The 52,344-nt window shown below is 60.9% G+C and carries 51 protein-coding genes and 1 pseudogene (1 of these 52 cut by a window edge); 30 read left to right on the forward strand and 22 right to left on the reverse strand.

What is annotated here, in order from left to right; translation table 11 throughout:
- A protein-coding gene (gene mtgA / locus AC0IW7_RS07950; RefSeq protein WP_471816927.1) for a monofunctional biosynthetic peptidoglycan transglycosylase crosses the window boundary here: on the forward strand, positions 1-636 show its 3' portion. Its footprint begins 75 nt before the window's first position; 636 of the gene's 711 nt are visible here — the last part of the coding sequence; its start codon lies beyond the left edge, outside the window; the stop codon is at positions 634-636.
- A gap of 12 nt (positions 637-648) precedes the next feature.
- On the opposite strand, the gene AC0IW7_RS07955 is transcribed toward mtgA, so the two are convergent.
- The 6 genes from AC0IW7_RS07955 to ltrA form a co-directional block, all read right to left on the reverse strand.
- On the reverse strand, positions 649-1,257 hold the full coding sequence (locus tag AC0IW7_RS07955) for a hypothetical protein (protein WP_471816929.1): 609 nt from the start codon (positions 1,255-1,257) through the stop codon (positions 649-651).
- Between the two features lie 82 nt (positions 1,258-1,339).
- Positions 1,340-2,194, reverse strand: coding sequence for an RNA polymerase sigma factor RpoH (gene rpoH / locus AC0IW7_RS07960; protein ID WP_122452981.1), 855 nt, complete (start codon positions 2,192-2,194; stop codon positions 1,340-1,342).
- Between the two features lie 111 nt (positions 2,195-2,305).
- Positions 2,306-3,328, reverse strand: a complete 1,023-nt coding sequence (gene ftsX, locus AC0IW7_RS07965) for a permease-like cell division protein FtsX (RefSeq protein WP_471816931.1) — start codon at positions 3,326-3,328, stop codon at positions 2,306-2,308.
- On the reverse strand, positions 3,328-3,996 hold the full coding sequence (ftsE, locus tag AC0IW7_RS07970) for a cell division ATP-binding protein FtsE (RefSeq protein WP_122452983.1): 669 nt from the start codon (positions 3,994-3,996) through the stop codon (positions 3,328-3,330). The genes ftsX and ftsE overlap by 1 nt, the downstream gene beginning before the upstream one ends.
- Complete coding sequence (gene ftsY, locus AC0IW7_RS07975; RefSeq protein ID WP_471816933.1) at positions 3,993-5,360, reverse strand: signal recognition particle-docking protein FtsY; 1,368 nt, start codon at positions 5,358-5,360, stop codon at positions 3,993-3,995. The genes ftsE and ftsY overlap by 4 nt, the downstream gene beginning before the upstream one ends.
- 207 nt (positions 5,361-5,567) lie before the next feature.
- Positions 5,568-7,304 (reverse strand): group II intron reverse transcriptase/maturase, encoded by a 1,737-nt coding sequence (gene ltrA / locus AC0IW7_RS07980; RefSeq protein ID WP_471816935.1) that lies wholly within the window; start codon positions 7,302-7,304, stop codon positions 5,568-5,570.
- Positions 7,305-8,448: 1,144 nt separating this feature from the next.
- Here ltrA and AC0IW7_RS07985 point away from each other — a divergent pair.
- From AC0IW7_RS07985 to AC0IW7_RS08000, 4 genes are read left to right on the forward strand one after another with little or no spacing between them, the layout of a single operon-like run.
- Positions 8,449-9,804: a M16 family metallopeptidase gene (locus AC0IW7_RS07985; RefSeq protein WP_471816937.1), complete on the forward strand. Its 1,356-nt coding sequence runs from the start codon at positions 8,449-8,451 to the stop codon at positions 9,802-9,804.
- Entirely contained in the window at positions 9,797-11,320 is a 1,524-nt protein-coding gene (locus AC0IW7_RS07990; protein WP_471816939.1) for a M16 family metallopeptidase, read from the forward strand. The genes AC0IW7_RS07985 and AC0IW7_RS07990 overlap by 8 nt, the downstream gene beginning before the upstream one ends.
- Positions 11,320-11,919 carry a 16S rRNA (guanine(966)-N(2))-methyltransferase RsmD gene (rsmD, locus tag AC0IW7_RS07995; protein WP_471816940.1) on the forward strand — a complete coding sequence of 200 codons (600 nt, stop codon included), beginning with the start codon at positions 11,320-11,322 and terminating at the stop codon, positions 11,917-11,919. The genes AC0IW7_RS07990 and rsmD overlap by 1 nt, the downstream gene beginning before the upstream one ends.
- Positions 11,920-11,921: 2 nt before the next feature.
- Positions 11,922-12,905 (forward strand): hydrolase, encoded by a 984-nt coding sequence (locus AC0IW7_RS08000; RefSeq protein ID WP_471816942.1) that lies wholly within the window; start codon positions 11,922-11,924, stop codon positions 12,903-12,905.
- A gap of 3 nt (positions 12,906-12,908) precedes the next feature.
- Here AC0IW7_RS08000 and AC0IW7_RS08005 read toward each other — a convergent pair whose 3' ends face one another.
- Positions 12,909-13,568: a TetR/AcrR family transcriptional regulator gene (locus AC0IW7_RS08005; protein ID WP_471816944.1), complete on the reverse strand. Its 660-nt coding sequence runs from the start codon at positions 13,566-13,568 to the stop codon at positions 12,909-12,911.
- Between the two features lie 309 nt (positions 13,569-13,877).
- On the opposite strand from AC0IW7_RS08005, the gene AC0IW7_RS08010 reads away from it, so the two are divergent.
- The 6 genes from AC0IW7_RS08010 to ggt all read left to right on the forward strand — a co-directional run bounded on the left by AC0IW7_RS08010 (position 13,878) and on the right by ggt (position 20,314).
- Positions 13,878-15,308, forward strand: a complete 1,431-nt coding sequence (locus AC0IW7_RS08010; RefSeq protein ID WP_463540475.1) for a coniferyl aldehyde dehydrogenase — start codon at positions 13,878-13,880, stop codon at positions 15,306-15,308.
- Between the two features lie 80 nt (positions 15,309-15,388).
- Positions 15,389-15,934, forward strand: a complete 546-nt coding sequence (locus AC0IW7_RS08015; protein WP_471816946.1) for a twin-arginine translocation pathway signal protein — start codon at positions 15,389-15,391, stop codon at positions 15,932-15,934.
- Between the two features lie 62 nt (positions 15,935-15,996).
- On the forward strand, positions 15,997-17,592 hold the full coding sequence (locus tag AC0IW7_RS08020) for a GMC family oxidoreductase (RefSeq protein WP_471816948.1): 1,596 nt from the start codon (positions 15,997-15,999) through the stop codon (positions 17,590-17,592).
- A 108-nt stretch (positions 17,593-17,700) separates the two neighbouring features.
- The gene (gene coaD / locus AC0IW7_RS08025) at positions 17,701-18,180 is read left to right on the forward strand and encodes a pantetheine-phosphate adenylyltransferase (protein ID WP_122492143.1); all 480 of its coding nucleotides are present in this window, start codon (positions 17,701-17,703) and stop codon (positions 18,178-18,180) included.
- A 165-nt stretch (positions 18,181-18,345) separates the two neighbouring features.
- Positions 18,346-18,597 carry a YfhL family 4Fe-4S dicluster ferredoxin gene (locus tag AC0IW7_RS08030; RefSeq protein WP_471816950.1) on the forward strand — a complete coding sequence of 84 codons (252 nt, stop codon included), beginning with the start codon at positions 18,346-18,348 and terminating at the stop codon, positions 18,595-18,597.
- A gap of 4 nt (positions 18,598-18,601) precedes the next feature.
- A complete protein-coding gene (ggt, locus tag AC0IW7_RS08035; protein ID WP_471816952.1) occupies positions 18,602-20,314 on the forward strand; it encodes a gamma-glutamyltransferase in 1,713 nt (570 codons plus the stop codon).
- An 81-nt stretch (positions 20,315-20,395) separates the two neighbouring features.
- Here the strand turns inward: ggt and AC0IW7_RS08040 are convergent, their stop codons facing one another.
- The 3 genes from AC0IW7_RS08040 to AC0IW7_RS08050 form a co-directional block, all read right to left on the reverse strand.
- Positions 20,396-20,746 carry a multidrug transporter gene (locus AC0IW7_RS08040; RefSeq protein WP_122492146.1) on the reverse strand — a complete coding sequence of 117 codons (351 nt, stop codon included), beginning with the start codon at positions 20,744-20,746 and terminating at the stop codon, positions 20,396-20,398.
- A 206-nt stretch (positions 20,747-20,952) separates the two neighbouring features.
- Positions 20,953-21,765, reverse strand: a complete 813-nt coding sequence (mutM, locus tag AC0IW7_RS08045) for a bifunctional DNA-formamidopyrimidine glycosylase/DNA-(apurinic or apyrimidinic site) lyase (RefSeq protein ID WP_122492147.1) — start codon at positions 21,763-21,765, stop codon at positions 20,953-20,955.
- A 77-nt stretch (positions 21,766-21,842) separates the two neighbouring features.
- Positions 21,843-22,709, reverse strand: a complete 867-nt coding sequence (locus tag AC0IW7_RS08050; protein WP_463550926.1) for an HDOD domain-containing protein — start codon at positions 22,707-22,709, stop codon at positions 21,843-21,845.
- 214 nt (positions 22,710-22,923) lie between these two features.
- Between AC0IW7_RS08050 and AC0IW7_RS08055 the strand changes: the two genes are divergently transcribed.
- The 5 genes from AC0IW7_RS08055 (at position 22,924) to AC0IW7_RS08075 (ending at position 28,901) form a co-directional block, all read left to right on the forward strand.
- Entirely contained in the window at positions 22,924-23,463 is a 540-nt protein-coding gene (locus AC0IW7_RS08055; RefSeq protein ID WP_471816954.1) for a type 1 glutamine amidotransferase domain-containing protein, read from the forward strand.
- Positions 23,464-23,622: 159 nt separating this feature from the next.
- Positions 23,623-24,819, forward strand: coding sequence for a class I SAM-dependent rRNA methyltransferase (locus tag AC0IW7_RS08060; protein WP_471816956.1), 1,197 nt, complete (start codon positions 23,623-23,625; stop codon positions 24,817-24,819).
- Positions 24,820-25,113: 294 nt separating this feature from the next.
- Positions 25,114-26,955 carry a dihydroxy-acid dehydratase gene (ilvD, locus tag AC0IW7_RS08065; RefSeq protein WP_471816958.1) on the forward strand — a complete coding sequence of 614 codons (1,842 nt, stop codon included), beginning with the start codon at positions 25,114-25,116 and terminating at the stop codon, positions 26,953-26,955.
- Between the two features lie 268 nt (positions 26,956-27,223).
- A complete protein-coding gene (locus AC0IW7_RS08070; protein WP_471816960.1) occupies positions 27,224-27,529 on the forward strand; it encodes an ESPR-type extended signal peptide-containing protein in 306 nt (101 codons plus the stop codon).
- On the forward strand, positions 27,498-28,901 hold the full coding sequence (locus AC0IW7_RS08075; RefSeq protein WP_471816962.1) for an ADP-ribosyltransferase: 1,404 nt from the start codon (positions 27,498-27,500) through the stop codon (positions 28,899-28,901). Before AC0IW7_RS08070 ends, AC0IW7_RS08075 begins: the two co-directional genes overlap by 32 nt.
- Before the next feature lie 110 nt (positions 28,902-29,011).
- On the opposite strand, the gene AC0IW7_RS08080 is transcribed toward AC0IW7_RS08075, so the two are convergent.
- Entirely contained in the window at positions 29,012-30,070 is a 1,059-nt protein-coding gene (locus AC0IW7_RS08080; RefSeq protein ID WP_471816964.1) for a haloacid dehalogenase-like hydrolase, read from the reverse strand.
- Positions 30,071-30,255: 185 nt separating this feature from the next.
- Between AC0IW7_RS08080 and AC0IW7_RS08085 the strand changes: the two genes are divergently transcribed.
- Entirely contained in the window at positions 30,256-30,714 is a 459-nt protein-coding gene (locus tag AC0IW7_RS08085) for a metallophosphoesterase family protein (RefSeq protein WP_471816966.1), read from the forward strand.
- Positions 30,715-30,721: 7 nt separating this feature from the next.
- Here the strand turns inward: AC0IW7_RS08085 and AC0IW7_RS08090 are convergent, their stop codons facing one another.
- The gene (locus AC0IW7_RS08090; RefSeq protein ID WP_471816968.1) at positions 30,722-31,609 is read right to left on the reverse strand and encodes a LysR substrate-binding domain-containing protein; all 888 of its coding nucleotides are present in this window, start codon (positions 31,607-31,609) and stop codon (positions 30,722-30,724) included.
- A gap of 239 nt (positions 31,610-31,848) precedes the next feature.
- Between AC0IW7_RS08090 and AC0IW7_RS08095 the strand changes: the two genes are divergently transcribed.
- Positions 31,849-33,756, forward strand: a complete 1,908-nt coding sequence (locus AC0IW7_RS08095; RefSeq protein WP_471816970.1) for a HAMP domain-containing methyl-accepting chemotaxis protein — start codon at positions 31,849-31,851, stop codon at positions 33,754-33,756.
- 157 nt (positions 33,757-33,913) lie between these two features.
- Here AC0IW7_RS08095 and trpA read toward each other — a convergent pair whose 3' ends face one another.
- The gene (trpA, locus tag AC0IW7_RS08100; protein ID WP_471816972.1) at positions 33,914-34,723 is read right to left on the reverse strand and encodes a tryptophan synthase subunit alpha; all 810 of its coding nucleotides are present in this window, start codon (positions 34,721-34,723) and stop codon (positions 33,914-33,916) included.
- Positions 34,720-35,937, reverse strand: a complete 1,218-nt coding sequence (gene trpB / locus AC0IW7_RS08105) for a tryptophan synthase subunit beta (protein ID WP_471816974.1) — start codon at positions 35,935-35,937, stop codon at positions 34,720-34,722. Before trpB ends, trpA begins: the two co-directional genes overlap by 4 nt.
- Before the next feature lie 116 nt (positions 35,938-36,053).
- Here trpB and AC0IW7_RS08110 point away from each other — a divergent pair, with 116 nt between their 5' ends.
- A complete protein-coding gene (locus AC0IW7_RS08110) occupies positions 36,054-36,938 on the forward strand; it encodes a LysR family transcriptional regulator (RefSeq protein ID WP_471816976.1) in 885 nt (294 codons plus the stop codon).
- 13 nt (positions 36,939-36,951) lie between these two features.
- Here the strand turns inward: AC0IW7_RS08110 and AC0IW7_RS08115 are convergent, their stop codons facing one another.
- Complete coding sequence (locus AC0IW7_RS08115; RefSeq protein ID WP_122492158.1) at positions 36,952-37,275, reverse strand: DUF883 family protein; 324 nt, start codon at positions 37,273-37,275, stop codon at positions 36,952-36,954.
- Between the two features lie 138 nt (positions 37,276-37,413).
- Between AC0IW7_RS08115 and AC0IW7_RS08120 the strand changes: the two genes are divergently transcribed.
- The 4 genes from AC0IW7_RS08120 (at position 37,414) to AC0IW7_RS08135 (ending at position 39,835) form a co-directional block, all read left to right on the forward strand.
- The gene (locus AC0IW7_RS08120) at positions 37,414-37,629 is read left to right on the forward strand and encodes a dodecin (protein WP_463384208.1); all 216 of its coding nucleotides are present in this window, start codon (positions 37,414-37,416) and stop codon (positions 37,627-37,629) included.
- Positions 37,630-37,780: 151 nt separating this feature from the next.
- A complete protein-coding gene (locus tag AC0IW7_RS08125; protein ID WP_463550932.1) occupies positions 37,781-38,005 on the forward strand; it encodes a DUF1161 domain-containing protein in 225 nt (74 codons plus the stop codon).
- A gap of 323 nt (positions 38,006-38,328) precedes the next feature.
- Positions 38,329-39,324 (forward strand): LLM class flavin-dependent oxidoreductase, encoded by a 996-nt coding sequence (locus AC0IW7_RS08130; protein ID WP_471816979.1) that lies wholly within the window; start codon positions 38,329-38,331, stop codon positions 39,322-39,324.
- A gap of 85 nt (positions 39,325-39,409) precedes the next feature.
- A complete protein-coding gene (locus AC0IW7_RS08135) occupies positions 39,410-39,835 on the forward strand; it encodes an OsmC family protein (RefSeq protein ID WP_471816981.1) in 426 nt (141 codons plus the stop codon).
- 93 nt (positions 39,836-39,928) lie between these two features.
- On the opposite strand, the gene AC0IW7_RS08140 is transcribed toward AC0IW7_RS08135, so the two are convergent.
- From AC0IW7_RS08140 to AC0IW7_RS08150, 3 genes are all read right to left on the reverse strand, one after another.
- On the reverse strand, positions 39,929-41,278 hold the full coding sequence (locus AC0IW7_RS08140) for a cation:proton antiporter (protein ID WP_471816983.1): 1,350 nt from the start codon (positions 41,276-41,278) through the stop codon (positions 39,929-39,931).
- Between the two features lie 97 nt (positions 41,279-41,375).
- Positions 41,376-41,786 carry a PA0061/PA0062 family lipoprotein gene (locus AC0IW7_RS08145; protein WP_471816985.1) on the reverse strand — a complete coding sequence of 137 codons (411 nt, stop codon included), beginning with the start codon at positions 41,784-41,786 and terminating at the stop codon, positions 41,376-41,378.
- 41 nt (positions 41,787-41,827) lie between these two features.
- Positions 41,828-42,241 carry a PA0061/PA0062 family lipoprotein gene (locus AC0IW7_RS08150; protein WP_463550934.1) on the reverse strand — a complete coding sequence of 138 codons (414 nt, stop codon included), beginning with the start codon at positions 42,239-42,241 and terminating at the stop codon, positions 41,828-41,830.
- Positions 42,242-42,348: 107 nt separating this feature from the next.
- Here AC0IW7_RS08150 and AC0IW7_RS08155 point away from each other — a divergent pair, with 107 nt between their 5' ends.
- Entirely contained in the window at positions 42,349-43,419 is a 1,071-nt protein-coding gene (locus AC0IW7_RS08155) for an aminopeptidase (protein WP_471816987.1), read from the forward strand.
- On the opposite strand, the gene AC0IW7_RS08160 is transcribed toward AC0IW7_RS08155, so the two are convergent.
- Both AC0IW7_RS08160 and AC0IW7_RS08165 read right to left on the reverse strand, forming a co-directional pair.
- Positions 43,416-44,063, reverse strand: coding sequence for an HAD family hydrolase (locus tag AC0IW7_RS08160; protein WP_471816989.1), 648 nt, complete (start codon positions 44,061-44,063; stop codon positions 43,416-43,418). The genes AC0IW7_RS08155 and AC0IW7_RS08160 overlap by 4 nt on opposite strands.
- 110 nt (positions 44,064-44,173) lie before the next feature.
- On the reverse strand, positions 44,174-45,073 hold the full coding sequence (locus AC0IW7_RS08165) for a LysR family transcriptional regulator (protein ID WP_471816991.1): 900 nt from the start codon (positions 45,071-45,073) through the stop codon (positions 44,174-44,176).
- A 121-nt stretch (positions 45,074-45,194) separates the two neighbouring features.
- Between AC0IW7_RS08165 and AC0IW7_RS08170 the strand changes: the two genes are divergently transcribed.
- Positions 45,195-45,953: an SDR family NAD(P)-dependent oxidoreductase gene (locus AC0IW7_RS08170; protein ID WP_471816993.1), complete on the forward strand. Its 759-nt coding sequence runs from the start codon at positions 45,195-45,197 to the stop codon at positions 45,951-45,953.
- 91 nt (positions 45,954-46,044) lie between these two features.
- Here AC0IW7_RS08170 and AC0IW7_RS08175 read toward each other — a convergent pair whose 3' ends face one another.
- Positions 46,045-46,596, reverse strand: a complete 552-nt coding sequence (locus AC0IW7_RS08175; protein ID WP_471816995.1) for a gamma carbonic anhydrase family protein — start codon at positions 46,594-46,596, stop codon at positions 46,045-46,047.
- Between the two features lie 115 nt (positions 46,597-46,711).
- Between AC0IW7_RS08175 and prlC the strand changes: the two genes are divergently transcribed.
- The 3 genes from prlC to AC0IW7_RS08190 are packed head-to-tail and all read left to right on the forward strand — an operon-like array spanning position 46,712 to position 49,799.
- Positions 46,712-48,760 (forward strand): oligopeptidase A, encoded by a 2,049-nt coding sequence (gene prlC / locus AC0IW7_RS08180; protein WP_471816997.1) that lies wholly within the window; start codon positions 46,712-46,714, stop codon positions 48,758-48,760.
- Positions 48,760-49,026, forward strand: a complete 267-nt coding sequence (locus AC0IW7_RS08185; protein WP_122492172.1) for a YheV family putative zinc ribbon protein — start codon at positions 48,760-48,762, stop codon at positions 49,024-49,026. The genes prlC and AC0IW7_RS08185 overlap by 1 nt, the downstream gene beginning before the upstream one ends.
- A 5-nt stretch (positions 49,027-49,031) precedes the next feature.
- A complete protein-coding gene (locus AC0IW7_RS08190; RefSeq protein WP_471816999.1) occupies positions 49,032-49,799 on the forward strand; it encodes a DUF1835 domain-containing protein in 768 nt (255 codons plus the stop codon).
- Positions 49,800-49,909: 110 nt separating this feature from the next.
- On the opposite strand, the gene AC0IW7_RS08195 is transcribed toward AC0IW7_RS08190, so the two are convergent.
- Positions 49,910-50,704 (reverse strand): AraC family transcriptional regulator, encoded by a 795-nt coding sequence (locus AC0IW7_RS08195; RefSeq protein WP_471817000.1) that lies wholly within the window; start codon positions 50,702-50,704, stop codon positions 49,910-49,912.
- An 87-nt stretch (positions 50,705-50,791) separates the two neighbouring features.
- Between AC0IW7_RS08195 and AC0IW7_RS08200 the strand changes: the two genes are divergently transcribed.
- Together AC0IW7_RS08200 and AC0IW7_RS08205 are read left to right on the forward strand one after the other, a co-directional pair.
- Positions 50,792-51,787: a bile acid:sodium symporter family protein gene (locus AC0IW7_RS08200; protein WP_471817002.1), complete on the forward strand. Its 996-nt coding sequence runs from the start codon at positions 50,792-50,794 to the stop codon at positions 51,785-51,787.
- Positions 51,788-51,872: 85 nt separating this feature from the next.
- Positions 51,873-52,127: pseudogene (locus AC0IW7_RS08205) on the forward strand (PA0069 family radical SAM protein); the annotation flags it as partial.
- Positions 52,128-52,344 lie beyond the last annotated feature (217 nt).

A 52,344-nucleotide genomic window follows, 5' to 3' on the forward strand; every position in this document is an offset into this window, starting at 1 on the left:
ATTTTCCGCTGGGTGCCGCCGCCTGGTTCCGCTCTTATGGTGGAGCGAAAAATTGAGTCATGGATTGATGGCAAGCCGATCGACCTCAAGCGCACGTGGCGCCCATGGGCGGAGCTGTCGGATGATTTGAAGATCTCCGTGATCGCGGGTGAGGACCAGAAGTTCGCCGAGCATTGGGGGTTTGATGTGGAGGCTATTCAGGCTGCCCTTGATCACAACGAACGTGGCGGCAATTTGCGCGGGGCCAGCACGATCAGTCAGCAAGTGGCGAAGAACCTTTTCCTTTGGCCCGGTCGAAGCTGGCTGCGTAAAGGGCTTGAGGTTTGGTTCACCGGCTTGCTGGAGTTGCTCTGGCCGAAACAGCGAATCCTTGAGGTTTACCTAAACACCGTGGAATGGGGTGACGGGGTTTTCGGCGCTGAGGCGGCTGCGCGCGCACACTTCGGCGTGGGAGCTTCTTATATAACCGCGCGGCAGGCCAGTATGTTGGCGGCTGTGTTGCCCAATCCGCTGAAGTGGAGCGCCGGTAAGCCGACCGGCTATATCAACCGTCGAGCGAACTGGATTCGCCAACAGATGCGCCAGCTAGGCGGCAGTGACTACATCGTGCAAATGCAGAAAGGCCGCCGCTCCTGATTGGCGATTCGCTTACTGTTTAAGCGAGCTGCGGGGCACGACGTGCAGTAGCAAGAGGGCCCCATTTTCTACATGAACCGTTAGCCCCTGCGCGGGATACACCCAGCCTTCCCCGCTATTGAGCTGCAAGCGCAAACGCGGCGGCCCAAAAGTCGCGACGATCTGATCTTCGGCCACAGGCTGTTCCGGACGTAGCATCAAAGCAGAAAGCCCGTGACCGCTCAGCTCGCCCAGCATGTGACTGCTCAGGGGTTGTTCGGGGTCGGTAGGCTTGAGGCCCGTCGCCTTCATCAAGCTGGTGTGCTCTTGCTCGGTGAGCACCAGAACGGCTTCGAGCTTCCATTGTTCACCCATGCTTCCCAGCCTCGACCGGAACAGTAGCTGCGGGCCGTCCAGTCTAGGTTTTAGCCATAGCTCTCCAGTATTCACTGCGTTTAAACGTCCCAACGTGAGTGTGCCTTCTGCCATCGGCGAGACAATTTCTTTCTGCCAGCGCGCCATGCCAGGCAGCGATTCCGGAACGCTCCGTCCGTACATTAACCAGCCGCCCCAGGCAAAGAAGGCAACGGCAATCACCACAAAAAGCAGCCAGTGCTGCATACGTAGCGGTGGCATGGACATGGACAGTCTCCGAAACAGGGGTAAACACACGGGCAGAAAAAAGCCGCACCTGGGTGCGGCTTCAGTCCTTTCGCTTTGAAACTCAGGCGGCGATTGAGCCTTTGAGTTTGTTCATAGCGTTCTTTTCCAGCTGACGAATACGCTCGGCTGACACGTTGTATTTCGCGGCCAGCTCATGCAGGGTCGCCTTTTCTTCAGCCAGCCAGCGCTGGTAGAGAATATCGCGGCTGCGTTCATCAAGGCCTTCCAGCGCTTCGTGCAGATTCGCCGTGGCGCTGTCGCTCCAATCGGAATCTTCCAATTGACGAGCAGGGTCGTAGCGATGGTCTTCAAGGTAATTGGCCGGCGACTGGAACGCGCTTTCATCGTCTGCCTCTGCGGCAGGGTCAAAGGCCATGTCGTGACCGGTCAAGCGACTTTCCATCTCGCGCACTTCGCGCGGCTCTACACCCAGGCTTTCGGCCACCGCGTGCACTTCGTCGTTGTTCAACCAGGCCAAACGCTTTTTCTGGCTGCGCAGGTTGAAGAACAATTTGCGCTGGGCCTTGGTGGTGGCCACTTTGACAATGCGCCAATTACGCAGGATGAACTCGTGTATTTCAGCTTTGATCCAGTGCACCGCAAACGACACCAAACGCACGCCCATTTCTGGGTTGAAGCGTTTAACGGCCTTCATCAGACCAACGTTGCCTTCTTGGATTAGGTCAGCCTGTGCCAGGCCGTAACCGGAATAACTTCTGGCGATATGGACAACAAACCGCAGGTGCGCGAGCACCATCTGGCGAGCGGCTTCGAGGTCTTGATGGTAAAAAAGACTCTCGCCCAGTTCGCGCTCCTGCTCAACAGTCAGCAGCGGAATGCTATTGACCGCATGCACATAGGCCTCCAGGTTTGCACCCGGGACTAAAGCATGGACAGGTTGCAAAGAATTGCTCATGCGAATCCTCCGACTCACGAAACTCGTGCCTTTTGAGCACTGCCCGGATAAGACCAGACAGTTGACTCGAAAGTTCAAAAGCACGAAAAAACACTGATAAACAAAAACTTACTACTTCGGGGCCAACTCGTTCAAGTGACGGGCCACCGCAAGCCAGGCGCCAATATACCCCAACAGCACAGCCCCAAGCAGCAGGGATAGACCATCGGATAATGGCACCCCCGCCAACGCAAAATCGCTGCCGTACAGCCCAGCCAAACGCACCACGGCGCCGTTCAGCCAATCCAGACCAAACGCCAGCACGGCCCAAGACAGGACGCCGGCACCCAAGCCATACAACGCGCCCATATAAAGGAAGGGACGCCGCACATAGCTGTCAGTTCCGCCGACCAGCTTGATGACTTCAATTTCGGTGCGACGATTTTCAATGTGCAGCCGAATCGTGTTCCCGATCACTAGCAGCAAGGCCATCACCAACAATAGCGTCAGCCCGAACACGAACCGCTCACCCAATTTCAAAATGGCACTCAAGCGCTCGACCCACAGCAAATCCAGCTGCGCCTGCTGAACCTTCGGCAGTTCGGCCAGGCGCAAGCGCAAGGCTTCCAGCGCCGGTTTATCCACTTCTTTAGGCGTCACCAGAATTACCCCGGGCAACGGGTTTTCGGGAAGCTCTTTGAGCGCCTCACCCAAGCCGGATTGCTGCTGAAACTCCGCCAGCGCCTGCTCGCGGCTAATCCATTCGGACTCCGCCACATCGCTCATCTGCGCAATCTCTACGCGCAGCTTGTCAGCGTCCGCTTCGTTGGCGTCGAGGGTCATGAACAGGGAAATCTGTGCCGCGCGCTGCCACGAACCGCCCAGACGCTCGACGTTGTTGAGCAGCAGCGACAAGCCCATGGGCAAGCTCAGCGCCACGGCCATGACCAGACAGGTAAAGAAACTGCCGATGGGCTGCTTAGCCAGGCGACGCAAGCTGTCGATCAAGCTCGAACGATGGGCTTCCAACCAGGCGTGCAGCAAGGTGGAGAAATCCGGGCTGCCGTCGTCTTTTTTCTGATCATTTTTCTTTGGCGCGGCGCCGACGCGCTCAGCTGCGGATGACGGTTCCTGAGGATTACGAGTGGCGCTCATTAACCAGCCTCCCCATCACCGATCAATCGGCCGCGTTGCAACGTCAACATGCGGTGGCGCATGCGGGCGATCAGTGCCAGGTCGTGACTGGCGATCAGCACGCTGGTGCCCATGCGGTTGATGTCTTCGAATACGCCCATGATCTCAGCCGCCAATCGAGGATCGAGGTTACCGGTCGGCTCGTCCGCCAACAGCAAGGCCGGACGGTGCACAACGGCGCGGGCGATACCGACGCGCTGTTGCTGGCCAGTGGAAAGATCGCCAGGAAACAGATCCCGCTTGTCGCTCAGGGCAACGCGCTCGAGTGCGGCATCGACGCGCTTGGCGATATCAGGCTTGGACAAGCCGAGAATCTGCAGCGGCAACGCCACGTTGTTGAACACGGTGCGATCAAACAACAACTGGTGATTTTGAAATACCACGCCGATCTGGCGGCGCAGGAATGGAATCTGAGCAGTGGTAATTTGCGCCAGGTCCTGGCCTGCCAGCAGCAACTTGCCCGACGTCGGCCGCTCCATCGCCAGAATCAAGCGCAGCAAAGTGCTCTTGCCGGCGCCAGAATGCCCGGTGACGAACAGAAATTCGCCGCGTCGCACGCGAAAACTCAGCTCATGCAGGCCGACATGGCCGTTGGCGTAGCGTTTACCCACCTGCTCAAAGCGAATCATGCGTGCTCCCGCTCGGCGAACAAGGCCTGAACAAAGGCTTCAGCTTCAAAGGTGCGAAGGTCGTCAATGCCCTCACCCACACCGATGTAGCGGATCGGCAGGCCGAACTGTTTGGCCAACGCGAAAATCACACCGCCTTTGGCGGTGCCGTCCAGCTTGGTTAGGGCCAGGCCGGTGAGGTTAACGGTCTGGTTGAACTGCTTGGCCTGGCTAATGGCGTTCTGCCCGGTGCCCGCATCCAGCACCAGCAACACTTCGTGGGGAGCGGTTTCGTCCAGTTTGCCGATAACGCGGCGTACCTTTTTCAACTCTTCCATCAGGTTGTCTTTGGTGTGCAATCGGCCGGCGGTGTCGGCGATCAGTACGTCTATGCCACGAGCAGTCGCCGCTTGTACGGCATCGAAGATGACGGAGGCTGAGTCGGCACCGGTGTGCTGAGCAATCACCGCAATCTGGTTACGTTCGCCCCACACCTGCAACTGCTCGACCGCCGCCGCACGGAACGTATCGCCCGCAGCCAGCATCACTTTCTTGCCTTCCTGCTGGAGCTTCTTCGCCAACTTACCGATTGTGGTGGTTTTGCCGGCGCCGTTGACGCCCACGACCAGGATTACGAATGGCTTCTTCTCGGCCGGAATCACTAGCGGTTGCTCGACCGGTTTGAGCAGCGACGCCAGCTCTTCCTGGAGCGCCTTATATAAAGCACCGCTGTCGACCAACTGCTTACGTGCGACTTTCTGGGTAAGGCTTTGGATGATGGCGGTGGTGGCTTCGACGCCGACGTCGGCGGTCAGCAGACGTGTTTCGATCTCATCGAGCAAGTCATCGTCGATGGCCTTTTTGCCAAGGAACAGGCTGGCCATGCCTTCGCCGAGACTGGCACTGGTTTTCGATAACCCTTGCTTAAGGCGGGCGAAGAAGCCGGCTTTGCTTTCTGGCGATGCCGCAGGCGCTGGCGCGACCACCACGGGGGCTTCGCTTACCGGCGGCGCGACTGGCGCAGCAACAACTGGCTCAGCCACAACCGGTTCCGGTGTCGGAAGGATCGGCTCTGGCGCTGGGATGGGTGCCGCAATGGGCTCCACAACCGGCGCGATAACCACTTCGGGCACTACGATCGGTTGCTGTTCCTGGGCGGGCAGCTCGGTTGCCGGAGCGTCGATAACCGGTGCCGCCTCAGCAGGCGCAACCTCGCTCGGCGCTAAGGTTTCGACCGCAGTTTCAGGCGCCGCAGCGGGCTCCTGAGGCTTTTTGCGCAGCCAACCGAACAGGCTTTTTTTCTCGCCGGACTTCTCATCGGAAGTGACCGGAGCGTCGTTCCCAGCAGCGGCTGGGGTCTTCTTGTCGTCTTTGGAACCAAACATGGAGAGCGGCTATCTCAAGGGTGCGACGCGCCAACCGGGTAAAAACCCAACAGCCGTGGCCGCCAATAAAGTCGGGTAGCCCCGGATCATTACTGATCCGGGGCCCCCTAAGAACCGTGCGTGCGACTTTCACCGCACACGGCTCAAGCCTACATGAAACCAGCCTGACTGGCCGGCAACACACGGGAGTTGCGCGCGACTTTACCACTATAAGCCGCTGTGGAGCAGATCAAACTTCTTCTGGCTGTGGACCAGTGCATGGCAGTTCGGATGAAGCAGCGTACGGTTACTTAGGGCGTTCGATCCGCCGTCCACACGTCGAATGACGTGGTGATCGTGCCAACCGGTCTCCTTGTTCACCGCCTGCCCACAGAGGGCGCACTTGCCCTTCTGTCGCCTGTAGAGCCCAGCTAGTTCCTGTCGGAACCGCAGATTGAATTGCATCCGCTTTACCCTGAGCTCCTCCCACTTCAGTTCGTGTACCGGATCGTATGGGTTGTAACCCCCAGGTAACCGCTCCGTTATGTACTCGATCTTGGTGTCGGCCAGACTAATGAGCCTGTAGTGCTTCATCTCACCCTTGCTGTTTTTGTATGGGAGCGAGAACACCCATTTCCGTCCGTCTATGGAATGAAAGTATTTCTTCTCAATCCATGCTGCGGATTTCCTTGGATGCCGTCGCTTCGCCCACCTCCAGATACGCCAATGAATCAAGTGATCCAGCTTACTGAAGGCTTCCTTTGCAACTACATGGGAATGGTAGTTCGCCCATCCCTGTAGAACTGGTTTCAGTTTTCCGATCAGGGCCCTCTGTGTCATGGCTCCACTGTCTTTAACAATCTCGCTCACCTTGCGGTAAAACGCCGAGGCGTTTTTCCTTGATGGCTTGATCAACAGCTTTGCCCTCTTGCGAGGAGATTCCGATACGTATTTTCTGAAATTCCACCCGAGGAAGTCGAAGCCTGCGTGGAGGTGTGAGATCTGCGTTTTCTCTTGGGACAGTGCAACCCCTCGTACTGCCAGGAATGTTTGTACCCAAGGTTTAACTACGTCCTCAAGCAGCTCTTTCGAGTCTGCCGTAATCACGAAGTCGTCTGCGTATCTCACCACGTGGACTTTGGTCTTCTCAGCCTTTTTGACTCCTAACTTCCTCTTCAGGTGAAGTTTCAGTTCGGTCTCAAGGCCGTTTAGGGTGGCGTTTGCCAAACAGGGTGAAATGATCCCCCCTTGCGGCGTACCAGCTTCCGTTGCTGTGAATTGCTTCCGGTCAACAACCCCGGCACGCAGCCATTTCCGTAGTACCGATCGGTCCATAGGGACGTTCCGGCAGAGCCAGTCATGGTTGATGTTGTCGAAGAACCCTTTGATATCCCCTTCCAAAATCCAGAGTGGGCTATTCCTCCCACTCAGAAGCTGGAAGAGCTCTACCATTGCATCAGCGGTCGAGCGATCCGGCCGGAAGCCGTAACTCTTAGGGTCGCTGGTGCTTTCGATAACGGGTTCTAGTGCGAGTAGGTAGAGAGCCTGCATAGCCCGATCCAACATCGTCGGGATACCCAATGGGCGCTTTTCCTGCTTACCAGGCTTCGGAATCCACACGCGTTTAAGCGGTTTAGGCCGATACCCTCGCCTCTTTGACAAGCGCAGCACAGCTAGGAGTTTTAAGTGGGGCGTTGCCCATTTCTCTCCATCTACGCCAGGAGTCTTACGACCCCTATTCTCCGTGACTCGCCGCACGGCTAGACATCGACCGTGAAGCGAGTGGGTAAGCAATCGTTGCAGGCGTTTAACCCTGCGCCAATCCTCATCCCTAGTTGCCTGCGCAATTTTCAACTGCGTCTTCCGAACGGATGATTGGATCTTGGCCCAGTCGAAACTGTGCCAGGCCAAAGTACCGTCCGAGGACGCAGACGCGGCCGGAATTGCTTCTGGCTTTGTATTCATACAGTCCTCCTATTGGTCTACTGGACCTAAGAGGCGGACCTGCCCCTAGGGGCAGGTGGACCACCCCTAGGGTCGTTGTATCGCTGGAAATTAGCGGTTTTTGTTGCGCCGGTAGACCAGATGCACGTCAGCCAGAGTTGCCCCTGCCGGTAATGTTTCAACCGGTATGCCCCCGATTACAGGGGACCCTTCGCTTCTTGCATCCTCCTATTCCCCACACCCATCAGCGCCCCTTGCGGTTTGCTTGCCCTGTCACCGAAGTGATGGGCAGGTGGTCGGGATTGCCACGTTCCCCGGCCTGCATCAATTCCCCGTTTAGGCTTCGTCTTTCCCCCGGCAACCTGTGTAGTACCGCGCCATATGTCCATACTATGACGACTGGTTGCGTGCCGTTTTGGCCGATGCCTAACTGCCGTTGGCATGGTGATACTGACGGAGGTTCTGTCGACGATTCACATGTGTTAGCCATGCGGGTTGGGTCACTAGCCCCTAAGCATCCGTGCAGTTCGGACGCATGACATCCTCCGTCGCCGGAGAGCGTCACCTCGTGAGAGGAAGGGACATTGTGGATCGGGCTTCACACCCCAGGGTTGGCCCCTGACGCATGCCGATCTAGTGAACTGGCGGGTACACGCCAGGCCCATTACTTCTAAAGCTCAGAAGCCGGGCAATGCAGGACGGAGCAAGACGCTCCGTTGCTTGGAGAGAGCACCTACAACGTCTCTCGACGGTGGTGAACGGAACCAAAACTATCGCGGCAGGCCAAATGAGCTCCAACACCCGAGGGTGATAAGGCACACAGGAGAGCTTGAAATGTTTTGTAACAATTTGACGACCGTCAAACTGTTCTTCATCCCGCCTTTTGATCAAATTCTGCCCAAAAAGGACGAATTTAAGACGCAATTTCCCCTAGGACGGAGATTTCGCATCCCCGCAAGCGGATCGTAAAAAGCCTGAACAAAGCCAGATGCTTCAGTGCTGAAATTCGGCAAAACCCCTGATAGCAAGGGCTTCACAACGTGGCTCAGCTGCCAACCTAGCAACGACACGAGTCATGACGTGTCGCACATGGATGAGTATCCTAGCACCTCCGCGCCCGCCGACGCTAAGACCAAGCGGGCCTTCTCGACAGGTCATTCACTTCATGAAAATGCTTGCCCGCAGCGCCACCGGGCTGCTGCTCGCGGCCCTTTGCCTGCCGCTATCTACATTTGCCGCCGATACCCAACCCACTGAAGAATTTACCCTGGCCAACGGCCTGAAGGTCGTAGTGCGCGAAGATCACCGCGCGCCGGTGGTGGTTTCCCAGGTTTGGTACAAGGTCGGCTCCAGCTACGAAACGCCCGGGCAAACCGGCCTTTCCCACGCCCTCGAACACATGATGTTCAAGGGCAGCGCCAAGATGAAGCCCGGCGAAGCGTCCTTGGTGCTGCGCGAATTGGGCGCCGAAGAAAATGCATTTACCAGCGACGACTACACCGCCTATTACCAAGTGCTGGCTCGCGACCGTCTGCCCGTGGCCTTTGAGCTTGAAGCAGACCGCATGGCCAGCCTGCGCCTGCCGCCGGAAGAGTTTCGCAGCGAAATCGAAGTCATCAAAGAAGAGCGCCGGATGCGCACCGATGACAAACCCAGCTCGCTGGCTTACGAGCGCTTCAAGGCCATGGCCTATCCCGGCAGCGGTTACGGCACGCCCACTATCGGCTGGATGGCCGACTTGCAGCGCATGAGCGTGGAAGAACTGCGCCACTGGTACGAAACCTGGTACACGCCCAACAACGCCACGCTGGTGGTTGTGGGCGACGTCACGGTCGCCGAGGTGAGAACCCTGGCCGAGCGCTATTTCGGCCCCGTACCCAGCCGTCCGATACCCACCGCGAAAGCGCCGCTGGAACTGGCCGAGCCGGGCGAGCGACGCCTGCGTCTGTACCTACAAACGCAACTGCCAAGCCTGATGATGGGCTTTAACGTGCCAAGCCTGGCCACCGCCGCCAACCCGCGCGATGCCCACGCCCTGCGCCTGATTTCGGCACTGCTCGACGGCGGCTACAGCGCGCGCTTGCCCACGCAATTGGAGCGCGGCGAGGAATTGGTGTCTGGCGCTTCCGCCAGTTACGACGCCTACAACCGCGGCGACAGCCTGTTCATGCTATCCGCCACGCCCAACGTGCAAACCGGCAAAACCTTGGCCCAGGCCGAAGCGGGCCTGTGGCGCCAGTTGGAAGCGCTGAAAAAGACCGCGCCTACCGCTGCCGAACTGGCCCGTGTTCGCGCCCAAGTTATCGCCGGCTTGGTCTATGAGCGCGACTCCATTAGCAGCCAGGCCAGCACGATTGGCCAGCTTGAGAGCGTCGGCTTGTCGTGGAAATTGATGGACGAAGACCTGGCCGCCATCGAGGCCGTCACGCCCGACGATATTCAGCAAGCTGCCCGCACCTATTTCACTCGCGAACGCCTGAGCGTCGCCGAAGTACTGCCGAAGGAAAAAACCCATGAGTGAACGCAACGGTCTGCGATACAGCCTCCTGGGCCTAAGCCTGCTGGCCTTGCTGGCGGTACTGGTATTTGTCGTCAGCCGGCCCGCGCAAGCGCCCACCGAACCGGCGCCCGGCGTAGCTGCCAGCGCTCAACCGGCTGAAGAAGCGCCGGCCAAAGCCGAGGGCCACCTGGAGTCGCTGGCCGCACTGGAAGGCCAGGCGCCGAGCCATCGCGCCATCGACATTCAAACCTGGAAAACCGCTGAAGGCGCCAAGGTGCTGTTTGTTGAAGCGCACCAATTGCCGATGTTCGACCTGCGCCTGACCTTTGCCGCCGGCAGCAGCCAGGACGGCGACGTGCCGGGGCAGGCGATGATGACCAACGCCATGCTCAATGAAGGCATTGCCGGTAAAGACGTGAGCGCCATCGCCGCTGGCTTCGAAGACCTGGGCGCCGACTTTGGTAACGGCGCTTACCGCGACATGGGCGTGGCCAGCCTGCGCAGCCTCACTGCCGCCGACAAGCGTGAGCCGGCGCTGAAACTGTTCACCGAAGTGGTCGGCAAACCGACCTTTCCCGCCGACTCGCTCGTGCGCATCCGCAATCAGGTGCTGGCTGGCTTCGAATACCAGAAACAAAACCCCGGCCGCCTCGCGGGCCTGGAGCTGTTCAAGCGCCTGTACGGCAGTCATCCGTACGCCCATTCCAGCGATGGTGATGCGACGTCCATTCCGCGCATTACCGTTGCACAAATGCAGGCGTTTCATCGCAAGGCCTATGCCGCCGGCAATGTGGTAATCGCGCTGGTCGGCGATTTGTCGCGCGCGGAGGCCGAAGCCATGGCTGCCCAAGTGTCCGCCGCGCTGCCCCAAGGGCCGGCGTTGCCGAAAATGCCGCAGCCAGACGAACCGAAAGCGGGCCTCAGCCACATTGAGTTCCCGTCCAAACAAACCACGTTGATGCTGGCGCAAATGGGCATCGACCGGACCGAACCGGATTACGCCGCGCTGTTTTTGGGTAATCAGATTCTCGGTGGCGGCGGCTTCGGCACGCGTTTGATGGACCAAGTGCGAGAAAAACGCGGCCTCACCTACGGCATCTCCTCGGGCTTCACGGCCATGCAGGCGCGCGGGCCTTTTATGATCAGCCTGCAAACGCGGGCGGAGCAAAGCGAAGGCGCGCTGAAGCTGGTGCAAGATATTTTGCGTGACTATCTGGCCAATGGACCGACGCAAAAAGAAGTGGATGACGCAAAGCGGGAACTCGCGGGCAGCTTTCCGCTGTCTACCGCCAGCAATAGCGATATAGTTTCGCAATTGGGCGCCATTGGTTTCTATGACCTGTCGCTGACCTACCTGGAAGACTTCATGCAGCAGGTACAGGCGCTGGACGTGGCTTCGGTCAAAGCCGCGATGGCCAAGCATCTGAATGCGGATGCGCTGGTCATCGTCACGGCCGGACCCACCGTGCCGCAGAAGCCGTTGCCGCCCCCAACCGATCATCCAGCCGAGCCCGCGCTTGGCGTTCCGGAGCACTGATGGCCCGTCCCGTAAAACCAGGTAACGCCCCCGCCCATGGCGGCCAAGGCCAGTTGCGCATCATTGCCGGCGAGTGGCGCAGCCGCCAGTTCAGCTTTCCCATGGCTCACGGCTTGCGGCCTACGCCCAACCGCGTGCGCGAAACCTTGTTCAACTGGTTGGCGCCTTACATTCAGGGCGCTCGGGTGCTGGATCTGTTCACCGGCAGTGGCGCGCTATACCTCGAAGCGTTGTCGCGCGGGGCCAGCTTGGCATTGGCGCTGGACCTCAACGGCGCCGCCATCGCCAGCCTGCGGCAGACGCTCGACGCGTTGAAATGCGCCACCGGCCAACTGCTGCAAACCGACACCCTGCGCTACCTGGAAACCCAGAGCCCGTCGCCGTTTGACGTAGTGTTTCTCGACCCGCCGTTCAACCAGAACCTGCTACAGCCCACCTGCACGCTGCTGGAGGAAAAAGGCTGGTTGGCCGACGACGCATGGGTATACACCGAAAGCGAAAACCCGCCGTCGAGCCTGACCATGCCCGCCAACTGGCGCCTGCACCGCGAGCAGAAAGCCGGCCAGGTGTATTACGCCCTGTGGCACCGCACGGCGTAACCATGAACACTGGTTTCACCCCGGCCTGGTGGTTGCCCAACCCGCATTTGCAAACCTTGTGGAATTCGCTGTGCCGCAAGCCGCCTGCGCTTGAGCGTCAGCGCGAGCGGCTGTGGCTGGAGGATGGCGATTTCCTGGACCTGGACTGGCACGGCCCGCACGAAGCCGATGCGCCATTGGTGCTGGTGCTACATGGGCTGACGGGGTCGTCGAGCTCGCTGTACGTGCTCGGTCTACAACAAAACCTGGCCGCCCAAGGCTGGGCCAGCGTGGCGCTGAACTGGCGCGGCTGTTCCGGCGAGCCCAATTTGTTGCCGCGCGGTTATCACTCCGGCGCCAGTGAAGACTTGGCCGAAACCATCCGCCACCTGCGCGCCAAGCGCCCCATGGCCCCGCTGTATGCCGCCGGGTATTCCCTGGGCGGCAACGTACTGCTCAAGTACTTGGGCGAAAGTGGCGCCGACAGCCATCTGCAAGGTGCCGTCGCGGTGTCGGTACCGTTTCGGTTGGACCAATGCGCTGACCGTATCGGCTTGGGCTTTTCCAAGGTGTACCAGGCGCACTTCATGCGGGAGATGGTCGCCTACGTGAAAGACAAACAGCGCCTGTTTGCTCACAAAGGCCAGGCCGATCAGTTATCGATTCTGGAAAAGCTCGGCCCGTTGACCGACATGCGCACGTTCTGGGATTTCGACGGCCGCGTCACCGCTCCGCTCCACGGTTTTGCCGATGCCGACGACTATTACAAGCGGTCTTCGAGCCGCTATTTTCTGGGCCGCATCCAGACGCCAACGCTGCTGATTCAGGCCGCCGACGATCCGTTCGTGTTTCCCCACAGCCTGCCCGACGCCAGCGAATTGGCGAGCTGCGTGCAATTCGAATTGCACGACCATGGTGGGCATGTGGGTTTCGTTCAAGGCTCGTGGCGCCGCCCGGAGTACTACCTTGAGCGGCGCATTCCGCAATGGCTTACCGCGCTCGGTTAACGCTTACACCACGCCATCGAGCGGCACGAACAAGCGCTGTTGCAGCGCATCCACCGCCTCACGCGCCTGTGGTGCGATATAGCCACCCTCCAGCGCCAACACCTGATAAATGCCACGGCGCAGCATTTCTTCGCTGAGGTCGCCCATGTCTGCGCGCGAGGTGCACAGAAAGCGCACCCACGACGTCATGATGATCCAGGCGTTGAGCGTCAGCGCTTCAATCTGCCGTTCGCCCATCACCAGAATCTGCGCGTCGACAAAGCCCTGATAAATGGCTTTCGCCTGCCCCATGGAGCGCAGCGAAAACTGCTGGTACTGCGCCGCCAGGCCAGTGTCGCTTTCCAGCAAATGCTCCAGGTCGCGGTGCAAGAAGCGGTAATGCCACATCGCTGCAAGCAAGGCTTCGAGATAGAAGGTTTTGTCTTCCACGGTCATCGAACGGCCCTCGGGCGGGCGCAGAAAGGTGTCGACCTGGTGTTCGTACTGGCTGAACAGTTCGGCGATGATCGCCTGCTTATTGCGGAAGTAGTAGTACAAATTGCCGGGGGAAATCGCCAGATGCGCGGCGATGTGATTGGTCGTCACATTGCGCTCACCCTGCAGATTAAACAGCTCCAGGCTGGCTTGAATGATGCGCTCACGGGTTTTCATTGGCGCGGCCATGGCGCTCGTACCTCACACACTGTTTCTTAAACAAAAAGCCGTCAGCAACTGCGTCCTGCCTAAACGGTCCAGCTCCATCGCTGCGCCAAAGGTACACGCACAAGCGCAGCAATTGTTACTCATCAACACAGCGACTGCGCACCCTAACTTTTCGTTGGGGTGCATCCCTGAGCCCTTCTCGGCATCCTATTTGACACATTAGAGTAATTGCTCTAAAAATCCAGCGACGTTGTTTTGCGCAACCCTAAACCGACCTTTTTCAAGACGGTTCCGGGTTCTTTTAACTGGACTGCCCAGGAGCCTTCGAAAATGGTCGCCGACATTGCTTACCTGCAACACAACCAACAACAAATCGACCAGCTTGATTCATTGTTGCAGCGCCAGCGCGAAGCGTTCCGCGCCAACCCCATGCCCGAAGCCGGGCAGCGCATTCAATGGCTCAACAGCCTGTGCGACCTGCTGCTAAAAGAAAAAGACACCCTGGTTCAGGCCATTTCCCAAGACTTCAGCAACCGCGCCGCCGAGGAAACCTTGCTGGCCGAGGTGATGCCCAGCGTGCACGGCATTCACTACGCCACCAAACGCATCAAAAAATGGATGAAGCCGTCGCGCCGTTCGGTCGGCTCGGCCTTCCAGCCGGCCAGTGCAAAAGTGATTTATCAGCCGCTGGGCGTGGTCGGCGTGATCGTGCCGTGGAACTACCCGCTGTTCCTGGCCATGGGCCCGCTGGTTGGCGCCCTGGCGGCGGGCAATCGGGTGATGATCAAAATGAGCGAATCCACCCCGATAACTTCGCAGCTGATCAAAGACCTGCTGGCCCGCATCTTCCCCGAAGACCTGGTGTGCGTGGTGCTCGGTGAAGCCGAAGTCGGCATGGCTTTCTCGAAACTGCCCTTCGACCATTTGCTGTTCACCGGCGCTACCAGCATCGGCAAGCACGTGATGCGCGCAGCAGCGGAAAACCTCGTTCCAGTCACCTTGGAGCTGGGCGGCAAATCGCCGGCCATCGTGTCTGCGGATGTGCCACTGAGCGACGCTGCCGAACGCATCGCCTTTGGCAAAACCATGAACGCCGGGCAAACCTGCGTGGCGCCGGACTACGTGCTGGTGCCGAAGGATCGCGTGGAAGGTTTCGTCGAGGCGTACCGCAAAACCGTGCAGAGCTTCTACCCCAGCCTTAAAGACAACCCGGACTACACCGCCGTCATCAACGACCGCCAGTTGAACCGCCTCAAAGGGCTGCTCACCGACGCCGAAAGCAAGGGCGCCACACTCATACCATTGTTCCCGGAAGGCCAGGGCCGGCGTATGGCGCAAACCGTGGTGTTGAACGTGAACGACGACATGAAGCTGATGCAGGACGAAATCTTCGGCCCGCTGCTGCCCATCGTGCCGTACGACCGCCTCGAAGACGCTTTCACCTACATCAACGACCGTCCGCGCCCACTGGCCCTCTATTACTTTGGCTACAACAAGGCCGAACAAAAACGCGTGCTGCATGAAACCCACGCTGGCGGCGTATGCCTGAACGACACCTTGCTGCACGTGGCCCAGGACGACATGCCATTCGGCGGCGTCGGCCCCTCCGGCATGGGCCATTACCATGGCCACGAAGGCTTTTTGACCTTCTCCAAGGCCAAGGGCGTGTTTATCAAACAGCGCTTCAACGCCTCGAAAGTGATCTACCCGCCTTACGGCAAAGCCCTGCAGAAACTGGTGCTGAAACTGTTCATCCGCTAAACCAAGCTGAGCTTGCGGCGCCCGGTTCAGCCTGCCGGAGCGCCGTTTTAAAACGCGCTAGCGCGAGGTCAATAATAAAAATGAATGACTCGGTAATCGCTACACCTGGCCTGTCCCGTCGCGGCCTGCTGAAAGTTGGCCTGATGGGCTCAGCGTTTCTCGCCACGGCCGGGCTTACCGCCACCTTGAGTGGCTGCTCGGCCAGCACACCGGCCAACGGTTTCGCCATCTTGCGCGAGTCCGACCTGCCGTTCTTGAACGCGCTGATTCCGGTGATGCTGACCGGCGCCGTGCCCCCGGAACAGATGCCAAGCGCCGTGAACGGCACGCTGCAAAACCTCGACTACAGCCTCAATCGCCTGTCGCCGGAAATGCTCAAGCTCACCGTGCAGCTGTTCGATGTGCTGGCCATGGCGGTTACCCGCGGCCCGCTGACAGGCATTTGGGGCAGTTGGGAAAACGCCAGCAGCGACGATGTTCGCCACTTCCTCGACCGCTGGCAGAACAGCTCGCTCAGTCTGCTGCGCATGGGCTACGCCTCGTTGCTGCAACTGGTAATGATGGCCTGGTACGGCCGCGCAGAGTCGTGGGCGCATTGCGGTTATCCCGGCCCGCCCAAGGTCTGAGCCACGCCGCATTACCCTCTACTAATAAGAACCGACCGAAGACTTAACCGAGAACCGCCTGCATGCCCGTACCCGATCTGTTTGCCGAAGGCCTGAGCCGCGGCTGGAAAACCTATAACGGCTCGCGCCTGGAACAGGACCTGACCCTGGAAGCCGACGTGGCCATCGTTGGCACCGGCGCGGGCGGCGGCACCACGGCCGAAATTCTCAGCGCGGCCGGTTACAAGGTGCTGCTGATTGAAGAGGGCCCGCTGAAAACCAGCAGCGACTTCAAAATGCAGGAGGCCGAGGCTTACCCAGCGCTGTATCAGGAAGGCATCGGGCGCATGAGCAAAGACGGCGCCATCACCATCATGCAAGGCCGAGCGGTGGGCGGCACCACGCTGGTGAACTGGACGTCGAGCTTTCGCACGCCCGAGCCGACCCTCGATCACTGGGCCAAAGAGCACAACGTCAAAGGCCATAGCGCAGCCGAGATGGCGCCCTGGTTTGAAAAAATGGAACAACGCCTCGGTGTAGCGCCCTGGATCATGCCGCCCAATGCCAACAACGACGTGCTGCGCGCCGGCTGCGAGAAGCTCGGTTATCACTGGAAAGTCATTCCCCGCAACGTGCGCGGCTGCTGGAACCTCGGCTACTGCGGCATGGGCTGCCCAACCAATGCCAAGCAATCGATGCTGGTCACCACCATTCCGGCCACGTTGGAAAAAGGCGGCGAATTGCTTTACTTGGCCCGCGCCGACAAGTTGCTGATCGAGGGTGACAAGGTCACCGGCATTCAATGCCAAGCCATGGATGACCGTTGCGTGGCGCCCACCGGCCGCACCGTCACGGTGAAAGCCAAACACTACATTTTGTCCGGCGGCGGCATCAACACGCCGGCGATTTTGCTGCGTTCGAAAGCGCCCGACCCGCACAACCGCGCGGGCAAACGCACCTTTATTCATGTGGTGAACTTCTCCGCCGCGCAGTTCGACCAGGTGGTAAACCCGTTTTACGGCGCGCCACAGTCTATTTATTCCGACCACTTCCAGTGGGACGACGGCACCACCGGGCGCATGTCGTTCAAGCTCGAAGTGCCGCCCATGCAACCGGCGCTTACCGCCACGCTGCTCGGACGCTTCGGCATCGACAACGCCATGCGCATGGAGCAACTGCCGCACACCAACGCCATGCTCGCCTTGTTGCGCGACGGTTTCCATCCGGACAGCGCCACTGGCACGGTGGAGTTGCGTAGCGACGGCAGCCCGGTGCTTGACTACCAAATGACCGATTACACCTGGGACGGCATTCGCCGCGCCTTCCACACCATGGCCGACATCCAGTTCGCCGCCGGGGCGAAAAGCGTGCTGCCACTGCACGCCGACGCCGACTACGTGAAAACCATCGGCGAGGCGAAAAGCCTGATCGATGGCCTGAGCATGGAGATCTACCGAACCCGCCTGGGCAGCGCTCACGTCATGGGCGGTTGCGCCATGGGCGAAGACCCAACGCAGGCGGTCACCGACAGCCTCGGGCGCCATCACCAACTGCGCAATTTGTCGATTCACGACGGTTCGCTGTTCCCCACCAGCATCGGCGCGAACCCGCAGTTGTCGGTGTACGGCCTCACGGCGCAACTCGCCACGCAATTGGCTGATCGCCTGAAAAGCGCATGAGACTAGGGGCGCAGGATTAATCCTACGCCCCAACGCGCCGATGACTTGGCCCACGGGGGTTGCTGCGCTACCATCCGACTCCCCTATGGCCTGCGCCAGGACGTCACGATGAATCGAGTGTTGTACCCCGGTACCTTTGACCCCATTACCAAGGGTCACGGCGACCTCGTTGAACGCGCCTCGCGCCTGTTCGATCAAGTGGTTATCGCCGTCGCGGCCAGCCCCAAGAAGAACCCGCTGTTCCCGCTGGAGCAACGCGTCGAACTGGCCCGTGAAGTCACCAAGCACCTTCCCAATGTGGAAGTGGTGGGCTTTTCCACGCTGCTGGCTCACTTTGCTAAGGAGCAGGGCGCCAATATTTTCCTGCGTGGCCTGCGCGCGGTGTCCGACTTCGAATACGAATTCCAACTGGCGAACATGAACCGCCAACTGGTGCCGGACGTGGAAAGCCTGTTCCTTACGCCGTCCGAGAAGTACTCCTTCATTTCCTCCACCCTGGTGCGCGAAATCGCCAACCTGGGCGGCGACATCAGCAAATTCGTTCACCCTGCGGTGGCCGAGGCATTGCTGGAACGCTTCAAGCGCTAAACGCCTCTGTCACCTGCGCGGTTTGCGTGGGAGCGTCAGCTGCGGCTGGGCATTCATCGCCCAGCCGCCTCATGCCGATTGGCGCCTCCCCCGACAATCCGGCACAATTTGCGCTCCGCTGTCCGAACATGCCGTGGCCGTAAGCTGCGGCAGGAGTTGTGTTTCATGTCTTTAATCATCACCGACGACTGCATCAACTGTGACGTTTGCGAGCCCGAGTGCCCAAACGCCGCCATTTCGCAGGGTGAAGAAATCTACGTAATCGACCCCAACCTGTGCACCGAATGCGTCGGCCACTACGACGAGCCGCAGTGCCAGCAGGTGTGCCCCGTCGACTGCATCCCGCTCGATGAAAACAACGTCGAGAGCAAGGATGAGTTGATGCAGAAGTATCGAAACCTCACAGGGAAAGCGTAACGCCATGCACCGCTGCCGCCGATTCAGCTCCTTCTCAACCAAGGCTGTTTTGGCGGCCTGGCTGCTTCTTGTCGTATTCAGCGCCAGCGCGACGACGCTGCCGAATCAGGCAGCCATCTCCAGCGCGCACCCTGCCGCAACCATCGCCGGCCTCGAAACACTGGCCGCCGGCGGCAACGCCTTCGACGCTGCCATCGCCGTCAGCGCCGCATTGGCGGTGGTCGAGCCTTACAGCTCGGGCTTGGGCGGCGGCGGTTTCTTTCTGTTGCGCCAAGCCGGCGACCAACCTCAGTACCGCTTCCTCGACGCCCGCGAGCGCGCGCCGCTCGCAGCCCATGCCGACCTGTACAAGCGTGACGGCAAAATAGACCCGAAGCTATCGCTCGACGGCAGCCTCGCCGCCGCGATTCCCGGCTTGCCCGCAGCGCTCGTAGAGCTGGCGAGCAAATACGGCCGCTTACCGCTGATGGATTCCCTGGCCCCGGCCATTCGCTTGGCCCGTGACGGTTTCTCCATCGACCCCGTGTACCGTGAACGCGCCCAGTGGCGGTTGTCTGCGCTGCGGGATAACCCGGAAACGGCGCGGCTATTTCTCGACGACAAGGGTGAAATTCCCGAAGCGCTCGCCCTGCTGCGCCAACCCGAGCTGGCCAACACCCTGGAGCGGCTTGGGCGCTACGGCAAACCCGGCTTCTATAGCGGCGATACGGCGCAACAATTGGTCGACGGTGTCCGCGCCGCTGGCGGCATCTGGACCCTCGCCGACCTTGAGCAATACGAGGTGGTGGAGCGCCAGCCGCTGCGTTATCCGTTACAGGATGGACGCGAGCTAATAAGCGCCCCGCCCCCTTCGGCCGGCGGCATCGCCCTGGCGCAAAGCCTGGCGATGCTGCAGCAGCTGCCGTGGCGCGAGGCCGACAAATTGCAGCGCGCGCACTATGTGATTGAAGTGCTGCGCCGCGCCTATCGAGATCGCGGTCTATTGGGCGACCCGGACTTTATCGCCAACCCAATCGCCAAGCTGCTTGACCCTGCCTACTTGAAGCAGCTGGCCAGCGGCATCGACCCGCAAAAAGCCACGCCCAGCAGCGCCCTGCCGCCGTCGCCCGCCTGGAAAGAAGGCAACCACACCACGCACTTTGTGGTGCTGGATGCTGCGGGCAACGCGGTGTCCGCCACGCTGTCGGTGAACCTGCCCTTCGGCGCGGCCTTCACCCCGCCAGGCACGGGCGTGTTGCTCAATGACGAAATGGATGACTTCGCCGCCAACGTGCAGGGCGCCAACGCCTATGGCCTGAGCGGCAGCCAGGCCAATGCCGTCGCCGCCGGCAAACGACCGCTGTCGAGCATGAGCCCAAGCTTTATAGAAAGCCCCACGCAATTCAGCGCATTCGGCACACCGGGCGGCAGCCGCATTCCGAGCATGGTGTTGCTAGCGATGCTGCAATACCTCGACGGCCAACCGGTGGCGAGCTGGCCAGCGGCTCCGCGTTATCACCACCAGTACCTGCCCGACGTGGTCGAGTACGAACCCAACGCCTTCACGGCCGCCGAACTCGACGCCCTGCAAGCGCGCGGCTACACGCCCAAACCGGTGGCGCGGCCTTACGGCAACCAGCAAGTGCTGCTGTGGAATAAAGACAGCCGCACGGTGGAAGCGGCGAGCGACCCTCGCGGCATTGGCCAGGCGAAGTTGTCGATGGGCGCCAAGCCCTAGCGATACCTTGCGAGGCGAAACGCGGGCACAAAAAAGCCGGTCACATGGACCGGCTTTTTTTATGCCGCTGAGCGTGGCGGTTTATTGCTGCTCGGGGCGTTTGTACCCGCTTTCGGTGCAGCCCAGGCAGCGCACGAAGGCTTCACGGCCCGGATCAACCACCAGCGCCTTGCCCGCTTCGCCGACGTTACCGCCAGCGGCAGTGAACGGCAGGCTGATAACGAAGGCGCCGGCGCCAATGATGGTGGCGGCGATCAGCAACGGACGCGCAACGATCAAGTCGCCCATCATCGCCCAGGCAGGCGGCGCCTGAACGTCATAAGCAGGGTCGCCGCTCTGGTTGCTAGGACCCGACCCATTTGCCATCACCGGCAGTGCCAGGAAGCCAGTGGTCAGCGCCAGGACGACAGCGGTTGAGCGGAACAGGTTCATGAGTGCGGTCCTTCATCGATTCAAAGTGCGGTGGCTGTAACTATAACAGCGCCCCGGAAATTGTCAGCGTGACGGCCGTCAAGCGCTGGAGATCGCATTCTGCGGGTTTTGCAGGGCAATTGGCGAGCGAAAAACCGCCTGTAACTGTGCGCTTACACACGCCCTGCAAACAGCGCGCTCAAGCACGCTGCTTTTTCACCGTTGTATCAGCGCTGACACCGTGGGCAGTACACGCTGGCGCGCTGTCCGAGTTTCACTTCACGCAACGTGGTGCCGCAGGTTTTGCAGAACTCGCCGCCTCGCCCGTAAGCGAACAATTCCTGCTGGAAATAACCCGGCTGACCGTCGCCGCCGACGAAGTCGCGCAGCGTGGTGCCGCCGCGCTCGATGGCGTGGGCGAGGATGCGTTTGATCTGCAGCGACAGCTCCAGATACCGCGCGCGGGAGATAGACCCGGCTTCACGTCGCGGATCGATGCCCGCAGCGAACAACGCTTCGGTCGCGTAAATATTGCCGACCCCCACTACCACGGCGTTGTCCATGATGAACGGCTTCACCGCCATGCTTTTGCCGCGCGAGAGCTTGAACAGGCGGTCGCCGTCGAACAGCTCGGTCAGCGGCTCCGGCCCCAGCTTCACCAGCAACTCATGCAGCAGCGGCTCAGTGCTCCAGAGCATCGCACCGAACCGGCGCGGATCGGTGTAGCGCAGCGCCAGGCCGGACTCCAGTTCAATATCGACGTGTTCGTGCTTGGCCACCGGCGTATCGATGGGCACCAGGCGCAAGTTGCCCGACATCCCCAAATGGCTGATCAAGGTGCCTGCCTCTGCCGTCAGCAGCAGGTACTTGGCCCGCCGCGTTACGCTTTCGATGCGCTGGCCAGACAGGCGCACATCGAGGTCTTCCGGAATCGGCCAGCGCAGGCGACGGTCGCGCACAATCACGCGGCTCACGCGTTGACCTTCCAGATACGGCGCAATGCCGCGACGCGTGGTTTCGACTTCGGGCAACTCAGGCATGGGTTCGCTCAGGCGTGACGCCAGGTCAGAAAAAAGAGGGAGAGCACCTTAGCAAAGCTCGGCTGCGGCGCCGAGGCTCAGTGCATGCTCAGATCGCGGATGCTTTCTTTAAGCGTCTGGAAGTCGTACTCAGACAGGCCGACGTACTCCAGCACCAGTTGCTCGATGCTTTGCCATTCGTAATCGTCGGTCTGGTTCCCCAGCACGCGGTGACTTTCGCAGATGTGCTCAGACATTTTCAAAATCGCCAACAGCGTTTTCAGCTGCGCATCACGCACCGAATCGTCGGTAAAAATCGACAGCGCGTTGTGGTGGTTGGCGATGGCGTCGCACAGGTGCAACGGCAAATTCCACGACTTGGCGGTGAAGTAACCAACCACGGCGTGGTTGGTATTGAGCACGCGATTTTCCGTGTCGACGATGCGCCGCTCCGCCGTGGCACTGGCATACGCCTCTTCCAACACGGTCATGTAGTGAGGAAAGCGTTTGATCATCAGCGGAATGCCGCAGTTGTGGAACAGGCCCAGGGTGTAGGCCTCGTCGGCCGCCTGGTAGCCGATGCGCTTGGCCAGCGTGAGGCAGGTCATGGCCACGTCTTGCGCGGTGTCCCAGAAGCGGTTGAGGGTGACGATGGCCTCGTCCGTCATTTCGCCTTTGATCGACTGCGCGTTGATCAAGTTGATGACCGTGTTGCAGCCCAGCAAATTGACCGCCTGCTGAATCGAGGCGATGCGGTTCGATAGGCCAAAAAACGGCGAATTGACGATTTTCAGCAAGGCGCCAGACAAGCCGGGGTCCTGGCTGATCAGCTTGGCGATGCTTTTCAGATCCGGGTGCGGCATCACCTGCTCCATTTGCAGGTCGACCATGATCTGAGGCTGCGGCGGTACGCTGATGCCTTGCAGGACTTTCTGGATTTGTTCGGCGGAGAGTTCGTGGGCCATGACTGCACGGGCTAGTAGCGTGACGAGTTACACAGTCTAACCGCCAACTTCGCAGACGTAACCCTCACCAACGTAGGAAAACACCGACAGACGGAAAGATATCAACAACGGCGCGGGCGAGCGGCCAGCGCCGCTCGTCTGGAGCAAACAGCCTGAACTTTCCCTTCGCCAGCGCCCTCGGAAATACACCTTCCACAAAATTAAAGGAGCTGCCATGACCACCTCTCTGCAAGGTAAGCGTGTTGCCCTTCTGGTGACCGACGGTTTCGAACAGGTTGAGCTGACCGGCCCAAAAGAAGCATTGGAACAAGCCGGCGCGACGGTGGACATTCTGTCCAAGAGCACCGGGCAAGTGAAAGGCTGGAACCACGACAAGCCCGCCGATGACTTTCCCGTGAGCAAAACCTTCGAAGCGGCCAACATCGACGACTACCACGCCTTGGTGCTGCCGGGCGGCGTGATGAACTCCGACACCATCCGCACCATTCCCGAAGCGCAAAGCCTGGTGGTGCAAGCGGCGCAGAAGGAAATCCCCATCGCCGTGATCTGCCACGGCGCCTGGCTGCTGGTGTCCACAGGGTTGGTCAAAGGCCGCACCATGACCAGCTGGCCCTCGCTCAAAGACGACATCACCAATGCGGGCGGCAAGTGGGTTGATGAAGAAGTGGTGCAGGACGGCACCTTTATCAGCAGCCGCAAGCCGGACGACATTCCGGCGTTTAGCAAAAAGCTGATTGAAACCCTGGCGGCGTAAACGCCGTTCCCGTAGGAGCGACCTTGGTCGCGAACCCTGAAAACGCCGGTCTACCCTTAGAGCGCGGTTTCCAGGATTCGCGAGCAAGCTCGCTCCTACAGCGCCCTAAGGCCTGGCCTGCTGGGCTATACTCCCGCTCTTTTTTCGGAGAGCGCCCCCATGTCCCTGCCCAGCCTGCGCCTAAAAGCCAATGCCGATCGCCGTCTGCGCGCCGGGCATTTGTGGGTTTACAGCAATGAAATCGATGTCGCCGCCACGCCGCTTTCCGGCTTTCAGGCAGGCGACCAAGCCATTCTCGAAGCCGCCGGTGGCAAGCCGCTGGGCGTTGTGGGCATCAGCCCCAACAACCTGATCTGCGCGCGCCTGCTGTCACGCGACACCAAACACGAACTGGATAAATCGCTGCTGGTGCACCGCATCAACGTGGCCTTGTCGCTGCGCGAGCGCCTGTTCGACCAGCCGTGCTACCGCCTGGTATACGGCGACTCCGATTTGCTGCCGGGCCTGGTAGTGGACCGCTTCTTCGACATTCTGGTGGTGCAAATCAGCTCGCCGACCATGGAGCGTCATAAAGACGACGTGCTCGCCGCTCTGGTGCAAGTGCTGCAACCGCGCGGCGTGCTGTTCAAAAACGACTCCGCCGCCCGCGATGCCGAAGGCCTGCCGCGTTACGTGGAAACGCCGTTTGGCGTAGTGCCGGAATGGGTGGCGCTGGAAGAGAACGGCGTGAAGTTCGAAGCGCCCGTAATCGAAGGCCAGAAAACTGGCTGGTTCTACGACCACCGCATGAATCGCGCGCGTCTGGCGCCGTACGTTAACGGCAAACGCGTGCTCGACCTGTTCAGCTACATCGGCGGCTGGGGCGTGCAAGCGGCGGCGTTCGGCGCCAGCGAAGTGTTCTGCGTCGATGCTTCGGCAACCGCCCTGGACGGTGTAGAGCGCAACGCCACCCTTAATGGCGTGGCCGAAAAAGTCACCTGCATCGAAGGCGATGTGTTCGCCGCGCTGAAAGAGCTGAAGTCGTCGGAAGAGCGTTTCGATGTGGTCGTCTGCGACCCGCCGGCTTTCATCAAACGCAAGAAAGACATCAAAAACGGTGAAGCTGGCTACCGCCGCCTGAACGAAATGGCCATGCGCCTGCTCAGCAAGGACGGCATCCTCGTCAGCGCCTCGTGCTCCATGCACCTGGAAGAAGACAATCTGCAGAACATTCTGCTGCAGAGCGCCCGTCACCTGGATCGCAACATCATCATGCTCGAGCGCGGCGCCCAAGGCCCGGATCACCCGGTGCACATGGCCATTGCCGAAACCCGCTACATCAAGAGCCTGACCTGCCGGCTGCTGCCGAACGCTTAAGACGTTGAGGCAGATCGCGGCTAAAGCGCCCGCCTCCGTCTGTGGGAGCGGCTTTAGCCGCGATGGCTGCGAACGCCGATCCAGACCGCCAGCCTTTCCTCCCCCGCTGTCTGCGGCGTAGAATCGAGCCATTCCTCGCCAACCATCCCCGGCGGGCTTATGAGCCCCGGCCGCACGAGCGGTGACCCCGTTTCGAATTGCGGCCTGCCCCGACCGCGCGGCCATCTGCCGTTGCCCCAGGCTCTGCTCACACACGTAAATAAACAGACACCTGATTAGCCGCAGGAACACGTCATGCCTGATTACCGCTCAAAAACGTCTACCCACGGTCGCAACATGGCCGGCGCCCGCGCCCTGTGGCGTGCCACCGGGATGAAAGACGAAGATTTCAAAAAGCCGATCATCGCCATCGCCAACTCCTTCACCCAATTCGTGCCCGGCCACGTGCACCTGAAGGACCTCGGCCAACTGGTCGCCCGCGAAATCGAAAAAGCCGGCGGCGTGGCCAAAGAATTCAACACCATCGCCGTGGACGACGGCATCGCCATGGGCCACGACGGCATGCTCTATTCGCTGCCAAGCCGCGAGATCATTGCCGACTCCGTCGAGTACATGGTCAACGCCCACTGCGCCGACGCCATCGTCTGCATTTCCAACTGCGACAAAATCACCCCCGGCATGCTGATGGCCGCCTTGCGCCTGAACATTCCGGTGATCTTCGTTTCCGGTGGTCCGATGGAAGCGGGCAAAACCAAGCTCGCCAGCCATGGCCTGGACCTGGTCGACGCCATGGTGATCGCCGCCGACTCCAGCGCCTCCGACGAAAAAGTCGCCGAATACGAGCGCAGCGCCTGCCCAACGTGCGGCTCGTGCTCCGGCATGTTTACCGCCAACTCGATGAACTGCCTGACCGAAGCCCTGGGCCTGGCCCTGCCGGGCAACGGCTCCACGCTCGCCACCCACAGCGACCGCGAGCAGCTGTTCCTGCAAGCCGGCCGCACCGTGGTCGAGCTGTGCAAGCGCTACTACGGCGAAGGCGACGAATCGGTTCTGCCGCGCAACATCGCCAACTTCAAAGCCTTCGAAAACGCCATGATGCTAGACATCGCCATGGGCGGCTCGACCAACACCATCCTTCACCTGCTGGCCGCTGCCCAGGAAGCCGAAATCGATTTCGACCTGCGCGATATCGACCGTCTTTCGCGCCTGGTTCCGCAGCTGTGCAAAGTGGCGCCGAACATCCAGAAGTACCACATGGAAGACGTGCACCGCGCCGGCGGCATCTTCAGCATTCTCGGTTCGCTGGCCCGTGGCGGCCTGCTGCACACCGACCTGCCGACCGTGCACAGCAAGTCCATGGCCGAAGCCATCGCCAAGTGGGACATCACCCAGACCGACGATGAAGCCGTGCACCACTTCTTCAAAGCCGGCCCGGCGGGCATCCCCACCCAAACCGCGTTCAGCCAGTCGACCCGTTGGGAAACCCTGGACGACGACCGTGAAAACGGCTGCATCCGCAGCTTCGAGCACGCCTATTCGCAAGAAGGCGGCCTGGCCGTGCTGTACGGCAACATTGCCCTGGACGGCTGCGTGGTGAAAACCGCCGGCGTCGATGAGTCGATTCATGTGTTCGAAGGCAACGCGAAAATCTTCGAAAGCCAAGACAGCGCCGTGCGCGGCATCCTCGCCGACGAAGTGAAAGAAGGCGACATCGTCATCATTCGCTACGAAGGCCCGAAAGGCGGCCCGGGCATGCAGGAAATGCTCTACCCGACCTCGTACCTGAAATCCAAAGGCCTGGGCAAAGCCTGCGCCTTGCTCACCGACGGTCGTTTCTCGGGCGGCACCTCGGGCCTGTCCATCGGCCACGCCTCGCCGGAAGCCGCTGCAGGCGGTGCGATTGGTCTGGTGCGCGACGGCGACAAAGTGCTGATCGACATCCCCAACCGCAGCATCAACCTGCTGGTAACCGACGAAGAAATCGCCCACCGCCGCCACGAGCAAGACAAAAAAGGCTGGAAGCCTGTGGAAAAACGCCCACGCAAAGTGACCACTGCGTTGAAGGCTTATGCCTTGCTGGCCACCAGTGCCGACAAAGGCGCCGTGCGTAACAAGGCCATGCTCGACGGGCTGTGATTCGGCCGGTTAACCCTGCAAGTAAAGCGCGGCTTCGGCCGCGTTTTTTATGCGCGCGGAATGGCCCCTTGGGCAATTCGCGCGATAGTCGATCCGTTTTCGTCGCACCTTTGCGTTAGGCGGCTCTTGCAGCAAGACCGTTCGCACTGGCAGAGCCCTTGGTTGTCCAGAAAGAATAAAACCTTGCCGGGATTTATAAGGGCGTTTCCTGCATCGAGCTCTAAAGCAGATACATAGCCTGGTCAGACTTTTATTCCAGGTCGCGGCCATGAACAAACACTGCTTTCGCCTCATCTTCAGCAAGCCCTTGGGCTTTTTAATTCCCGTCGCGGAAATCACTACGGCCCAACGTAAGCCTGGGCAGCGGCAGGCGCCGGCTGCTAGTTCAGTCGAGGCCAAACCGCCCGCGTTTTCGCTTAAACACCTCGCGCTTTCTCTGGTGGTGGCCGGTGTGCCGAGTTGGGCGGCGGCGGAAATTCTGCTGGATCGCAGCAACAGCGCCACGGTATCCAGCGCGGCCAATGGCGTGCCGGTGATCGAGATTGCCAAGCCCAGATTCAGTTATCGTCGATAAAACGCTTAAAAAAGCTCCTCTGGATAAAAAGGTCGCCGACGCCTTATTAAATTCATCAACCCTAACTCGTGAAGAGCTGGAGGCTATAGGCAGGTATACGACAGGAATGAATTACACCATTAACCACTTACTCCGCCATGGCCGTCCGGATCATCCGTTACTTGTTTACATCGATTCGGCAATGAACAAATTGAAGAACTCCTCGCCCGACAAGGTAGAGCGCTACCATCGAGCGATGCCGGTGGATGCGAAGCTAAAAGAGGGCGGTACCGTCGTTGATCCAGGTTTTATGTCCACATCACGAATCGCGGCTATCGCCAGAACACACTTGGAGCCCGGAGTGAGCGCGCAAACCACTATTTTCTCCAAGCCGGGAGCCGATATTTCAAAAATCAGCAAATTCCCCGCGGAACAAGAAGTACTGCACGCCCGTAATAAATCGTTAGACCTGCTGTTCAAGGGGTATGACATCGTTACAAAAGACTTCAAATACGTATTCGCCCAAACCGACTTGCCTGCCTCCTCGGGTAAGCGATTCGACATGGATTTGGCGATAGCAAATAAAGTGCTGCCTTGGCCCACTAATGCACCGGCAAGTTCGGGCTTTGCTCCCGTTCCCGCATCGCTCGATGCCTCGCTAGATAGTCCGCCTTCCGTAATACCGCCAATGACCATCGACTCTGGCTGGAAGAAAATCACTGGCCCATTGGGCTCTAATGATGGCGGCGTTTATCAGGATGCAAACGGCTATAAGTGGTACGTAAAAATCCAAACCAAACCGGAACTTGCGCACAACGAGATATTAGCCAACAAACTGTATGACGCAGCGGCAGTCGACGTGCCTGCGGCTATATTGGTCGACCAGAATGGCAAGGCAGGAGTAGCCACTCAATTTATCGAAGGCTTACATGTGCTCGATAGTAAACAGTTGGCCAACCTGCCTGGGGTTAAGGAAGGGTTTGCGGCAGATGCCTGGTTAGCTAATTGGGACGTCGTAGGCTTAAAAAATGACAACCTTCTAAGCGATGGAACGAAGGCTATCCGAGTGGATACCGGAGGTGCGCTGGAATACCGCGCTAACAACCGTCCCAAAGGCGATAAGTTCACACCAGACACCGTGAAAGAACTGTCGACCCTGCGCCATCCGTTGATGAACCCGTCAGCCGCTGGCGTATTCGGCGGCATCAGTCAGGATGAACTTAAAGCCTCCATCGACCGCGTGTTAGCGGTTAAAAACGAAACCATATGCGCGCTGTGCGAAACTTGGAGTGGTGGTGATACGGCGCACCAGAAAGAACTGGCTAACATACTTATTGGCCGGAAGGAGGCGTTAAAGACATTCCAGCAACTGCTAGACCAACCGCAACCGTAGCGAACCCGGCCACCGCGCTTGGCAGGGCCGGCTAATACCGATTGAGCGGCCCTCTTCCCAACCCTTTTCTACTCACTCGAAGGGCTAGGGATAGCCGCTTTCACGGTGTTTTACTGAATCTCCTCCGGCTTCACCACCACCCAATTTTTATCCGCCGTCACCGGCAACCCTTCCTTGGCTTGCGCCGCTGCATGTTTGGCCATCATGGCGTTGATCTGGCCCATGTATTTGTCCTTGCGGTTGACCCACAGGTGGATGCCGCCTTTGGCCACATCAACGCTGTGGAACAGCATGTAGCCATCGCTGCTCGGCGTATCGCCCCCCACCAGCACCGGTTTTTTCCATTCGTCGATGTACGTGAGAATGGCCGCCTGCTTGCCGGCCATCCACGTGGCGGGCGTCCACAAATAAGGCGTAACTTCCAGGCCCATATTGGCCTTGGCGTCGTAGGTGCCAGCGGTGATCTGTTTGCGCGCGGTGGTCAGTGCGCCGGTTTTGGGGTCTTTGAGCAGCAGGCTGACGCCGATGACGTTCTGCGGTTTGACGTTGTAGCCGTACGCCGGGTCCGAGGCGACCATGCGCACCAGCTCTTCCGAGGCGGCGGTCATCACGTACACCTCGATGCCGTTCTCCATCAGCTTGTTGTACAGCTCAGCCTGGCCAGCGAATACCTTCGGCGGCTGCACCTCAATGGTCTTCACCACATCGCCTTCGAAGTAGGTGCTCGGCACCGGTTTGTTCGAGGCCATCAGCTCATCGACGTAGCCTTTGAGCTCGCTCAGCGTGAAGCCGGAAAACACCTGCGCCACCCACGGGTAGCAGACCATGTCGTCGATCTCGCACAGGCGGTAGTAGTAGCTGAACAGACTTTCTTTATGCTCGGCGGTGTCTTTGAAGGGCATCAGTTTCAGCGACGGATCGAGCTTTTCGCGGGTCAGCACACCCTTGTTTTCCATGAACGGCAGCAGCGATTCTTCCAAGTCGTAGCGGTAGCTGGTGTTGTCCATATCGAAGACAGCGAAGTTGCCCTTGTTGGCGTTCGCCGCAATCATGGCGTCCAGCTGCTTGGCGGCCTCGGCAGGCCAGTGCTTGAGCTCGGTGGCAGCGGCGGCCGGGCCGGCCAGACTCAGCGCAACGGCGGCGGCGAATACGGTGTGGGCGAATGTCATCGTCGATCCTCCAGAATGAAAGCCCGACGCTAACAAATGGACATGACAGGCCTGGTCCGGCAGCGACGGTAGGCTCGCTCTGCGCGCCATGCACTGTCGTGAAAACGTCAGCAAAACGCGGCGAAAACGACTCGTCGTCACAACCCACTGTTTTCAAAGGCTTAGCCCGAAGGAGGAAACGCCCCATGAAGATCGGTCTGATTTCCGACACCCACGGTTTGCTGCGTCCCGAGGCGCTGGTCGCGCTTGAGGGCTGCGACCGCATCGTGCACGCCGGCGACATTGGCAAAGCGGAAATCCTCGAAGCCCTGCGCGACCGTGCGCCGCTGACCGTGGTGCGCGGTAATAACGACCAGGACGACACCTGGGCCAGCAGCGTGCCGACCCATGCGGTGCTGCGCATCGACGGCGTCGGCATTTACGTGGTGCATGAAATGGCCGATGTACCCGAACAATTGCCCGCCGGCATCGACGTGGTAGTCACCGGCCATTCCCATAAGCCGCTGCAAAAACAGCAGCACGGGGTGCTCTACATCAACCCGGGCAGCGCCGGATCCCGGCGGTTCAAGCTGCCCATCAGCGTTGGCTTTCTGCACATCGCCGACGGCCAGGTGAGGGGCGAATTGCTCGAGCTGGCGGTGTAGCCAGACGCTACGACTTCATCTGTTCGCTGACGTAATCCAGAAAGCAGGTGATGCGCGAGGCCAGCGCCGTGTTGCGGTAGTACACCGCGTGAATGGGCTGGCGGACCTCGACGGTATGCGCCTCTAGCACCTGCACCAGCCGCCCTTCGGCGCGGTCGCCGTGGGTCATGAAATCGGCCAGGCACACCAACCCCACCCCCTCGATCGCCAACTGCCGCAACGTCTCGCCGCTGGACGCTTTGACTGTCGGCGTCGTCTGCCAATGCTGGCCCGAGGCGTGGCGCAGCGGCCATTGGTTTAGCGTTTCCGGCTGGGTGAAGCCCAGCACGCTGCGCTCGCTCAGTTCTTCCACCGTCTGCGGTGCGCCCCATTGTTCGAGATAGCCGGGGCTGGCGAGCACGCGCAAACGGTTACTTCCCAGCGGCCGCGCGTGCAGCGTGGAATCGCGCAGCGGGCCAATGCGAATCGCCACATCGGTGCGCTGTTCGATCAGGTCGATGATCTGGTCGCTGCTGTGCAGTTCCAGTTCGATGTCCGGGTACAGCGCGCGAAAGCCCGGCACCAGCGGCACGATCACGTGCAGCATAAAAGGCGAGGCGGCGTTCACGCGCAAGCGTCCTGCCGGACGTTGGCGGCGCAACGCCATTTGCTCCTCGGCCTCCTCCACGCTGGCGACGATGCGCCGCGCTTGCTGCACAAACGCGTGGCCTTCTTCGGTCAGCTCCAAGCGCCGCGTGGTGCGGTGCAGCAGGGTGACGTCGAGTTTTTCTTCCAGGCGACTCAGCGCCCGGCTGACGCCTGAAGCGGTTTGACCCAACTGCTCCGCAGCGGCGGTTATCGAACCGCTGTCGACCACCGAGGTAAAGGCCAACAGTTCATCCAGAGTCGTTTTCATTGTTGCTCGATGCTCACAACTGAGCGGGCCGGCCCCGCGTTTCGCGCACAAGTGTGACGCACATGCAGTTTAGCGCCAGTGAGCCACACTGATTGCGTGGCCTGAGAGCCATCCGGGGCGTCGATGCAACGCGAGAACTGGTTCAAAAACAACAAGACCTCCAGGTTTCCTTTCCGACTTAACCGTAAGCCACGTCTTCATATGCCAACGAAGACGCGCACAAAAGCACTGGAGTGTTTATGAACGAATGGTTCGGCAACATCAGCGTCAACAAGAAACTGGGGCTCGGCTTCGGCCTGGTTCTGGCCCTTACCGTGATTCTCGCCGTGACGGGTTGGAACAGCCTGGGCGGCCTTATCAACCGTAGCATCTGGATGGGCGACATTGCCCAGCTCGACGCGGCGCTGACCAAACTGCGCATCACCCGCCTGCAATACATGATCGCCAACGGCGACGAGACCATTGCGCAAACCGTGCAAACCACCCTCGAAGGCTTCGCCAAGCAGCAACAGAAACTGCTCGACACTTTCAAAAGCCCCGACAACCTCAAATTGCTCAACGAGCAGAAAGCGCAGATCGAGGCGTATCAGAAATCCCTTAACGCCATGCGCGCCGGCTACATCGCTAACGGCGCCGCGCGTACCGAGATGGGCAGTAACGCCGAAGCGGCACTCAAACTGCTCGACACCCTTAACGCCGACGCCGTGCAACGCGCCGACCTCGACACCTTTCAAACCATCACCCAGGCGCGCGAACAACTGATTCTGGCGCGCTACGAGGTGCGCGGTTACACCGCCACGCCAAACGCCGACACCGAGCAGAAAGCCATCAAGCAGTTGGATGCCGCCGTCGCTGGCCTGCAGAACTTGCGCGGCCCGTTTGGTGAAACCCATGCCAGCGAGTTGCAACAACTCGAAGGCCACCTGCAGAACTACCGCGCCGCCCTGGGCCGTTTCAAAGCCGCCGTCGACGCCATTGCCCTGGCGCGCAAGGAAATGACCGACCAAGGCGCCGCCATCGTTTCCCTGAACGAAGGGCTGAACAAAATCCAGATCACCCGCCGCGACGCCGAAAGCGCCCAGGCCCGTGAACTGCAACTGGGCGCCACGCTGCTGGCGTTGTTGCTGGGTGTGCTGGCCGCCGTGGTCATCACTCGGCAAATCACCCGCCCGCTGGCGGAAACCTTGGCCGTGGTGCAGCGCATTGCCGACGGCGACCTTACGCAGAACCTGAACGTAACGCGCCGCGACGAACTGGGCGTGCTGCAACAAGGCATTCAGCGCATGGGCACCACCCTGCGGGACCTGATTGGCCACATCCGCGATGGCGTTACGCAAATCGCCAGCGCCGCCGAAGAGCTGTCTGCCGTCACCGAGCAGACCAGCGCGGGCGTCAACAGCCAGAAAATCGAAACCGACCAGGTGGCCACCGCCATGCATGAAATGTCGGCCACCGTGCAGGAAGTCGCGCGCAACGCCGAAGACGCGTCTCAAGCTGCCAGCCTCGCCGACCAGGAAGCCCGCGAAGGCGACCGCGTGGTGGGCGAAGCCATCGCGCAAATCGAGCGCCTGGCCGAGGAAGTGGCGCGCTCCACCGAAGCCATGCATGTGCTGCAACAAGAAAGCGACAAGATCGGCAGCGTGATGGACGTGATCAAAGCCGTTGCCGACCAGACCAACCTGCTGGCCCTCAATGCCGCCATTGAAGCGGCGCGGGCGGGTGAAGCCGGGCGTGGCTTTGCCGTGGTGGCCGACGAAGTGCGCAGCCTGGCCCAGCGCACCCAGCAATCCACCGAAGAAATTGCCGGACTGGTCGCTGGCCTGCAAAGCGGCTCGCAGCGGGTCGCCACCGTGATGAGCAACAGCCGCACCCTCACCGACAGCAGCGTGCTGCTCACCCGCAAAGCCGGCACCGCGCTGGAAAGCATTACCGCCACGGTGTCGAACATTCAGTCCATGAACCAGCAGATTGCCGCGGCGGCCGAAGAACAGAGCGCCGTGGCCGAAGAAATCAGCCGCAGCATTTTGAATGTGCGCGATGTGTCAGAGCAGACGGCAGCGGCTAGCGATGAGACCGCCGCGTCCAGCGTGGAGCTGGCGCGTTTAGGTGGGCAGTTGCAGCAGTTGGTGAGTCATTTCCGGGTTTAACCCCGTCGATCTCCCACGTAGGAGCCAGCTTGCTGGCGAAGCTTTTCGTTTGCAGGGTTCGCCAGCAAGCTGGCTCCTACAACAGCCTGGTCCAGCGACATAAAAAAACCGCCACACCCTTTCGGCTGTGGCGGTTTTTTATTGGGCAACGCTGTGCTTATTTGCGCGCGCCACGTACCCCTTCGGCCAGTTCGGCACACAGACCCAGCACGCCCTTTACGGCCTCTTGCTGGCTGGCGGCGTTGGCGATGTGGTCGATCAGCGCCGAGCCCACGACCACACCGTCGGCCAACCGCGCGATGGTCGCGGCGTGTTCAGCGGTGCGGATGCCGAAGCCGATGCTGATGGGCAAATCGGTGTGGCGACGCAGGCGGGCCACCGCTTGCTCAACGTGTTCCAGCGTTGCCGAGCCCGCGCCCGTTACGCCGGCAACCGACACGTAGTAAACGAAGCCGGAGCTGCCGTTGAGCACTTTCGGCAGGCGCTTGTCGTCGGTAGTCGGCGTGGTCAGACGAATGAAGTCCAGGCCCGCTGCCTGCGCCGGATCGCACAGGTCGGCGTTATGTTCCGGCGGCAGATCAACGACGATCAAGCCGTCGACGCCCGCTGCCTTGGCATCGGCGATAAACGCCGGCACGCCGTATTTGTGAATCGGGTTGAAATAGCCCATCAGCACCAGCGGCGTGTCGCTGTTGCCTTCGCGGAATTCACGAACCATTTGCAGGGTTTTCGCCAGGTCTTGCTTGGCAGCCAGCGCGCGGATGTTGGCCAGCTGAATCGCCGGGCCATCGGCCATCGGATCGGTGAAGGGCATGCCAAGTTCGATCACGTCGGCGCCGGCTGCCGGCAACCCTTTGAGAATTTCCAGCGAGGTGGCGTAGCCCGGATCGCCTGCGGTGATGAAGGTCACCAGGGCGGCGCGGTTCTGTTGTTTGAGTTCGGCGAAACGGCTTTGCAGGCGGCTCATATGTGTTCTTCCTGTTCGTCGAAGTGGTGCATGACGGTTTGCATGTCCTTGTCGCCACGGCCCGACAGGTTCACCACCATCAAGTGATCTTTTGGCAATTTGGGTGCGCGCTTGAACACTTCGGCCAAGGCGTGAGCGCTTTCCAGCGCCGGAATAATGCCTTCCAGGCGGCAGCATTTGTGGAACGCGGCGAGGGCTTCGGTATCGGTGATCGAGGTGTACTCAACGCGGCCGATGTCGTGCAACCAGGCGTGTTCCGGGCCGATGCCGGGGTAGTCCAGGCCGGCAGAAATCGAGTGGGCGTCGATGATCTGGCCGTCGTCGTCTTGCAGCAGGAAGGTGCGGTTGCCGTGCAGCACGCCCGGTACGCCGCCGTTCAGGCTGGCGGCGTGCTTGCCGCTTTCAATGCCGTGACCGGCCGCTTCAACGCCGATGATTTGCACGCTCTGGTCATCCAGGAACGGGTGGAACAGGCCCATGGCGTTCGAGCCGCCGCCGATGCAGGCGACCAGCGAGTCCGGCAGGCGGCCTTCCTGATCTTGCAGTTGGGTGCGGGTTTCTTTGCCGATTACGGCCTGGAAGTCACGAACCATGGCCGGGTACGGGTGCGGGCCAGCGACGGTGCCGATCAGGTAGAAGGTGGAGTCGACGTTGGTCACCCAGTCGCGCAGGGCTTCGTTCATCGCGTCTTTCAGGGTGCCGGTGCCGGCGGTGACCGGAATCACCTCAGCGCCCAACAGCTTCATGCGGAACACGTTGGCCTGCTGGCGATCGATGTCGGTGGTGCCCATGTAGATAACGCAGTCGAGGCCAAAACGCGCAGCCACGGTGGCGGTCGCCACGCCGTGCATGCCGGCGCCGGTCTCGGCGATGATGCGTTTTTTGCCCATGCGCCGCGCCAGCAGAATCTGGCCGATGCAGTTGTTGATCTTGTGCGCGCCGGTGTGGTTGAGCTCTTCGCGCTTGAGGTAAATCTTCGCGCCGCCGCAGAACTCGGTCAGGCGCTCAGCGAAATACAGCGGGCTTGGACGGCCGACGTAGTCGCGTTGAAAGTAAGCCAGCTCCTTGAGGAACGCCGGGTCTTCTTTGGCTTTTTCGTATTCGGCCGCCAGGTCGTGAATCAGCGGCATCAGGGTTTCGGCAACGTACTGGCCGCCGAACGAACCGAACAGGCCGGTGGCGTCTGGGCCGCTGCGGTAGGAAGTCTGGGTCATGGTGGGCTCCTGCTGGAAGCTGGATTTCGATGGCGTTCACTCTAGGCGCGACGTCCGCCGGAATAAAGCGATAAGATCGCCACCATCTGTTAGAAAAACTCACAGGTTAAACCGCTATGGCTCGCGATCTTCCTCCCCTCAATGCCCTGCGCGCGTTTGAAGCAGCGGCGCGCCTGCAGAGCCTAAGCAAAGCGGCGAACGAGCTTAATGTGACCCATGGCGCCGTAAGCCGGCAGATTAAGGTGCTGGAAGAGGACCTGGGCGTGGCGCTGTTCAGCAAAGACGGACGCGGCTTAAAACTCACAGATGCCGGCAGTCGTTTGCGTGACGCCAGCGCGGATGCCTTCGACCGCTTGCGTAGCGCCTGCGCCGAGCTGAAACAACAAACCGCCGACGCGCCGTTCGTGCTGGCCTGCCCGGGCAGCCTGTTGGCGCGCTGGTTTATTCCGCGCCTGGACCGGCTCAACCGCGAGCTGCCGCAGTTGCGCTTGCAGTTGTCGGCCAGCGATGGCGACCTGGACCCGCGCCGGGCCGGCATCGACGCCACGCTGTGGTTTGCCGAACCGCCGTGGCCCGCGGACATGCACGTGTTCGAGTTGGCGGTGGAGCGCATCGGCCCGGTGCTGAGCCCACGCTATGCCGGGTTCAATCAGCTCAACGTGGCCGGGCCCAGTGCAATCGCCGCCGAAGCCCTGCTGCACACCACGTCACGACCGCAAGCCTGGCCGCAATGGGCAAATAGCCAAGGCATCGACCGCGCGCACTTGCAGCTCGGACAAGGTTTCGAGCATTTGTATTATTTGCTGGAAGCGGCCGTAGCGGGACTGGGCGTGGCGATTGCGCCACAGCAACTGGTGGCCGATGAGCTGGCGGCGGGGCGGCTGGTCGCGCCCTGGGGCTTTGTTGAAACCACCGCAAAGCTGGCGCTCTGGGTGCCGGCGCGCACGCCATCGGCGCGGGCCGCCGAGTTGGCGCAGTGGCTGGCGCGCCAACTCGGCTAGTGTCGCCGGGTGATCAATCGTTGTTGCGGAAGATCAGGTAGCCGGCCAATGCCACCACGCCCAGCGCCAGGCTGGCAGAGGCAACCGGGTGCTCGCGGGTGTAATCACGGGCCGCCACGCCGGTCTGGTAGGTTTTTTCTTTCACGTCGGCGTAGGTGTCGCTGAGCAGGTCGCGGGAATGGCCGAGCACACGCTCAGCGCTGGTACGCAGGCTTTTCAGCGATTTCTGCGATTCATCACTCACTTCGCTCTTTAAGCTGTCGAGGCTGGAGATCAGGTGCTCGATTTCAGTTTCGATGCTGTGCAGCGATTTATTGCGGGAAGCAAAAATAGCCATGGTCCGTAACTCCTATCGATTAAGTAGCTCGTAGGGGTGTGACTGCGACCGGGTGGGAAAGTGCAGCTAATCTGAACTTATCAAGCGCTAGGCGGGACTGAATCTGTACAAGCGTTTCCACAAGAAGAGGACTTCAGCATGTCGGATCATCACACCTACAAACTGCTCGATATCGTCGGTTCGTCGCCTACCAGCATTGAAGATGCGATTCAAAGCGCACTCGCCGAAACGGCGAAAACCGTGCGCAACCTGGAGTGGTTCGAAGTGGTCGAAACCCGCGGTCACATTGTTGACGGAAAAGTGGGCCACTATCAGGTGACCTTGAAAGTCGGCTTCCGTATCGACGCGAGCTGATTGACCTGTTAACGCACGGCGGCTCGTGGCCGCCTGCATCCACCGTGGCCCGCCCGGTGTCTGTTTTGGCGACTCAGGTCGCCAATTTTGCTGCTCGAGGTTAGGCGCGGTGTTCGAGCATTTGTTGTTACCAACGAGGGAGCGTTACCCCATGAAAAAAGTGATGTTGGCCGTTGGCCTGTTAGTGATGACCGGCTCGGCCTTTGCGGCGGCGAAACCCTGCGAAGAGCTGAAATCGGAAATTGACGCGAAAATCCAAGCCAAGGGCGCCACGTCCTACAGCCTGGAAATTGTTGAGAAAGGCAGCGCCGGCGACAAGCAAGTGGTTGGCACTTGTGAAGCTGGCAGCAAAGAGATCGTTTACGCGCGCAATTGACCGCGCTTGAGTAGATAACCGGCGCCCCGTGCGCCGGTTTTTTTTTGAGTACGGGGGCGAGCGGCTGCGCGTCGGCATTGCTGCGTTGAAACGCCGCTTTGACTGCTCATTGGCTACAGCCAATTGCGCTTCAAAACGACGTTTCGCCTTGCACTGCTCTAGCTCGCTCGCTCTCGACTCGCGTAAGGCTGAGATCGCAACGGTAAATCGCAAAAACGGGTACTCGTTTGCCCGAGGGGGTTGTAGAGCAGTACATTAAGCCCCACTTAAACAGTCGGGTATTACGTTGCTGTTTTCCCCCGGTACCCGCCCGGAGAGCATTTATGAAGACCATTTCCGACATCAAAATTTCCGTTCTCGACCTCGCGCCTATCCGCGCCGACGGCGGTCCCGAGCAGGCTTTGCGCAATTCCCTGGCCCTCGCCCAACACGCAGAAAAACTGGGCTTCACCCGTTTCTGGGTGGCTGAACACCACAACATGGACGGCATCGCCAGCTCGGCGACGTCGGTGTTGATCGGCTACCTCGCCGCCGGCACCAGTTCCATTCGCCTGGGCGCCGGTGGCGTGATGCTTCCGAACCACGCGCCGCTGGTGATCGCCGAACAATTCGGCACGCTGGCGACCTTGTACCCCGGCCGCATCGACCTGGGCCTTGGCCGCGCGCCCGGCGCCGATCAATACACCGCGCACGCTCTGCGCCGGGAGCGCTCGGGCAGCGCCGATGATTTCCCCGAAGACCTCACCGAGCTGCAAACCTACCTCGGCCCGCTGCAACGCAATCAACGCGTGATCGCCATGCCCGGCGCGGGCACGCAAGTGCCGATCTGGTTGCTCGGTTCCAGCCTGTTCAGTGCGCAACTGGCCGGTCAACGCGGCTTGCCGTATGCCTTCGCCTCGCACTTTGCGCCGCGCATGATGCACGAGGCGATTCGCGTGTACCGCAATCACTTCAAGCCCTCGGCGGTGCTCGACAAGCCCTACGTCATGCTCGGTGTGCCGCTGCTGGCGGCCGACACCGACGAGCAAGCGCAATACTTGGCCACCAGCGCCTATCAACGGATTCTCGCCCTGCTGCGCGGCCAGAGCCTGGTGCAAAAGCCGCCGGTGCAGAGCATGGAAGGGTTGTGGTTGCCCCATGAACGCCAGGCAGTCGGTGAGTTTTTTGGCTTGGCGATGGTCGGCGGCCCGGAAACAATCCGCAGCCACGTCAACCAATTGCTGGAGCAGACCGACGCCGACGAGCTGATTTTCACCAGCGACATGTACGACTTCGTCGACCGCCTGCACTCCTACGAAGTGCTGGCCGGCCTGCGCTAAGCCGAACGCCGCCTGACCAAAAAAATAGGAACGACTGCCGCTTCGCCGCCTCTGAAACCTATACCCACAGGTAAGGAGAACGACGATGAAAAAGACAGCATCTGCTCACTGGCAAGGCGGCATCAAAGACGGCAAAGGGACCATCTCCACACAAAGCGGCGTGTTGAAACAAAGCCCCTACGGCTTTAACACCCGCTTTGAAGATGGCCCGGGCACCAACCCGGAGGAGCTGATCGGCGCTGCCCATGCCGGCTGTTTTTCCATGGCCCTGTCCAAGGAACTCGGCGAAGCCGGCATGACCGCTGAGAGCATCGACACCCACGCCGAAGTGACCCTCGACAAAGTCGAGGGCGGCTTCGCCATCACCGCCGTGCACCTGAAACTCAGCGCCAAGATTCCGGGCGCCGACCGTGATGCATTTGAAAAAGCCGTGGAAACCGCCAAGACCGGTTGCCCGGTATCGAAAGTGCTGAACGCGGAAATTACGCTGGAAGCGACGCTGGAAAACTAAAAAAGCTCACGGCTGAAGCCGCTCCTACAGAGTACGGCTGTACCTGTAGGAGGGGCTGGGCGGCATTCCGATCAGCCGCGATTCCTGCAAACGCTAGTCTCCGCCTTTGCGCCGCTCTTTCACCCGCTCATACCGATCCAGCAACGGCTGCGTCGTCAGCCCGTGCACGCAAATACTCAACGCCACTACCGACAACGTCAGCCCAATCGCTTCGTGCGCCGCCGGGCCTTCCAAGCCGTGGTTCAGTACGTACGCCAGGTAGTACAAGCTGCCGATCCCGCGAATGCCGAACCAGCCCATCAGCCAACGCTGCCCTTCGCTCAGTGAGTTGCCGCGCACCAGGGCCACCACGCTCAGCGGTCGAACAATGCAGAACAACGCCAGCCCAAGCGGCACCGCGCGCCAGTCCCAGTGAAAGGCCAGCAGCGCGCCGAGCAGGGTCACGAGCAGCACTTCCAGCACCCGTTCGACGATGTCGCCGAACGACAGAATTTCCCCCACTAACAACCCCGCGACGACTTTCGGTTCGTCGGTATGGCTGACTTGCTCTTTCACTTCATCCAGGGTGCCGCCCTCTTTGGGAACGGCCATGGCCACCTCCTCGGCGGGCACGCTGGAGTTATCGGACGAGGCCACTTCCGCGTGCCGAAGGCCGATGCCGGCGGCGAACGCGGCAAGAAAGCCCCACGCGCTGACCGTTTCCGCCAGCCAGTACGACAACGCGATCAAGGCCATCGCCAAAAAGTCGTTGGGCGAAATCGCCGCGTCGCGGTGGCGAGTGCGCAGGTAGATGGCCAAGCGCCCGACGCCGCGTCCGAGCACAAAGCCGATCAACAACCCGGCCGGCACCGCCCAGAGCAGGCGGTGCAGCGCCCATTCGCCGGCCCATTCCTGCGGTGCGCCTTCGTGCTGAATCCATAGCAGGGCGAAAAACACGAAGGGGAAGGCCATGCCATCGTTCAGCCCCGCCTCGCCTGAAAGGCCATAGCGCAACCGGTCGAAGTCGCGCGCGTGGTTCACCTGCACCAAGCTCGCCAGCACCGGATCGGTCGGCGCCAGCACCGCACCGATCATCAGCGACAGCCCAACGCCCAGCCCGAACCCGTAGTGGCCCACCAGCGCCACCCCGAGAATGCACGCCACCATCACCGGCCCGGCGAGCAAGTAAGCGCTGCGCCACGCCGGGTCGGAGAAGCGCAGGCGCAGTTTCATGCCGCCACTGAACAGGGAAAACAGCACCGCCACTTCAGTCAGGTGTTCGAGCCATGGGGCCACGTCTTCGAATTTCATTTCCCACAGACCCAGCCCCAATGGCCCGATTGCCAGGCCAAACAACAAATACAGGGCAGAGGTGGAAACCGGTAACCAACGGAGATAGGCCGAAGCCAAGGTGAGAATCAGCAGAATGCTGCCGAGCACCGCCATCCAGTGCAGAAAGCTCATCGCCTGAAATGCCCCAGGTGCCTGGCGCCTCGGGATGACGGCGCGCTATCTAGGTTCGAGGCAGCGGCACGCCGTTAGGTTCAGGCCATCGCAGGGCTCACACGGGCCCGCATCGTTCCACGCTCACTTGCTTGAGCGCTTTGCGCGGCGAGGCGTACAGCCAGGCTTGTGTGCTCATTGCCACCGGCCGCGCTTCCAGGCGATAGCGCTGGCCGGCGACGAAGTCGTAGTTGAGCTTCAAATGGCAGGTGATCTGCCTTGGATTGCCCATCATGCCGCCGCCGGTTTCCACCTCGAATTGAAAGCGCGCGCGCAACTCGTGGCTGCCAGGGCTGACTTGGAAGAAACGGCCGTCGCTGACTTTTTTGCCGTCCAGCTTCTGTGCCATCAAGGTGTTGCCGGGCGTGCTGTACAGCTCGATCCACGCTTGCTGCGGGTCAGGCTCGGGCAGCGCCGCAGCGCAGGCGGTCAGGGGCAAGGCACAGAGCAAAATCGGCAGCAGGCGCATGGTCGTCTCATCTCTTGCAGAAGCACGCATCATCGGGGCAATCACACCTCGCCGCAACGGCTCTCCCGCGCCCGCGCCAGCAGTTGGTGCTGCTGGTCATAGAGCTTGGCCCACGGGCGAAATCCAATGCTGCCAGCCACTACTTTATAGCGCTGGCCGGCGGCGAATTCAGGGTAGTCGAGCTTGAGCACGCAGGTGCGTTCCAGCCCCTGGCTGTCGGGGCCGATGTTGCTGGGGGTGACGGCGAATTGCAGGCGCATGTGCAATTCGTGCTGGCCGGGGGTCACTTGGAAATAGCGATCATCTTCCAGCTCGCTGGCGTCCACTTTCGCGGCTTGCAGGGTGTTGGCTTCGCTGGTGCGTAAATCGACCCACGCCTGGCTAGGGTCGGGGGACGGCATCATGGCGCAGCCACCAAAACTGAGCAGGCTGGTGGCGAGCAAAAATCGGCGCATGGCGTGGGCTCCGTGGTCGGTCTGATTTTTATAAGGACGAGCCTGGAGCGCGCCGCCGGGATGGGGTAGGTTTCGTGGCTCCGCCACCGCCCTGCCCGGATCGCCCGATGCTGCCCTGCTTATCCTGGTTACTCGACCTGCCGCGCTGGCGCTGGGTTCCGCTGCTGCTGGTTTTGCTGCTGAACGGTTGCAGCTATTACACGCAGTTGCTTACCGGCCAGGTTGACCTGCTGAGCCGCCGCGAACCGATCAGCGACCTGCTTGCCAAGCCCGACCTCGACCCCGGCCTGCGCCAACGCTTGCAGCTGGCACAAGAGGCGCGCCGCTTCGCCAGCGCCCAACTCGCGCTGCCGGATAACCAGAGCTACCGCCTGTATGCCGACCTCGGCCGCCCTTACGTGGTGTGGAATGTGTTCGCCACGCCGGAATTTTCCCTGGAGCCGCAGACGCATTGCTTCCCGATTGCCGGGTGCGTGGCCTATCGCGGCTTCTACGATCAAAACCGTGCGCGCGGTGCGGCAGCGCTGATGAAGCAGGACGGGCTCGACACTTACGTCGCTGGCATCGAGGCCTATTCCACCCTCGGCTGGTTTGCCGATCCGCTGCTCAACACCATGCTGCGCTGGGACGACCAACGCTGGGTGGCGGTGATCTTCCACGAGCTGGCGCACCAGCAGTTTTATTTGCCGGGCGACACCGCGTTCAACGAGTCGTACGCCAGCTTTGTCGAAACCGAAGGCCTGCGCCAATGGCGCCAGGCGCGCGGCTTGAAAGCGCCTGAAGGCGGCGCGAGAGAGCGGCAACGCGAGCAGTTCAGCACGTTGGTGCTGGCCAGTCGGGAGCGCCTGCAAACCCTCTACGCCAGCGGCAAGCCCGAGGCGCAAATGCGCGTGGAAAAGGCGGCAGAATTTGAGCGTTTGCGCCGCGACTACCTCGCGTTGCGAACCACCGCCTGGGCCGGCGATGGCCGTTACGACGCCTGGACGTTCGGCCCGCTCAACAACGCCAAGCTGCTGCCTTTCGGCCTGTATGACCAATGGCAGCCGGCGTTTGCCGCGTTGTTCAACCAGGTGCAGGGCGACTGGCCGCGCTTTTACGCCGAGGTCAAACGCCTGGGCGAGTTACCGGACAACGAGCGACAAGCCCGCCTGGCTCAGCTGCAAAGCGAAGGCCGTTAACGCGCGAATGCCTGGTGCAGCTCGGCCAGCGTGCGGAAGTGAAACGTCGGGTTTTGCGCCTGGATCTCTTCTTCGCTGCCAAAGCCATAGCCCACCGCCACACTTTGCAGGCCATTGCGGTGCGCGCCGATCAGGTCGTGTTTGCGGTCGCCGATCATCAGGGTCTGGCCTGGGTCCAGTTGCTCTTGCTCCAGCACATGGGCGATCAGCTCGACCTTGTCGGTGCGGGTGCCGTCCAGCTCGCTGCCGTAAATCACTTTGAAATGCTTGGCGAAGTCGAAGTGGCGGGCAATTTCACGCGCGAACACGTGGGGCTTCGAGGTGGCGATGTACAACGTGCGGCCTTGCGCCGTGAGGCTGCCGAGTAGCTCGCTGACGCCCTCGAACACGCGGTTTTCATAAAGACCGGTGACCTTGAAACGCTCCCGGTAAAAATTCACCGCCTGCCAGGCTTTGGCTTCGTCGAACCCGTAAAACTGCATAAAGGCTTGCAGCAGCGGCGGGCCGATAAAGTGCTCGAGCTGACGCAGGTCGGGCTCGTCGATGCCGAGCTGGGCGAGGGCAAATTGAATCGAACGGGTGATGCCTTCACGCGGGTCGGTGAGGGTGCCGTCGAGGTCAAAAAGGATGGTCTGCTGATGCATGGCTAGGCGGGCCCAAGGGTTCGGGGGCGCCATGATAGCAAGCACAACTCGGTCAAAAACCTTGAAAGCGGCTTTTAGCGGCGATGCTATGGCACTTCCTACCCAACCATTTACGCACTCAGCTGCGGCTCCAGCACCTGCGCCAACCAGTCCATAAACACCCGCACGCGCCTGGGCAAATTGCGCCGGTGGGCGTACAGCAACGTGACTTTCATGGGCGCCGGGACGAACTCGGGCAACACCTCCACCAGCTCACCCCGCGCCAGGCTGTCGCGCTTGCCGGCCACCGGCGCCTGAATAATGCCGAAGCCCGCCAGGCACGCGGCGTAGTAGCAATCGGCGTTGTTAACGGTCACCGCGCCCGCCATCGGCAGGCAGTGGCGTTTGCCACGCAGGTGGTATTCAAAACCGGTTGGGCGTGAGCCAAAGGTGGACGCGTAATGCACCAGCCGGTGCTCGGCCAGGTCGGCCAACGAGCGCGGCGTGCCATAGCGCTTCAGGTAGCCGGGGCTAACGAAATTGCCTTGGCGATACGCGCCAAGCGGGCGGGCCACCAGCGTGGTGTCGGGCAATTCGCCCACGCGCATCACGCAGTCGAAGCCTTCGCGCACCAAGTCAACCAGGCGGTCGGTGGCGCTCACTTCTATTTCGATCAGCGGATGCTGCTCGCTGAATTCGGCCAGACGCGGCAGCACAAATTCACGCGCGGTCACGGTGGGCATGTCGATGCGCAAGCGGCCGCGCACGCTCTGATCCTGGCGGAACAGGCTTTCCAACTCGTCCACTTGGTCGAGCATGTCTTTGCAGCGTTCGTAGAGCACCAAGCCGTCTTGCGTCGCTTGCACCTTGCGCGTGGTGCGCTGCAGCAGGCGCGCGCCGAGCATTTCCTCAAGCAAGCGCACGTGTTCAGACACGGTCGATTTCGGCAACCCCAAGCTGTCGGCGGCACCCGTAAAGCTGGCCAGTTCGGTTACGCGGGCAAAGGTTTTATACAGCTCAAGTTTGTTCATGGCGGCACGCCTATTGTTCGGTTAATCCGCATGGTATGTGCAGATTCTTCGGCTTTATCGGCTTATACGTCGAGCCTACAGTGGCGTCGACTTCACCACCAGCCCACCGGGAGAAACCACCATGACGCGTAAAATTGCTCTTATCACCGGCGCCAGCCGCGGCCTCGGCAAAAACGCAGCACTGCACCTGGCAGCCCAGGGCGTCGACATTATCGGCACCTACCACAGCCGCCGCGACGACGCTGATGCGCTAGTGAAGCAAATCGAAGAAGCCGGCGGCCGCGCTGTGATGCTGCAACTGGACGTCGGCGACAGCGCCAGCTTTGCCGCGTTTGCCGACACCGTCGGCACCGCGCTGGGCAGCCATTTTGAAACCGATAAATTCGACTTCCTGCTGAACAACGCCGGCATGGGCATCCACGCCAGCTTTGCCGAAACCAGCGAAGCGCAGTTCGACCAGTTGGTGAACGTGCACCTCAAAGGCCCGTTCTTTCTGACCCAACGCTTATTGCCGCTGCTGGCCGATGGCGGGCGCATTCTCAATGTGTCGTCGGGCCTGGCCCGCTTCGCCTTGCCGGGCTACGCGGCCTACGCCGTGATGAAGGGCGGCATCGAAGTGCTCACCCGCTATCAAGCCAAGGAGTTGGGCGCGCGTGGCATCAGCGTGAACACCCTGGCACCCGGCGCGATCGAAACCGACTTCGGTGGCGGCGCGGTACGCGATAACGCTGACCTCAATGCCATGGTCGCCAGCAACACCGCCCTGGGCCGGGTCGGCGTGCCCGACGACATCGGCGCCGCCATCGCCCTGCTGTTCAGCGACGGCAGCCGTTGGATCAACGCCCAGCGCATCGAGGCCTCGGGCGGTATGTTTCTGTAAGACCGTGCGGCGCTGATCCCTGTGGGAGAGGCTTTAGCCGCGATGCGTTTGATCTGAAAAGCATCGAGGCTGAAGCCTCTCCTACAGAGTTTTAGCCGCCCAGTTGGTCGTAACCCTCGGCCAAGTGCTGGTCTTTCAGCCGCACGTAGTTCGCCGCGCTGTAGGTAAAAAACGCCCGCTCCTTTTCAGTGAGCGGGCGTACTTGTTTGGCGGGGCTGCCCACGTACAGAAAGCCGCTCTCCAATACGCGCCCCGGTGGCACCAGGCTGCCGGCGCCGAGAATCACCTCGTCTTCAATCACCGCGCCGTCCATCACCGTCGAGCCCATGCCGATGAGGATGCGATTGCCGACGGTGCAGCCGTGCAGCATCACTTTATGGCCAATGGTCACGTCATCGCCGATCAATAACGGGAAGCCGTCGGGGTTGAACGGGCCGGCGTGGGTGATATGCAACACGCTGGCGTCTTGCACGCTGGTGCGCGCGCCGATGCGGATGCGGTGCATGTCGCCGCGAATGACCGTGAGCGGCCACACCGAGCTGTCATCGCCCACCACCACATCGCCAATGACCACGGCCGACCCGTCGACAAATGCCTTTGCGCCGAGCTGCGGCGTGGTGCCCTGGTACGTTCGAATAGCCACGATAGAAACCTCTAAAGCTGCGTTAAAGGTTGATTGTAATTAAGATGGCGCCATATCTGCTCCAGCGCATCCAATGAACTGAAGCACACCATTCATAGCCAGACAGGTGACCGTCGTGAGCGAGAACAACCCTCTACTGCAAGCCTTCGACCTTCCACCCTACTCCGCCATCCGCCCCGAACACGTTGAACCTGCCGTCGACACACTGCTGGCCGAAGGCCGCGCGGCGTTGGCCAAATTGCTCGCCGAACAGCCCGCCACCCCCACCTGGGAAGGCTTGGTGCTGGCGCTGGACGAACAAGGCGAACGCCTGGGTCGCGCCTGGAGCCCGGTCAGCCACTTGAACGCCGTGCGCAATAGCCCCGAGCTGCGCGAAGCGTACGAGGCCTGCCTGCCGAAACTGTCGGAATACTGGACCGAACTGGGCCAGAACCGCGCGCTGTTCCAAGCCTACGAAGGGCTGGCCAACAGCCCGGCCGCCGCCAGCTTTGACGTGGCGCAGCAGACCATTCTGCAAAACGCCCTGCGCGACTTCCGCCTCTCGGGCATCGACTTGCCGCCGGCTGAGCAACAGCGCTACGGCGCCATTCAAATGAAACTGTCTGAGCTGGGCAGCCGCTTCTCCAACCAATTGCTCGACGCCACCCAAGCGTGGACCAAACACATCACCGACGAAGCCGCCCTCGACGGCCTGCCGGATTCGGCCAAAGCGCAAATGGCCCAGGCCGCCGCCGCCAAAGAACTGGATGGCTGGCTGATCACCCTGGAATTCCCCAGCTACTACGCGGTGATGACCTACGCCAACGACCGCACCCTGCGCGAAGAGCTGTATGCCGCTTACTGCACCCGCGCCTCGGACCAAGGCCCGAACGCCGGCCAGAACGACAACGGCCCGGTGATGGCAGAAATCCTCGACCTGCGTCAGGAACTGGCGCAACTGCTGGGCTTCGCCAACTTTGCCGAGCTGAGCCTGGCGACCAAAATGGCCGAGAACAACGAGCAGGTGCTGAGCTTCCTGCGCGACCTGGCGCAGCGCAGCAAGCCGTTTGCCGAACAGGACTTGAGCGAGCTCAAGGCCTATGCCGCCGAGCAAGGCTGCGCGGACCTGCAAAGCTGGGACGTCGGTTACTACAGCGAGAAACTGCGCGAGCAGCGCTACAGCATTTCCCAGGAAATCCTGCGCGCCTACTTCCCCATCGACAAAGTGTTGAGCGGCCTGTTCGCCATCGTGCAAAAGCTGTACGGCATCGAAATCACCGAGCTGAAAGGCTTCGACACCTGGCACCCGGACGTTCGCCTGTTCGAAATCAAGGAAAACGGCGAGCACGTCGGCCGCTTCTTCTTCGACCTCTACGCCCGCCCCAACAAACGCGGCGGTGCCTGGATGGACGGCGCGCGCGACAAACGCCGCACCGCAGCCGGCAGCATCGTCAGCCCGGTGGCCAACCTGGTGTGCAACTTCATGCCGGCCGTGGGCGACCAACCGGCGCTGCTGACGCACGATGAAGTGACCACCTTGTTCCACGAATTCGGCCATGGCCTGCACCACCTGCTGACCCGCGTCGAGCACGCCGGGGCGTCGGGCATCAACGGCGTGGCGTGGGATGTCGTGGAGCTGCCGAGCCAGTTCATGGAGAACTGGTGCTGGGAGCCGGAAGGTCTGGCCTTGATTTCCGGGCACTACAAAACCGGCGAGGCGCTGCCGCAAAACCTGCTGGAAAAAATGCTGGAGGCGAAGAACTTCCAGTCCGGCCTGATGATGGCGCGGCAGGTGGAATTCTCGCTGTTCGACTTCGAATTGCACGCCACCCATGGCGACGGCCGCTCGGTATTGGACGTGCTGGAAAACATCCGCGCCGAGGTCTCGGTCATGCGTCCGCCAGCGTACAACCGCTTCCCCAACAGCTTCGCGCACATCTTCGCCGGCGGTTACGCGGCCGGTTACTACAGCTACAAATGGGCTGAAGTGCTGTCGGCCGATGCCTTCTCCAAATTCGAAGAAGACGGCGTGCTCAACCCGGACACCGGCCGCGCCTTCCGCGAAGCCATTCTGGCCCGGGGCGGCTCGCAGGCGCCGATGGTGCTGTTTGTCGACTTCCGTGGCCGCGAACCGAGCATCGACGCCCTGCTGCGCCACCTCGGCCTGAGCGCGGAGGCCGCGTAATGACCACGAGCAAAAAACGCTTTATCGCCGGCGCCGTATGCCCGGCGTGCAGCGAGGGCGACAAAATTCAAATGTGGGACGTCGACGGCGTTCCCCACCGCGAATGCGTGGCCTGCGGCTACGCTGACACCCTGAACGAGCAAGGCCAGTCGGTTCCGAAAGAGCTGGGCACACGGGTCAACAAAAACGCCGCCAAACCGGCAGACCCGAAAGTGCAGGGCGTGCAATTCTTTCCGAATCCCAAGCTGAAGAAACCAAGCGAGTAGCGTCTATGTGGCATGTCGTTTGTGGCGACAACGCGGTGAAGGGCGTAACACGCGTGGTGGGTGAAGGGTTATCGCTGCAAGTGTTGCGCGATGACCTGGCGGTTGGGCCTTTGGTAGATGTCGACCAGCCGCCGTGCGCCGAGCGCGCTACGTTCTGGCAAGGCGTGTGGCCCGCCGCCGTGCAACCGGCGCCGGACTTTTCCACCCTGGGCGACGACGTGCACTGGCTGGCCAGCCTCGCCAACGAAACCAAACCGGTCACCGTGTGGCATGGCGACAGTGCCTCGGAGCAACTGATGCTCTGCCGCGTGGCCGCTGCGTTGCAGCGCAGCAACCTGCCCTTCTTCGAAGTGCCCTGCGGCACCGGCGACAGCCGCGTAGCCTGGCGCCGCGCCGTGGCCATGCATGCGCCGGACGAACTGCTCAGCCTGTACCAACCTCGGCTGGTCAGCTCTTCGCGGCGCCAGCAATTGGCGGGGCAATGGCGGCAGGTGGTGGCGGAAAATGCGGGAGTTCGGCGCTGGTCGAACAACCGCTTCCAAGGCGAGGGTTACCTCACCACCGACGAAACCCTGCTGGCAGCGTGTACCCAGGATTGGCAGCCGTTGGCGCAGGTGATGGCCGAGGTGATGAAGCGCAGCGACGGGTTTTTCGCCACCGACTTCTTCGTATTTTGGCGAGCCCGGGAATTGGCGAAGGCGGGGCGGTTGGCGTTATCGGCGGATGCTGAGGCGGTGAGTTATGGGGGGTTGGAGGTTCGGAGGCTGGGTTAGGTTTGGGCGATTAAAAGCTCGAGGCTAAAGCCTCTCCTACAGAAGTCACCGCTCCGCTCACCTGTAGGAGAGGCTTCAGCCTCGATCCCTGCAAACCTTGCATTCAGGCACTAGCCCCGCCGAAAAAACTCCCCCGGCGTGCATTCAAACTGCTGCCGAAACGCCGCAATAAACGCCGACGTCGAGTCATACCCGCACCCCAACGCCACATCCGTGACCCGCGCCCCTTGTTCCAGCGGCGACAGCGCGCCGAGCAAGCGCAGCCGTTGCCGCCAGGCGCGAAAGGTCAGGCCGGTGTCGCGCATGAACAGCCGGCTCAAGGTTTTCTCCGAAGCGCCCAGTTGTTTGCTCCAATCGCTCAGGCTGCGACCATCTTCAGGATGCACCTGCAACTGCCGGCACAGCTGCTGCAAACGCGGATCGGTGGGCAACGGTAGCGACAGCCGCACTTCCTCGGCGTTACGCAGCTGGTCCAACATCACCTGCACCAGGCGGCCATCGGCGCCGGCTTCGTCGTATTCCACTGGCAATTGCGCGAAGCGGCTGATCAGTTCGCGGGTCAGTGGGCTCACGCTCAACACGCGGCAATGGCTGGGCGCCCAGTCGGTGACGGCGCAATCGAGGTACAAGCCGCGCAATTCAGTGCGCGGCGAGCTGATCACTTCATGCTCCAGGCCCGCCGGAATCCAGATGGCCCGCTGCGGCGGCGCAACGAAGCTGCCAGCATTGGTGTGCACGTGCAGCACGCCCTGGATGGCGTAGGAAAGTTGCACCCACGGATGGCTGTGGCGCGGCGTGCTGACTTGCAGCGGCAGCGACTCAGCGCGGGAATACACGGGGCGCGGCAGGCGCGGAAGGTCCGGCACCTGGCGTTGCCCGAGAAAAATCTGTCCGTTTGCCGGCATATTCTGGCTTTCTTGCGTTAGTCGGTAACAAGGGCCCCACGGTAAAGTCCGCCCTACTCTTTGGCAACCCGACCGGAACCACCGCCCATGGCCCGCTCCCGACTTCTCCCCGACAATTTCACCCTCACCCTGATCGCCGTCGTCGCCACTGCGAGCCTGCTGCCGTGCAGCGGCCAGGCGGCGGTGGCGTTTGGCTGGATCACCAACATCGCCATCGCCCTGCTGTTCTTTTTGCACGGCGCCAAATTGTCGCGCGAGGCCATCATTGCCGGCGCCGGCCACTGGCGCCTGCACCTGTTGGTGTTTGCCTGCACCTTTGTGTTGTTCCCACTGCTGGGTTTGGCGCTGAAGCCAGTGCTGTCGCCGCTGGTGGGCACCGAGTTGTATATGGGCATGTTGTACCTGTGCGCGTTGCCCGCCACGGTGCAGTCGGCCATCGCTTTCACTTCGCTGGCGCGCGGCAACATTCCGGCGGCTATTTGCAGCGCCGCTGCCTCCAGTTTGTTTGGGATTTTTCTGACACCACTGCTGGTCACGCTGTTGCTCGACGTGCACGGCGACGGCGGCTCTACCCTCGATGCCATCGTCAAAATCAGTGTGCAGTTGCTGCTGCCTTTCATTGCCGGCCAAATCGCGCGGCGCTGGATCGGCAATTGGGTGGCGGCTAACAAAAACTGGCTGCGCTTCGTCGACCAAGGCTCGATTCTGCTGGTGGTCTACACCGCGTTCAGCGAGGCCGTGATCGAAGGCCTGTGGCATCAAGTGCCGTTGCCGAAACTGCTCTGGCTGCTGCTGGCCTGCTGCGTGCTGTTGGCACTGGTGTTGGTGCTGGTTCACCTGCTCGGCAAGTGGCTGGGTTTCAACATGGAAGACCGCATCACCATTTTGTTCTGCGGTTCGAAAAAGAGCCTGGCGACCGGCGTGCCCATGGCGCAGGTGTTGTTCGCCGGCGGCAGCATCGGCCTGCTGATTCTGCCGCTCATGCTGTTCCACCAAATTCAGCTGATGGTCTGCGCCGTGCTGGCCCAGCGCTACGCCGAGCGCAATGAAACCGAGGTCAGCGCGACCGCAGAAAGCCGCTGAGCGGAAACTTCCCCGCGCGCACTGGCGTGTTTCCAGCAAACGATTTACTGTACATCCATCCAGTTAAATCGTTTGCAGGTGCGCCATGTCGCAGTTTCTCCCGCCCCGTGGCCGAGGTACGGCCAGCAACCCGCATAACCGCTTCGCCGCCACCCGCTCGGTGCGCGAAGACGACGGCTGGTTTCAGGAAGAAACCCCGCTGACCTTCACCACGGAAGTGCGTGAAGAGTTCGCCAAAAGCGTGATCACCCGCAACACTTCGCCGGACGTCGGCTTCGACCGCTCGGTGAACCCTTATCGCGGCTGCGAACACGGCTGTATCTATTACGCGATAAGACCCCCGCCCAGACGACGCATAGTCGTGGGCGCTGTCTGGGCATGGGCTGCCCCTTGACCGTCGCCCGTAGGGCTGGGCACGACGGTCATAGAGATGGGTGAATCATCCAGCAGGGCTAGCCAAATAGCTTTTAATGCTTTTCTGCTTTTGGCCCCCAACCGGGGGGTTTGGGGGGGATAACACAAACATACAAAGTAAATAACGGCAGTACCTGCCGCAA

The sequence above is a fragment of the Pseudomonas sp. AC229 genome, from assembly GCF_979254655.1.

Bases quoted from the DNA above. Each gene is read 5' to 3' on its own strand.
- AC0IW7_RS08145 (WP_471816985.1), bottom strand. From the start codon at position 41,786: ATGCGCCTGCTGCCGATTTTGCTCTGTGCCTTGCCCCTGACCGCCTGC.
- trpB (WP_471816974.1), bottom strand. From the start codon at position 35,937: ATGACCCAGACTTCCTACCGCAGCGGCCCAGACGCCACCGGCCTGTTC.
- AC0IW7_RS08195 (WP_471817000.1), bottom strand. From the start codon at position 50,704: ATGCCGGCAAACGGACAGATTTTTCTCGGGCAACGCCAGGTGCCGGAC.
- AC0IW7_RS08185 (WP_122492172.1), top strand. From the start codon at position 48,760: ATGACCACGAGCAAAAAACGCTTTATCGCCGGCGCCGTATGCCCGGCG.
- AC0IW7_RS08005 (WP_471816944.1), bottom strand. From the start codon at position 13,568: ATGGCCGCGCCAATGAAAACCCGTGAGCGCATCATTCAAGCCAGCCTG.
- AC0IW7_RS08140 (WP_471816983.1), bottom strand. From the start codon at position 41,278: ATGAGCTTTCTGCACTGGATGGCGGTGCTCGGCAGCATTCTGCTGATT.
- AC0IW7_RS08080 (WP_471816964.1), bottom strand. From the start codon at position 30,070: ATGACATTCGCCCACACCGTATTCGCCGCCGCCGTTGCGCTGAGTCTG.
- ggt (WP_471816952.1), top strand. From the start codon at position 18,602: ATGCACCGCTGCCGCCGATTCAGCTCCTTCTCAACCAAGGCTGTTTTG.
- AC0IW7_RS08010 (WP_463540475.1), top strand. From the start codon at position 13,878: ATGGTCGCCGACATTGCTTACCTGCAACACAACCAACAACAAATCGAC.
- AC0IW7_RS08155 (WP_471816987.1), top strand. From the start codon at position 42,349: ATGCTGCCCTGCTTATCCTGGTTACTCGACCTGCCGCGCTGGCGCTGG.
- AC0IW7_RS08110 (WP_471816976.1), top strand. From the start codon at position 36,054: ATGGCTCGCGATCTTCCTCCCCTCAATGCCCTGCGCGCGTTTGAAGCA.
- AC0IW7_RS08015 (WP_471816946.1), top strand. From the start codon at position 15,389: ATGAATGACTCGGTAATCGCTACACCTGGCCTGTCCCGTCGCGGCCTG.
- AC0IW7_RS08190 (WP_471816999.1), top strand. From the start codon at position 49,032: ATGTGGCATGTCGTTTGTGGCGACAACGCGGTGAAGGGCGTAACACGC.
- AC0IW7_RS07985 (WP_471816937.1), top strand. From the start codon at position 8,449: ATGAAAATGCTTGCCCGCAGCGCCACCGGGCTGCTGCTCGCGGCCCTT.
- AC0IW7_RS08170 (WP_471816993.1), top strand. From the start codon at position 45,195: ATGACGCGTAAAATTGCTCTTATCACCGGCGCCAGCCGCGGCCTCGGC.
- mutM (WP_122492147.1), bottom strand. From the start codon at position 21,765: ATGCCTGAGTTGCCCGAAGTCGAAACCACGCGTCGCGGCATTGCGCCG.
- AC0IW7_RS08070 (WP_471816960.1), top strand. From the start codon at position 27,224: ATGAACAAACACTGCTTTCGCCTCATCTTCAGCAAGCCCTTGGGCTTT.
- ltrA (WP_471816935.1), bottom strand. From the start codon at position 7,304: ATGAATACAAAGCCAGAAGCAATTCCGGCCGCGTCTGCGTCCTCGGAC.
- AC0IW7_RS08200 (WP_471817002.1), top strand. From the start codon at position 50,792: ATGGCCCGCTCCCGACTTCTCCCCGACAATTTCACCCTCACCCTGATC.
- AC0IW7_RS08050 (WP_463550926.1), bottom strand. From the start codon at position 22,709: ATGGCCCACGAACTCTCCGCCGAACAAATCCAGAAAGTCCTGCAAGGC.
- AC0IW7_RS08150 (WP_463550934.1), bottom strand. From the start codon at position 42,241: ATGCGCCGATTTTTGCTCGCCACCAGCCTGCTCAGTTTTGGTGGCTGC.
- AC0IW7_RS08135 (WP_471816981.1), top strand. From the start codon at position 39,410: ATGAAAAAGACAGCATCTGCTCACTGGCAAGGCGGCATCAAAGACGGC.
- AC0IW7_RS08160 (WP_471816989.1), bottom strand. From the start codon at position 44,063: ATGCATCAGCAGACCATCCTTTTTGACCTCGACGGCACCCTCACCGAC.
- rsmD (WP_471816940.1), top strand. From the start codon at position 11,320: ATGGCCCGTCCCGTAAAACCAGGTAACGCCCCCGCCCATGGCGGCCAA.
- ftsY (WP_471816933.1), bottom strand. From the start codon at position 5,360: ATGTTTGGTTCCAAAGACGACAAGAAGACCCCAGCCGCTGCTGGGAAC.
- AC0IW7_RS08060 (WP_471816956.1), top strand. From the start codon at position 23,623: ATGTCCCTGCCCAGCCTGCGCCTAAAAGCCAATGCCGATCGCCGTCTG.
- AC0IW7_RS08000 (WP_471816942.1), top strand. From the start codon at position 11,922: ATGAACACTGGTTTCACCCCGGCCTGGTGGTTGCCCAACCCGCATTTG.
- AC0IW7_RS08085 (WP_471816966.1), top strand. From the start codon at position 30,256: ATGAAGATCGGTCTGATTTCCGACACCCACGGTTTGCTGCGTCCCGAG.
- AC0IW7_RS08090 (WP_471816968.1), bottom strand. From the start codon at position 31,609: ATGAAAACGACTCTGGATGAACTGTTGGCCTTTACCTCGGTGGTCGAC.
- coaD (WP_122492143.1), top strand. From the start codon at position 17,701: ATGAATCGAGTGTTGTACCCCGGTACCTTTGACCCCATTACCAAGGGT.
- AC0IW7_RS08120 (WP_463384208.1), top strand. From the start codon at position 37,414: ATGTCGGATCATCACACCTACAAACTGCTCGATATCGTCGGTTCGTCG.
- AC0IW7_RS07955 (WP_471816929.1), bottom strand. From the start codon at position 1,257: ATGTCCATGCCACCGCTACGTATGCAGCACTGGCTGCTTTTTGTGGTG.
- AC0IW7_RS08165 (WP_471816991.1), bottom strand. From the start codon at position 45,073: ATGAACAAACTTGAGCTGTATAAAACCTTTGCCCGCGTAACCGAACTG.
- AC0IW7_RS08125 (WP_463550932.1), top strand. From the start codon at position 37,781: ATGAAAAAAGTGATGTTGGCCGTTGGCCTGTTAGTGATGACCGGCTCG.
- AC0IW7_RS08040 (WP_122492146.1), bottom strand. From the start codon at position 20,746: ATGAACCTGTTCCGCTCAACCGCTGTCGTCCTGGCGCTGACCACTGGC.
- AC0IW7_RS08030 (WP_471816950.1), top strand. From the start codon at position 18,346: ATGTCTTTAATCATCACCGACGACTGCATCAACTGTGACGTTTGCGAG.
- AC0IW7_RS08115 (WP_122492158.1), bottom strand. From the start codon at position 37,275: ATGGCTATTTTTGCTTCCCGCAATAAATCGCTGCACAGCATCGAAACT.
- AC0IW7_RS08130 (WP_471816979.1), top strand. From the start codon at position 38,329: ATGAAGACCATTTCCGACATCAAAATTTCCGTTCTCGACCTCGCGCCT.
- AC0IW7_RS08095 (WP_471816970.1), top strand. From the start codon at position 31,849: ATGAACGAATGGTTCGGCAACATCAGCGTCAACAAGAAACTGGGGCTC.
- trpA (WP_471816972.1), bottom strand. From the start codon at position 34,723: ATGAGCCGCCTGCAAAGCCGTTTCGCCGAACTCAAACAACAGAACCGC.
- rpoH (WP_122452981.1), bottom strand. From the start codon at position 2,194: ATGAGCAATTCTTTGCAACCTGTCCATGCTTTAGTCCCGGGTGCAAAC.
- ftsX (WP_471816931.1), bottom strand. From the start codon at position 3,328: ATGAGCGCCACTCGTAATCCTCAGGAACCGTCATCCGCAGCTGAGCGC.
- AC0IW7_RS08020 (WP_471816948.1), top strand. From the start codon at position 15,997: ATGCCCGTACCCGATCTGTTTGCCGAAGGCCTGAGCCGCGGCTGGAAA.
- ftsE (WP_122452983.1), bottom strand. From the start codon at position 3,996: ATGATTCGCTTTGAGCAGGTGGGTAAACGCTACGCCAACGGCCATGTC.
- AC0IW7_RS08055 (WP_471816954.1), top strand. From the start codon at position 22,924: ATGACCACCTCTCTGCAAGGTAAGCGTGTTGCCCTTCTGGTGACCGAC.
- AC0IW7_RS07990 (WP_471816939.1), top strand. From the start codon at position 9,797: ATGAGTGAACGCAACGGTCTGCGATACAGCCTCCTGGGCCTAAGCCTG.
- ilvD (WP_471816958.1), top strand. From the start codon at position 25,114: ATGCCTGATTACCGCTCAAAAACGTCTACCCACGGTCGCAACATGGCC.